The following is a 54,347-nucleotide window of genomic DNA, read 5'->3' on the forward strand; positions in this document are numbered from 1 at the left end:
GGCGGCCACGACCCACACCAATTCCTGCATCCGCCAGCAATATTCCGAGGCGCTGAACGTCCGCATCTCGCAATTCGCCGCCGAGTTCATCGAATCCCTGCCCGAGCGGATGGGCGACCCCGCCGCGCCCCGGCTGAAGATCCGCAACTTCGGCTATCTCTACCTCGCCGACAGCCCCGGCTTCGCGGACATCCTGCGCCAGAACGCTGCCGTCCAGCGTGCCTGCGGCACGCCGACCCGGCTGCTGACGGCCGACGAGATCGCCGCGGAATGGCCGTTCTACGATCTCGACGGCATCCTGCTCGGATCCCACAATACACAAGGCGAGGGGCTCTGGGACGGGCAGGCCGTCTTCGACGCCTGGCGCCGCGGCGCGCGGGCGCGGGGCGTGACCTTCCTCGAGGACGAGGTGACGGGGCTGGAGATGGCCCGCACCCGCGTCGAGGGCCTGCGCCTCGCCTCGGGCCGCCGCGTCGCCTGCGGCGCCATCGTCAACGCGGCCGGCACCCGGGGCGCGGCGATCTGCGCCATGGCAGGCATCGCCCTGCCGGTCGAGCCGCGCCGCCGCTTCACCTGGGTGTTCCGGGCCGAGCGCCCGCTCGACCGCGACCTGCCGCTGACCATCGACCCCTCGGGCTTCCATGTGCGCGAGAACGGCGGCGGCACCTACATGGCGGGCGGTCATGCCGAGATCGACCCGGCGGTCGACCCCGACGATTTCGCGATGGATCACGGCTTCTGGCAGGACCACGCCTGGCCCGTCATCGCGACCCGCATCCCGGCCTTCGAGTCGGTCAAGGTGATCTCCGAATGGGTCGGCCATTACGACTACAACAGCTTCGACCAGAACGCGATCATCGGCCCGCATCCCGAGGTGACCAACTTCCACCTGATGAACGGCTTCTCGGGCCACGGGCTGCAGCAATCCCCCGCCATGGGCCGCGCCATGGCCGAACTGCTGGTCCATGGCAGCTATCGCAGCCTCGACCTCTCGCCCTTCGGCTACGAACGTCTCGTCACGGACACACCCATCCTGGAACGTGCCGTCATCTGACCTGGATCAAGGCGCCCGGCCTGCGAGGGCGCAACCTGACCCTGTTCCACCCCGAAAGGACCGACATGCGCGCTCTGCCCCTGATCCTCCTGCTCGCCGCCTGCCAGCCCGGCGGCCCCCCGACCGAGGCGCAGGTCGACGCCACCCGCGGCGCGGCACTCTTCGCGCAGGATTGCGCCGAATGCCACGGGGCGGATGGGACCGGCGGGGTCGGCCCGGACCTGACCGGGCTCGGGCGCGGCGACGCCTTCCCCCTCATGCGCGTGATGGCGCAGATCGACGGTCTGGGCCGCCACGGTGATCCCGACGCGGTGATGCCGGAGTTCGGCGCCCGCGGAATGGGCGACACGGTGATCGTCGAGCACGAGGGCCTCGGCACGCCGGTCCCCGCAGACCTGCTGGCGCTCGCGACCTATCTGCGGACCATCCAGCGATAGGCGGCCTGGCGCCGCGCCGGGCCGACCCAGGACAGGGCAAGCGCCGACAGGGCGATGGCGAGATAGCTAAGCTCGGCCTCGTCCGGGCGTGTGGCCGGCGCGAGCCTGGGAACACTGGGCCCCAGCCCGGCCACCTTCCTGTCCGGCTCACCGCCCAGGACCAGCGCCAGCGACGGCACGTCGCCCCGCCCGCCGAGCGCGAGGTCCAGCGGAAGCGCGTTGATCCCTGCTCCCGACCTGTCCTGCCGGGGCATCGGCGGATACGGCGAGGGCGCCGCCGACACGCCCTCGGTGGTGATCGCCAGCAGCAGCGCCAGCGCGATGGTCGTCCGATCCGCCATCGGCGCCTCCGGGATTGCGACCGCGCCAGGCTGTCCCGCCGCCGCGCCGAAACCATGCCGAGAACCGGGCCTTTCCGTGACGCCTCTGGACATTTCGCGCCGCGCGCCGTAGCGGCCACCCTTTGCGGCCCCCTCCGGGCCCGGAAGGCATGCCCATGAAACGCATCCTCGCGGACGCCCTGGCCCGGCGCGGCTACGACACCCTGACCCCCGTTCAGCAGGCGGTGACCGATCCCGCGCTGGATGGCGCCGACCTGCTGGTCTCGGCCCAGACCGGGTCGGGCAAGACGCTGGGCTTCGGCCTCGCCATCGCGCCGACGCTGCTGGGCGAGGCCGAGGGCTGGGACGCCGCCGCCGCCCCCCTCGCCCTCGTCGTCGCCCCCACGCGCGAGCTTGCCCTTCAGGTCAAGCGGGAGCTGGCCTGGCTCTACGAGGGCGCCGCCCTCGCCTCGACCGTGGGCGGCATGGACATTCGCGACGAGCGCCGGGCCCTGGCCCGCGGCGCCCATGTCGTCGTCGCCACGCCGGGGCGGCTCGCCGACCATATCCGCCGCGGCTCCATCGACCTTTCCGCCATCCGCGCCGTGGTGCTGGACGAGGCCGACGAGATGCTGGACCTGGGCTTCCGCGAGGACCTCGAGTTCATCCTTGCCGCCTGCCCGGCCGACCGCCGCACGCTCCTGTTCTCGGCCACGGTCCCGCCCGCCATCGAGCGTCTGGCCGAAACCTTCCAGCGCGACGCGCGCCGCATCGAGGTCGCCACGACCGAACGCCAGCATGCCGACATCTCCTACATCGCGCATGAGGTCGTCTCGGGCGAGGTCGAGGCCGCCGTCGTCAACGTCCTGCGCTATCACGAGAGCGCGGGCGCCATCGTCTTCTGCAACACCCGCGCCGCGGTGAATCGCCTCTCCGCGCGGCTGACGAACCGGGGCTTCCCGGTCGTCGCCCTCTCGGGCGAGCTGTCGCAGGCCGAACGCGGCCACGCCCTGCAAGCGATGCGCGACGGCCGCGCCCGGGTCTGCGTGGCGACCGACGTCGCGGCGCGGGGCATCGACCTGCCGGGGCTCGACCTCGTGATCCACGCCGAGCTTCCGACCGGCTCCGACACGCTGCTGCACCGCTCGGGCCGGACCGGCCGCGCCGGCCGCAAGGGAATGGCGGTGCTGGTCGTGCCGCCCTCGGCCCGGCGCAAGGCGCAGCGCCTGCTCGGCTGGGCGAAGCTCGACGCCGACTGGACCCCGCCTCCCTCGGCCGAGGCCGTGCAGGACCGCGACCGCGCCCGCCTGCTCGATGATCCCGCCTGGTGGGAGGAGGAGGGCGCCGATCCCCGCACCGTCGCCGACCTGACCGCCCGCTTCTCGCCCGAGCAACTCGCCCGCTTCCTGCTGCGCCTGCGCGCCGAGCGCCTGACCGCCCCCGAGGAACTCTCCGAGCCCGCCGCCCCCCGTGCCCCGCAGGAATTCGGGGCCTCGCGCTGGTTCGAGATCGATGCCGGCCGCCAGGCGGGGATGGAGCCCAAGCGCATCCTCGCAATCGTCTGCAAGGCCGGCGGCGTCACCCGCGAGGAAGTCGGCGCGATCCGCATCGCGCCGCATGCTAGCTTCGTCCAGATCCGCGAGGACGCCGCCGACAGCTTCTTCGCCGCCACCGGCGGCGCGCTCGCCGACGGCCTGCGCATCCGACCCGGAGAGGCGCCGCCGCAGGCCGCAAGACCGAAGGGCGGCCCGAAGCCCGCAGCCGCGCGGCCCTACAAGGGGACCAAGCCCGCCAAGCCGGGCGGAAAGCCGCAGAAGGACGGGGCCGCGAGGCCCGCGAAAAAGGGTCCGCCGAAACAGCCGAAACCCGGCCGGATCGCCGCACCAAGGGGCTGACGCGCCCCCGCCCGCCTTCGATGCTCCGGAAATATGCCCGCCGGAGGCGCACGGACCTGCCGGGCGCTCCCGCCCGCCCGCGGAGCCTGTCCCTGGAAGCGTGACGCCGGGCCGGCGTCTGCGCCCCCTCAGAACCCGACCCGGTCCCCGCCCTTCAGCCCCAGCGTCGCCCGCGCCTCCTCCGGGGTCGCAGGGCGCAGCCCCAGCCCCGCCAGCATCCCGACCATCTTCTCCACCTGCTGCGCGTTCGACCGGGCAAGCTCCCCCCGCCCGATCCAGAGGGAATCCTCCAGCCCGACGCGCACGTTGCCGCCCATCGCGGCGGCCTGCGCGGCGATGCGGAACTGTGCCGCTCCGGCGCCCAGCACCGACCAGCGCAGGTCGGACCCGAATAGTCGGTCGGCGGTGCGCTTCATATGCATCACGTCCTCGGGATGGGTGCCGATCCCGCCCAGCAGGCCGAAGACGGACTGCACGAAGAAGGGCGGCTCGACCAGCCCGCGCCCGGCGAAATGCGCGAGGTTGTAGAGATGCGAGATGTCGTAGCACTCGAACTCGAACCGCGTCCCCTGCGCCCCCGCCTCCCGCAGCACGTATTCGATGTCCCGGAAGGAGTTGCGGAAGACGAGATCGCGCGAGCCCTCCAGGAACTCCCGCTCCCAGCCATCTAGATCGGGATGGCGGTCGAGCATGCCCCAGAGCCCGAAATTCATCGACCCCATGTTGAGCGAGGCGACCTCGGGCGCGAACTGCGTCGCCGGGCGCGCCCGCTCCTCGACGGTCATGTAGGGCGAGCCGCCGGTGGTCAGGTTCACGACGGCTCCGGTGGCCTGCTTGATGCGCGGCAGGAAGGGCGCGAAGGCCTCGGGCCTCTGGTCGGGGCGGCCGGTCTCCGGGTCGCGGGCGTGCAGGTGCAGTATCGCGGCGCCCGCCTCGGCGGCGCCGATGGCGGCCTCGGCGATCTCGTCGGGGGTGACCGGCAGGTGCGGCGACATCGACGGCGTGTGGATCGCGCCGGTCACGGCACAGGTGATGATGACCGCGTCGGCCATGGCGGCCCTCCCTCGTGCTGCGGCGCCCGCAGCCTTGCCGCGCGGCGCCTCTTCCGGGCGGGACTCCATCACATCCCCCTGAAAGTGCAAGGCAAGAAAAAGGGCCCCGCGTGGGGGCCCTTTCCGTCTCATGTCGTCCGGCTCAGTTCTGCCAGGACTGGATCAGCTCGTCGTAGTCGACGGTCTGCGGCTCTTCCTCGCCCTCGATCATGGGCTTGGGCGCGCCCGGCTGCTCGAGCCAGTACTCGCGGTCCCGCTCCTCGTTGAGGACAGGGCCCAGGTCACCCTGGACACCGGCACGCTCGAGCCGCGCCATCACGTCCTCCATGTCGGCGCAGAGCTGGTCGAGCGCCGCCTGGGTGGTCTTGGCGCCCGACATCGCATCACCGATGTTCTGCCACCAGAGCTGCGCGAGGCGCGGGTAGTCGGGCACGTTCGTCCCGGTGGGCGACCACTGCACCCGCGCGGGCGAGCGGTAGAACTCGACCAGGCCGCCGAGCCGCGGGGCGCGGTCGGTGAAGTGGTCGCTGTCGATGGTGGACTCGCGGATGAAGGTCAGGCCCACGTCCGACTTCTTCAGGTCCACCGTCTTCGAGGTGACGAACTGCGCGTAGAGCCATGCGGCCTTGGCGCGGTCCACGGGGGTCGACTGCATCAGCGTCCAGGAACCCACGTCCTGGTAGCCGACCTTCATGCCCTCTTCCCAGTACTTGCCGTGCGGCGAGGGGGCGAGGCGCCACTTGGGCGTGCCGTCCTCGTTCATCACGGCCGGGCTGTCGACGAGCGGCGCGACGAAGGTCGTGTACATGAACATCTGCTGCGCGATGTTGCCCTGTCCCGGGACCGGTCCGGCCTCCGAGAAGGTCATGCCGGCGGCCGAGGGGGGCGAGTAGTTCTGCAGCCACTCGATCGCCTTGTCGACGGCGTAGACGGCCGCGGGCGAGTTCGTGGCGCCGCCACGGTCGACGCAGGCGCCGACGGGACGGGACTCCTCGTTGACGCGGATGCCCCACTCGTCGACGGGCAGGCCGTTGGGCTCGCCCGTGTCTCCCATGCCGGCCATCGACATCCATGCGTCGGTGTAGCGCCAGCCGAGCGAGGGATCCTTCTTGCCGTAGTCCATGTTCCCGAAGACGCCGGTCGCAGGCGAGCCCTCGATATAGCTCATGTCACGGCCGGTGAAGAACTCGGCGATGTCCTCGTAGGCCGACCAGGTGACCGGGACGCCCAGCGGGTAGCCATAGGCCGCCTCGAAGTCCTCCATGGTCTTCGCGTCGGTGAACCAGTCGTAGCGGAACCAGTAGAGGTTCGCGAACTGCTGGTCGGGCAGCTGGTAGAGCTTGCCGTCCGGGCCGGTCGTGAAGTCGAGCCCGATGAAATCGTCGAGGTCGAGCGTCGGCGAGGTGACGTCGGCGCCTTCGCCGGCCATCCAGTCGGTCAGGTTGCGCGCCTGCTGATAGCGCCAGTGGGTGCCGATCAGGTCGCTGTCGTTCACATAGGCGTCGTAGATGTTCTCGCCCGACTGCATCTGGGTCTGCAGCCGCTCGACCACGTCGCCCTCGCCGATCAGGTCGTGGGTGACGTTGATGCCGGTGATCGCCGTGAAGGCGGGGGCGAGCACCTGGGACTCGTATTCATGCGTCGTGATCGTCTCGGAGACGACCGAAATGTCCATCCCCTGGAAGGGCTGGGCGGCGTCGATGAACCACTGCATCTCGGCCTCCTGCTCCTCACGGGTCAGGACGGACATGTCGCCGATCTCGGCGTCGAGGAATTCCCTCGCCGCCTCCATGTCGGCGAAGGCGGGGCCGGTCAGGCCCACCATCACCGCCGTGGTCGTCATCATCAGTCTTCTCATGTCTTTCCTCCCTGGAAGATCATTGGTTCTGGTCGTCACACCCAGCGGAACACCGCTGCGGCGTAGATCGCGCACAGCCCGAGCGCCCACCATTGCGGCAGGTCCGTCAGCCCGAGCCAGGCGAGATTGATGAAGGCGGAGCCCAGCAGCGTGATAAACAGCCGGTCGCCCCGCGTTGTCTCGATCCCGAGCACGCCCTGGCGCGGCGTCTCGGGGAAGCGGATCGCAAGCACGGTCATGGTGACGAGCAGGCTCGCGATCACGAGGAAGAAGGCGGCAGTGGGCCAGGTCCAGGCCATCCAGTCAAGCATCGCGCGTCTCCCCCGTTTCGTCATCGCCGGGCTCGACCAGGCGATCCACCGCCGAACCCGCACAGACCACCGCACCGGAAAGTGACCGGGTCCGAACCGGCCATGACACGTCGGTCAGCGGCAGATTCCAGGCCAGAGGTCGTGCCAGTCCGGGTTCGACGCCTCGATCAGCGCGAGCTTCCAGTCGCGCTTCCACTTCTTGAGGTTCTTCTCGCGCTGGAGCGCTGCCCTCGGCTCCGCATGCTCCTCGAACCAGACCAGCCTCGTCACCCCGTAGCGCGCCGTGAAGCTGGATGGCAGGACGTGCTCGCGATGCTCCCAGACGCGCCGCACCAGATCGTTGGTCACGCCGATATAGAGCGTCCCGTTCGGCTGGCTGGCGAGGATGTAGGTCCACATGGCGTGCGCAGGCTTCGAGGTGGATGGCCGGGTCGAGCCCGGCCACGACGCGCAGGGAAAGGTTAACAGACCGTTCCATCACACCCGCCCCAACGCGAAGCCCTTCGCGATGTAGTTCCGCACGAACCAGATCACGAGCGCCCCCGGCACGATTGTCAGTACCCCGGCCGCGGCCAGTACGCCCCAGTCGATCCCGCTCGCTCCTTGCGTCCGCGTCATCGTCGCGGCGATGGGCTTGGCATCGACGCTCGTCAGGGTGCGCGACAGCAGCAGCTCCACCCAGGAGAACATGAAGGCGAAGAAGGCGGCCACGCCGACCCCGCTCGCGATCAGCGGCAGGAAGATCTTCACGAAGAAGCGCGGGAAGGAATAGCCGTCGATATAGGCGGTCTCGTCGATCTCCTTCGGGACGCCGCGCATGAAGCCCTCCAGGATCCAGACCGCCAGCGGCACGTTGAACAGGCAATGCGCCAGCGCCACCGCGATATGCGTGTCGAAGAGCTGGACCGAGGAATAGAGCTGGAAGAACGGCAGCGCGAAGACGGCAGGCGGGGCCATGCGGTTCGTCAGCAGCCAGAAGAACAGGTGCTTGTCGCCCATGAAGTGATAGCGCGAGAAGGCATAGGCCGCAGGCAGGGCCACCGTCAGCGTGATCGCCACGTTCATCGTCACGTAGATGAGCGAGTTGATGTAGCCCGAATACCAGGACGGATCCGTCAGGATCGTCTCGTAATTCGCGAAGGTCAGGTCCCGCGGCCAGAGCGTCAGGCTACCGAGGATCTCGGCATTGGTCTTCAGCGACATGTTCAGCAGCCAGTAGAGCGGCAGCATCAGGAACAGCAGATATAGCCCCATCACCACCGCCGAGCCCTTGATCGGCAGCTTGCGCCGCGCCGCGACCGGCGCGTCGGTGACGCGGCCGGGGATCGAGGCCGCGCCGGGGGCGGAGGTCGTCGTGTCAGTCATGCCCCGTCCCTTTTGTCCATGTTCGTCATCACAGTGTAGAAGACCCAGGATATCAGCAGGATCACAAGGAAGTACATGATCGAGAAGGCCGCCGCGGGTCCGAGGTCGAACTGCCCCAGCGCCATCTTCACGAGGTCGATCGACAGGAAGGTGGTCGAGTTGCCCGGCCCGCCTCCGGTGACGACGAAGGGCTCCGTATAGATCATGAAGCTGTCCATGAAGCGCAACAGGATCGCGATCATCAGCACGCCCGCCATCTTCGGAAGCTCGATATAGCGGAACACGGCCCAGCGGCTCGCCTGGTCGATCTTGGCGGCCTGGTAGTAGGCGTCCGGGATCGACTGGAGCCCCGCATAAGCCAGCAGCGCCACAAGCGAAGTCCAGTGCCAGACATCCATCACGATGACCGTGGCCCAGGCGGCGTAGAAGTTCTGGGTATAGTTATAGTCGATCCCGATGGCGTCGAGCGTGTAGCCCAGCAGGCCGATATCGACCCGGCCGAAGATCTGCCAGATCGTGCCGACCACGTTCCAAGGGATCAGAAGCGGCAGCGACATCAGCACCAGGCAGAAGGACGCCCAGAAGCCGGATTTCGGCATGTTGAGGGCGACGAAGATGCCCAGCGGGATCTCGATGGCAAGGATGATCGCCGAGAAGGCGAGCTGCCGCCAGAGCGCGGCCCACATCCGCTCCGATTCCAGCATCTCCTCGAACCATTCGAGGCCGGCCCAGAAGAACTCGTTGTTCCCGAAGCTGTCCTGGACCGAATAGTTGACCACCGTCATCAGCGGGATGATGGCCGAGAAGGCGACCAGCACCAGCACCGGCAGGACCAGGAACCAGGCCTTCTGGTTGACCGTCTTGTTCATGCCGCGGCTCCTTCCGGTGTCGTGGCGCGGGGCGCGACGCGCCAGCCGTCCGAGTAGATGTTCACCCCCTCGGGCGCGAAGGCCACCTGCGCGGCATCCGCCGGGATCGCCTCGCCCTCGGGCAGGATGACGTTGACCGGGCGCCCCAGCACCTCGGCCCGCACGATCTTGTGGCGCCCCACGTCCTCGACCCGGCGGATCGAGGCGGGCAGGCCGCCCGAGGCGACGAGACGGGTGAATTCGGGCCGAACGCCCAGCTCGACCTTGCCCGAGGGCCTGCCGAAGCCCTGCCCCAGCGCGATCTCGTGGCCGTCGATCACGGCGCGGTCGCCCTCGACCTGCGCCTCCAGCACGTTCATGCCGGGCGAGCCGATGAAATAGCCGACGAAGGTGTGCTCCGGCCGCTCGAACAGCTCCTGCGGGGTGCCCATCTGCACGACCCGGCCGTCATACATGACCACCACCTTGTCGGCGAAGGTCAGCGCTTCGGTCTGGTCGTGGGTGACGTAGATCATCGTGTGCCCGAACTGCTGGTGCAGGGACTTGAGCTGGGTCCGAAGCTCCCACTTCATGTGCGGGTCGATCACCGTCAGTGGCTCGTCGAACAGAAGCGCGTTCACGTCCTCGCGTACCATGCCGCGCCCGAGACTGATCTTCTGCTTGGCATCCGCCGTCAGCCCCTGCGCCTTGCGGTCGAGCACGTCCTCCATCCCGATCATGCCAGCGATCTCCTGGACGCGCTGCGCTATATACGACGCCTCGGCGCCGCGGTTGCGCAGCGGGAAGGCGAGATTCTGGCGCACCGTCATCGTGTCGTAGACGACGGGGAACTGGAACACCTGCGCGATGTTGCGCTGCGCCGTGGGCGCGTGGGTCACGTCCTTCCCGTCGAACAGGATGCGCCCCTGCGACGGCTGCAGCAGGCCCGAGATGATGTTGAGCAGCGTCGACTTCCCGCAGCCCGACGCGCCGAGCAGCGCATAGGCCTCGCCATCGACCCAGTCGTGGTCGAGCTGCTTGAGCGCATAGTCCTCCGGCCCGGACGGGTTGGGCGAGTAGGAATGCGCGAGATTGTCGAGCGTTATCTTCGCCATGGCTCAGGCCGCCTGCGCATAGGGGGCGGGGGCGATCAGGGCACCCCCGGCGTCGAAGAGATAGACATGGGCGGGATCGAGATAGACCTTCAGCGGGGCCCCCGTCCTGAGGTTGCGGACCCCGTGCACCAGCCCGACCCAGCGCTGTCCGGCATGGTCGAGATGGACGAAGGTCTCCGACCCGGTGATCTCGGTCACGGCGAGCCGCGTCTCGAATTCCAGCGCCCCGGGCGAGTGGGGCGAAAGCTCCAGGTGGTTGGGGCGGAAGCCCGCGCGGCAGCGGCCGTCCGCGGCACCCGCGGGGGCGGGGGCGCTCTGGCCGTCGCCGTAATCGACCGTGCCGCCGCGGACCGTCACGTCCAGGAAGTTCATCGGCGGATCGCTGAACACCCGCGCCGTCGTCGCGTCGACCGGCTGGCGGTAGACCGAGGGCGTCGGACCGAACTGCGTCACCCGCCCCTCCCACAGGGTCGCGACATTGCCGCCGAGCAGCAACGCCTCCTCGGGTTCGGTCGTGGCGTAGACGAAGATCGACCCGGCTTCCTGGAAGATGTTCGGGATCTCGGCGCGCAACTCCTCGCGCAGCTTGTAGTCCAGGTTCGCCAGCGGCTCGTCCAGCAGCACCAGCCCCGCATCCTTGACTAGCGCCCGCGCCAGCGCGCAGCGCTGCTGCTGCCCGCCCGACAGCGCCAGCGGCTTGCGGTCCAGCAGCGGCGTCAGGCGCATCAGGTCGGCGGCCTTGCGCACGGCGGCGTCGATCTCGTCCTTCGACTTGCCCAGCAGGCGCATCGGCGAGGCGATGTTGTCGTAGACTGTCATCGACGGATAGTTGATGAACTGCTGGTAGACCATGGCGACACCCCGGTCCTGGACCCGCATGCCCGTCACGTCCTTCCCCTGCCAGACGATCCGCCCGGTGCTCGGCACGTCGAGCCCGGCCATCAGCCGCATCAGCGAGGTCTTTCCGGACAGTGTCGGCCCCAGCAGGACGTTCATCGTCCCCCCATCCAGGGTCAGATCGGTCGGATGGACATGGACCTGGCCATCGACCGTCTTCGACACGCCGTCTAGCACGAGCGTCATGCGTCACCCCTCCCAGCGGGCGGCGCTCCCCGCACCGCCCTTCACTTGCCGCAATCGTGACTACCGGAAGCCCGCCTGTCAATCGAACTTTCGTTTTTTTTCCTTTTTTCTCCGCCGTCGCGGTCTGCCCTAGCCGCCTCCGGCACTGGAAAGCCCTTTAAACAAATGGAAAAAAGACGGTAATCTGACGAGTATCGCAATACTTGATGCGGCGTCGCCGGTGATGCTATGGTCCGTGGACGAAAACCGGAGGCGGTGGTTTGGCCACGAATTTTCGGAAAACGGAGATACTCGAACAGGCGCGACGGGACGGCAAGGTCCTGGTCGAGCAGCTGGCCCGCCGCTTCGACGTGACCGTCCAGACCATCCGCCGCGACCTGTCGGAGCTGTCGGACGTCGGCAAGCTGGAGCGCGTGCATGGCGGCGCCGTGATTCCCTCGGGCGTCGTCAACCTCGTCTACGAGGAGCGTCGCCGCATGAACGAAGAGGGCAAGCAGGCCATCGCCGCCGCCTGCGCCGCCGAGATTCCCTTCGGCTCCTCAATCTTCATGAACATCGGCACGACGACCGAATCCGTCGCCCGCGCGATGCGCGACCACGAGGACATCCTCGTCGTGACGAACAACCTCAACATCGCGAACATCCTGTCGGCCAACGTTCATTGCGAGATCGTGGTCGCGGGCGGCACGCTGCGCCGGGCCGATGGCGGGCTGATCGGCGGCTTCGCCGTCGACACGGTGAAGCAGTTCAAGTTCGACTACGCGGTCATCGGCTGCTCGGCCATCGACGAGGACGGCGACCTGCTCGACTTCGACGCGCAGGAGATCGTGGTGACGCAATCGGCAATGGCCCGGGCCCGCCGGGTCTTCGCCGTGGTCGACCACACCAAGCTCGACCGCAAGGCCCCAATCTCGACCTGCGCCCTGGCCGAGCTCGACACGCTCTTCACCGACACGCCCCTGCCGCAGACGCTGCGCGACATCGCCACGGCCCACGCGACCCGCCTCGTCGAGACCCGCTCGGCCTGACCGGCCCCCTCCCGGCCCGCCGCCTGCCGGACCCGCGCGGGCGACTTTGGCCCCGACTCAGCCCTGCGCCATGACCTCCACGGCCTCCGCCGTTCCCAGCATCAGCGGGCGGCCCCAGCGGGCGAGGTCCCCGTCCGGGGCACCGTCGAGGAAACCGTCCATCTCCGCCCAGCCCTCGGGCCCGCCGCAGCGCACCGTGCCGCCCGCGGCGCGGACCAGCGCGACGCCGCCCGCGACGTCCCAGACGTTCGGCGTCGCGAATCGTGCACCCGCCAGCAGCCCCGCCGCCACGAAGGCGCATTCGATGGCGGCCGATCCGGTCTTGCGCACGTCGAAGCCCGTGTCGGGCATGGCGGCAGGCTCGGGCAGGCCGATCAGGCGGCGGCGGATGCCCCGGGTCGCGGCGCGCGTGACCTCGGTGCCATCGAAGCGCAGGGGCCCGCCCGCGCGGGCCGAATAGACGCCCGGCCGCAGCCGGTGGCTGGTCGAGCACCAGAGCGCCCCGACCACCGGGCGCCCCCGCACCAGCAGGCCGATCGAGGCCGAGAACAGCGGCAGGCCGTTGATGAAGTTCGCCGTCCCGTCGACGGGATCGACGGCCCAGACATGGTCGTGATCGCGGCCGGGCCGGTCGTCCATCTCCTCGCCGATGATGTCGTGCTTCGGATGGGACGCGCCGATCCGGGCGCGCAGGATCTGCTCGACCGCCTCGTCCACCTCGGAGACGGGATCGCGCGTCGAGCCTTCGGCGCCCTTGTAGCCAACGCGCAGCGTCCGCCCGAGCGCCGCCTCGATCTCGGCCCCGGCGAGCCGGGCGAGCTCGGCGGCGAGGGTCTCGAAGCCGTCGAGCTCCGTTTCGGAAGGAAGGTCCGTCATGGGCTGATCTCCTCGATCTCTACCGCCTCGGCCAGCGCCTCGATATCGGCGCGCGTCCCCGTGCCGCGCCCGCGGCGCATCGCGTTGAGCCTGCCCGCCGCGGTGGCCAGCCGCAGCGTCGTAGCGCAGCGCATCCGCCAGCCCGCGCTTTAGAGCTCGTCGCTCTCGTGCCGGTCGAGCGTGGGAACGGGCACGCGCGCGATCTCCTCGTGCCTGCCGCTGCGGCGGTCGTCGACATGGCCGCCAGTGGCGCCGTGGATTGCGACCATCCGCAGGTCGAAATCCTCCTCGTCGTGGATCAGCGCCTGCACGATCCGGCCCGCTTCGCCGCCGACGGGGCCGGCCAGCATCGTCCTGCAGCCGAGCGCGGCGGTCATGCGCGCGACCCAGGCCCCCTGCCCGCCGGCGTGGAAATAGACCTCGTCCGAGCCGTCCGGGGCGCGCTCGATTGTCACCGTGAAGATCGGCCAGGGCGCGAAGACGCTGATCCGCTCGACGGCGGGGGAGGAGGCGGAGGGCATGCAGGACTCCTGTCGCTCTGCCGACAAGACGCATAGGCGGGCCGCCGGTTCCGCCTGTCGCCCCCCGCGCATGCGGCTCTCCGCCCGACGGCGCCGGACCCTGTCCCCGCGGAAGGCTTGCCGCGGCCGTCCCGTCCCGTTCATCCTCCGCCCCGCGAGGGGGCAGGGAGAGACGGGCGATGGACGCCGCGGGCCGCATCGGTGAGGGAAGGGCATGACCGTCGACGCCTTCGACCGCGCCGCGGCGCATCTGGAGGCGCTGACCCGCCGGCCGCCGCCCGAGGGTGCGCTGGCGGCCGGGATCGCGCGGATCGCGCCGGACGGAAGCCTGCGCGCGATGCTGACCGGGCGCGACGGTCCGGGCGGCCCGCCGGTCTCCGATCCCGGGCTGCGGCTGCGCGTCGCTTCCGTCACCAAGCTGGCGCTGGCCCGGACGGCGCTGGCGGCGGGGCTCGACCCCGGCACGCCGCTGGCGGAGCTGCTGCCCTGGCCGGACCCGGCCCTGCGCCTCGGCCACCTCCTGTCCCACAGGTCCGGCATCACCGACGGCGCGGGCTACGTCGCGCCGCCCCCGGCCGACGCCGTGGCGCTGGCGCAGGACTCCGCGGCCCGGTCGGGGCACCCGCCGGGAGGCGCCTTCCGCTACGCCAACCTCAACTACGTCCTCATCGGCATCGCACTGGAGCGGGCGACGGGCCGGAGGCTCGACCACCTGGTGGCGGAGCATGTACTGCGCCCCGCCGGGATCGGCGGCGGGCTCAACTGGGCGGGTGTGGCCGAGCGCGACCGGCGGCTCGCGCTCTGGCAATGGGAGGGCGGGCGCCACGTCCGGCAGGTCGACGGGCCGGAGGGCGACTGGAACGCGGACCTGATCTGGCGCGACGGCGAGGGCCTGGACCTCGCCGGCTGGCGTCCGGGCTGGGCGCCCTGGTTCTCGCCGCAGGGCGGCCTGCGCGCCTCGGTGCCGGAGCTTGCGCGCCTCGCCCGCTTCGCGCTGTCGGACGCGCCGGGCGCGCGCATGGCCAGGCCGGTCGCAGGCTTCGGCGACACGCCGGGGCTGGAAGCGGCGGGGCTCTTCCGCGAGGTCGGCCTCGGCGTCACGATCTACCGCGATCACCCGGAGATCGGCGGCGACCTCGCGGGCCATGCGGGACAGGCGCTCGGCGCCTCGACCGGGGCGTGGCTCGACCGTGCCACCGGGGCGGCCTGGGGCTATGCGATCCTCGGCTGGCCCGACTTCTCGGACGGGCTGGAGGAGGAACCCTTCTACCCGCCCGCCGAGCTTGAGATCATGCGAATCATCGCCCGAGGCTGACGCGAGTGGCGGCCGGCGGACACACGCTCCGGGCGAAAGCGACGCGAGGGCGCACTTGCCACGCCTGGCTTCCTGGCTAAGGCTGCGTGGATTGAGGCGAGCGGACGACAGAGCCGCCGCCCTTCACCAACACGGAGACGACCGATGTTCCGACGCAGCGCGCTGATGCTGTCCGCCGCCACGGCGATGGCGCTCACCCTTCCCGCAACCGCCGCCGAAGTGCCCGAGGGCACCAATCTGGCCGAGGAGCAGGTGTTCCGTTACCGTCTGCTCGACCAGTTCCCGACGCTCGACCCGCAGCTCAACGAGGAGACGGCCGGCTCCCACGTGATCCGCCAGCTCTTCGAGGGGCTGATGAACCAGGACGCGCAGGGCAACCTCGTTCCGGGCGTGGCCACCGGCTTCGAGGCCTCCGAGGGCAACACCGTCTACACCTTCACCCTGCGCGACGACGCGCGCTGGTCGAACGGCGAGCCGGTCACGGCGCAGGACTTCGTCTATGCCTGGCGCCGCGCCGCCGACCCGGCCACCGCCTCGCCCTACCAGTGGTATGTCGAGCTGACGCAGATCGAGAACGCCGCCGAGATCGTGGCCGGCGAGATGGACCCGTCCGAGCTGGGCGTGGAGGCGGTGGACAACAAGACGCTGCGCGTCACGCTGACCAACCCGCTGCCCTACTTCCCGGCGATGACCACCTACGCGACCCTGTTCCCCGCGCCGCAGGCGACCATCGAGGAGCATGGCGACGACTGGACCGACCCCGCGAACATGGTCAGCAACGGCGCCTACGTCCTCGACAGCCTCTCGCTCAACGAGACGTTCACGCTGACGAAGAACCCCGAGTACTGGGACGCCGAGAACGTCGTGATCGATCGCGTCGAGGGCTACGTCGTCAACGACAGCAACCAGTCGCTGACCCGCTACGAGGCCGGCGAGTACGACATGCTGGAGCCCCTGCCGGCCGGCGCCTACCCGCGCCTCGAGGAAGAGCGCCCGGACGAGGCCCACTCCGTGCCGCGGCTCTGCTCCTACTACTATCCGATCAACTTCCGCGAGGGCGACGACGTCCCCGAGGCGCTGCGCGACCCGAACGTGCGCCGCGCGCTGTCGCTCGCCGTCGATCGCGACGTGATCGTCGACCAGGTGCTGCAGGGCGGCCAGCGGCCGGCCTACAACTTCACCCACTGGGCGACCGCCGGGTTCGAGCTGCCGGAGATGGACATGGCCTCGATGACCCAGGCCGAGCGCGACGCCGAGGCCCAGCGCCTCTGGGAAGAGGCGGGCTCGCCCGACCTCGACCTGCGGCTGATCTACAACACCTCCGACGAGCACCGGCAGATCGCCACGGTCGTCAGCCAGATGTGGAAGCAGAAGCTGGGCGTCGACACGGAGCTGTCGAACTCCGAATGGGCCGTCTACCTCGAGAAGCGCCGCGAGGGCGGCTTCGACCTGGCCCGCTCGGCCTGGTGCGGGGACTACAACGAGGCCTCGACCTTCCTCGACCTGATGACCACGCCGCACGGCTCGAACGACGGCAAGTTCTCGAACGCCCGCTACGACGAGCTGATGGCCCAGTCGAAGACCGCCGAGGACCCGCAGCCGCTCTATACCGAGGCGGAGCAGATCATCGCCGACGAGGTCGCCATGATCCCGATCTACCACTATGCCAACACGTTCCTCCTGAACCCCGAGATCAAGGGCTTCCCGATGGAGAACGTGGAGAACAACTGGTACGTCAAGGACTTCTACCGGGTCGCCGAGGAGTGATCCGAGGCCATGAGAACCGGTGCGCGCCTTCGGGCGCGCACCGGCGCCGCCGGCTTCGGCAAGCGGCGCCCCTGACGGGAGGGACCCCCGAATGACCGCCTTCCTGATCCGCCGCCTGCTGATCGCGATCCCCACGATCCTGTTCCTGATCGTGCTCTCCTTCGTGCTGATGGAGGTCGCCCCCGGCTCCCCCTTCGACAGCGAGCGCGGCGTGCCGCAATACGTGCTCGACAACCTCGAGGCCAAGTACGGGCTCGACCGCCCGCCCTGGGAGCGGCTGGGCCTCTATGTCTGGAACATCGTCACCGATTTCGACTTCGGCCCGACCTTCACCTATCGCGACCGCACGGTGAACGACATCATCGCGCAGGGCTTCCCGGTCACGCTGACCTACGGCTTCTGGTCGGGCATCGCCGCGATGGCGGTGGGCATCCCGCTGGGCATCGTCGCAGCCCTGAAGCAGAACAGCTGGATCGACACGCTGGCCGTGGGCTTCAGCGTCGGCGCGCAGGTGCTGCCGAACTTCGTCATGGCGCCGATCCTGGTGCTGGTCTTCACGCTCTGGCTCGGCTGGCTGCCCGGCGGCGGCTGGGGCGGGGGGCAGTGGAACTACCTCGTGCTGCCGGTCATCGCGCTCTCGACCTCCTACATGGCCTCCATCGCCCGCCTGACGCGGTCGTCGATGCTGGAGGTGCTGAACGCGCCCTTCATCCGCACCGCCCGGGCCAAGGGCCTGCCGATGCGCCGCGTCGTCTGGCGCCACGCGCTCAAGCCCGCGATGCTGCCCGTGATCTCCTATCTCGGGCCGACCTTCGCCTTCCTCATCACCGGCTCGGTGCTGATCGACGTGTTCTTCTCGACCGGCGGGATCGGGCAGTTCTTCGTCGCCGCAGCACTCGGCCGCGACTACGCGATCATCATGGGGGTCACGATCCTCTACGGCGTGATCGTGGTCGCGCTGAACCTCCTCGTCGACCTGCTCTATGCCTGGATCGACCCGAAGATCCGGTACGCCTGATGCTGACCCGCCGCGCAACCAGGGCGTTCATCTCGCCCCCCTCCGACCCCACGCCCGAAGTCGCGGTCAAGGGCCGCTCGCTCTGGGCCGACGCGGGCGCGCGTTTCGCGCGCAACCGCGCGGCCGTGGCGGGCGCGGTGGTGCTGGCGCTGCTCTGCGTCTTCGCCTTCCTCGGCGGCCTGATCTCTCCCTGGGACAACGAGACCATCGACTGGGGCATGCTGGGCCAGGTCAGCACCGTCGGCGGCCCCTCGCTCGAGACCGGGCACTGGTTCGGCGTCGACGAGACCGGCCGCGACCTCTACGCGCGCACGGTGCAGGGCACCCGCATCAGCCTCGCCGTGGGCATCATCGGCGCGCTCGTCGCGGTAGGGATCGGGACCGTCTGGGGCGCGGTCGCCGGCTATGTCGGCAGCCGGGTCGACAACGTGATGATGCGGCTCGTCGACGTGATGATCGCGGTCCCCTACATGTTCGTCCTGATCCTGCTGATGGTCGTGTTCGAACGCTCGGTCATCATGCTCTTTGTCGGCGTCGGCCTGATCTCCTGGCTCGACATGGCGCGGATCGTGCGCGGCCAGACGTTGACGCTGAAGAACCGGGAATTCGTCGAGGCCGCCATCGCCACCGGCGTGCGCACGCCCACCATCATCGCCCGCCACATCGTGCCGAACCTGCTCGGCATCGTCGTCGTCTACGCCACGCTTCTGGTCCCCTCGATGATCCTCTTCGAAAGCTTCGTGAGCTTCCTCGGCCTCGGCGTGCAGGAGCCGCAGACCTCGCTCGGCGCGCTGATCGCCCAAGGCGCGTCCCAGATGCGCAACGACGTGCCCTGGATGCTGGGCTTCCCGCTCGCCATCTTCGTCATCCTGCTCTTCGCGCTGTTCTTCGTGGGCGACGGGCTGCGCGACGCGCTCGACCCGAAGGACCGCTGACCGTGCCGACAGACGACCGGAGCCGGGCCAACGTGCTCGAGATCGACGACCTGCACGTCGCCTTCCAGACGACCGGCGGCCCCGTCCACGCGGTCAACGGCCTGTCTCTGCGCCTGCCCGAGCGCGGCACGCTGGCCATCGTCGGCGAAAGCGGGTCGGGCAAGTCCCAGACCGCCTTCGCCGTCATGGGCCTGCTCGCCCGCAACGGGCGGGCCGAGGGCTCCGTCCGCCTCGCCGGGCAGGAGGTGCTGAACCTGCCCGAGGCGAAGCTCAACCGGCTGCGGGCGCGAAAGGTGGCCATGGTCTTCCAGGACCCGATGACCTCGCTCAACCCCTATATGCGCGTGGGCGAGCAGCTGGCCGAGGTGCTGGTCCTGCACGAGGGGCTGTCGAAGCGCGACGCCCTCACCCGCTCGGCCGAGATGCTCGACGCCGTGCGCATTTCCGACGCGCGCGGGCGGCTCGGCCAGTATCCGCACGAGTTCTCGGGCGGCATGCGCCAGCGTGTGATGATCGCGATGGCGCTGCTCTGCCGTCCCGCCCTCCTGATCGCGGACGAGCCGACGACGGCGCTCGACGTCACGGTGCAGGCGCAGATCATGACCCTGCTGGAGGACGTGCGGGAGGAGTTCGGCACCGCCCTCCTTCTGATCACCCACGACATGGGGCTCGTGGCCGAGGCCTGCGCCGAGACCATCGTCCTCTATGGCGGCCGGGTGATGGAGCAGGGGCCGACCGAGGCGCTGTTCGACGACCCGACCCATCCCTACACCGCCGGGCTGCTGGCCGCCGTGCCCCGGCTCGACGCCGAGGGGGACGAGATGCGCGCCATTCCCGGCGATCCCCCGGACATGAGCCGCCTGCCGCCCGGCTGCCCCTTCGCCCCGCGCTGTCCGCTGGTCATGGATGTCTGCCGCACCGTGCAGCCCCCGCTCGCGCCCCATGGGCCGCAGCGCCGCGCCTGCCATGCCGATCCGGAGGCCGTCGGATGACCCTGCTCTCGGTCCGCGACCTGTCGGTCACCTTCGACGTGCCCCGCCGCGGCGCGATGCCCTGGGCGCCGCCGCTCAGGCTGCACGCCGTCTCGAACATGTCCTTCGACCTTGCCGCGGGCGAGACGCTGGGCATCGTCGGCGAGAGCGGGTCGGGCAAGTCCACCCTCGCCCGCGCCGTGATCGGCACCGTGCCGATGTCCGGCGGCGAGGTCCTGTGGGAGGGCAAGCCGCTCTCGGGCATGTCCCCGACCGAGCGCCGGGGCCTGCGCGCCCAGATGCAGATGGTGTTCCAGGACCCGCTCGCCGCGCTGAACCCGCGCATGACCGTGGGCGAGATCATCGCCGAGCCGCTCCGCACCCATCGCGACGTCCCGCGGCGGGAGGCCCGGCTGCGCGCGCAGGAGATGATGGAGCGGGTGGGCCTGCTCCCGAACCTCGTGAACCGCTACCCGCACGAGTTCTCGGGCGGCCAGTGCCAGCGCATCGGCATCGCCCGCGCCCTGATCCTGGAGCCGCGGCTTCTCGTCTGCGACGAGCCGGTCTCGGCGCTCGACGTCTCGGTGCAGGCGCAGGTCGTGAACCTTCTGCGCCGGCTCGGGCGCGAGATGGGGCTGGCGATGATCTTCATCGCCCATGACCTTGCAGTGGTCCGGCAGGTCTCGGACCGGGTGATGGTCATGTATCTCGGCCGCCGGATGGAGGAGGGCCCGGCCCGCGCCGTCACCGACGCGCCGCTGCACCCCTATACCCGCGCCCTGATCGACAGCGTGCCGGTCCCCGACCCGCGTGCGCCGCGCCGCGCCCGCGCGATCCGGGGCGAGCTGCCCTCGCCGCTCAACCCGCCTTCGGGCTGCGTCTTCCACCCGCGCTGCCCGCGCGCCCACCCCGACTGCTCCGAGGGCCGGCCGCCGGTCCTGCGCCCCACCCCGGGCCGCGCCGTCGCCTGCCCCTATCACGAAGGGACGGACTGACCCGCGACCCACAGGGGCGGAGGGGCCTGCGAGGCCGGTCCGGGTCCCCGGCTTCAGGCAATCTGCTCCAGCTGCTCCTTCGACAGGTCGCCCGGGACGATCGTGATCGGGACCGGCAGCGTGCCGGCCGACTTGGCGAGTTGCGTGACCAGCGGGCCGGGGCCCTTCTTGTCGGGCGCGGCGCCCAGCACCAGCACGCCGATCTCGGGGTCCTCTCGGACCTGGGCCAGGATCTCGTCGACCGGCTCGCCCTCGCGGATCACCAGATGCGGCTCCAGCCCGTGCTTGTCGCGCATCCATTTGGCGAAGACCTCGAAATGGGCGACGATGCGCTCCCGCGCCTCCTCGCGCATGATGTCGCCGACGCCGATCCAGTGGTTGAACTCGTCCGGCGGGATGACCGAGAGAACCTCGATCCCGCCGCCGGTATGCTGGGCGCGCAGCGCGGCGAAGCGCATCGCGTTGAGGCATTCTCGGCTGTCGTCCAGGACGACGAGGAACTTGCGCATGGGGCCTCCGGCGGCAGTTCAAGCCCGGCGACCATGGCCCCTGCGCCGGAACCTGTCCAGACGGTTGCGCCTTGCGGCGCCCGGGGAGGGGGGCTCTGCCCCCCGTCGCCTCCGGCGACTCCCCCCGGAGTATTTCCGGCCACAGGAAGGGATCAGTCGAGCATCCGGCGCCAGAGCAGCGCCCCCGCGCGGGTCGCGAGCAGGATCGCGAGCTGCGTCGCGGTGAGCCAGACCAGCGCGAGCGTCGCGGCGGCTGTGCGGCTGAGGCGCAGGGTCGCGCGGAAGGCGCGGGACTTGCCCAGCACCGCCATCACCTGCGGCGTGCGCGGGCCCGCCGCCTCGGCCAGGCGGGCGAGCCGGGCAGCGTCCTCCGGCCCGTCCACATGGCGCAGCAGGCGCAGCGCCTCGGGGGTGGAGGTGGCGCGGCGCACGGCCTCCATCTCGCGGGCCAGCGCGCCGATGCGGGCGAGGCGGGCGGTGTCGGTGACGTCCTCCAGCCGGGCGGTGCCGCGCAGGTAGCCGGGCAGCGCCGCCCAGCGGACCGGCAGGTCGAGCTGCCGGGCCAGGGCCGGCGACAGGCTGCCCATCCGCCGCGCCATCCGCAGAAGCCCCGCCCCCGCCTTGACCGAGGCGGAGCTTCCGCCCGAGGCCAGGACCGCCGCCGTCGCCCCGAGCCCCAGCAGCGCGAGCCCCGCATCGACGCGGTCGACCTCCTCTCCCGCGCCCCAGGCGAGCCCGGCGCGGCGGAGCGCGTTGAGGTCGCCCAGCGGCGACAGCTCGAACGGGACGGCGCAGGCGGCGAGCAGCCGGACGCTTTCGCAGCGCGCCGTGTCGGCCATGCAGGCGCCGCACCCGGCGGCCTGCGCCAGGGGGCTGTCGGCGCGGGCGACGAGGGTTTCGGCCGGGTCGCGGTAGATCGGGCGGCCCAACTCGTCGGCCAGCGACAGGAACATCGCGGCCCGCTCCGAATCGCCCTCGGCAACCGCTCCGTCCAGGGCGGATTGCAGCCATTCGGCCGTCGCGACGCGCGCGACCCGGGCCTCCAGTGCCAGGGCCAGCTCGGTCGTGCTGCGGTCCACGAAGGGCCGGGCGAGCGGGTTGGTGGAGAGCATCCAGCCGGTCGCCGCCGCCGTCGCCAGCAGCGGCAGCGCCCGCAGCGCGCCGATCAGGCCGACAGCGCCCAGTCCCAATAGAGCTCCCGCACGCGGCGGGCGACGGGGCCGACCTGGTACTGGCGGTGGTCGAAGGCCACGACCGGCGTGACCTTGGTCAGGTTGCCGGAGAGGAACACCTCGTCGGCGTCGCGGAAGTCGTCGAAGGTGAGAACCGTCTCGTGGACCCGCGTGCCGTCGGCGGCGAGATTGGCGATGTGGCGGGCGCGGGTGATGCCCGACAGGAAGGTGCCGTTGGCGATCGGGGTGAAGACCTCGCCGTCCTTGACCATGAACACGTTGGAGGTGGCGCTTTCGGCCACGTTCCCCATCGCGTCGGCGACCAGCGCGTTGCCGAAGCCCCTGGCCTGCGCCTCGGCCAGCATCCGCGCGTTGTTCGGGTAGAGGCAGCCCGCCTTGGCGTCGCAGACGGCGTCCTCCAGCACGGGGCGGCGGTAGCGGGTGGTGGTCAGCGTCGTCGTCTTGTCGGCACCGTACATCGGCACCTCCTCGAGGCAGATCGCGAAGCCGGTTTCCTCCTTCGAGGGCACGAGGCCCAGTTCGCTGCCATGGATGCCCCAATACATCGGGCGGATGTAGATGGCGGCCTCGGGCGCGAAACCCTCCAGCCCCTCGTGGATCAGCTCGACCATGCGCGCGGGCTCGACCGTGGGCTTCAGCATCAGCGCCTCGGCGGAGCGGTTCACGCGGGCGCAGTGCCTGTCGAGATCGGGGGTCACGCCCTCGAATCGGCGGGCGCCGTCGAAGACCGAACTTCCCTGCCAGCTGCCGTGATCTGCGGCGCGCATGACCGGCACGTCTCCGTCATGCCAGGTGCCGTCGAAATAGGTCCTGATCGTCTTTCCGAATGCCATCCGCGCGGCCTCCCTGTCGTCGCGGCGACCCTATGGCCCCGGCGCGGCGGGGGCAATGTCGGCCCGCCCCCTTGCGTCGCCCGTGCCGCCATCCGACCTTGCGGGTCATGGACCCCTACCGGCCCCTCGACGACGACGCCCGCGCGCTGGCCCGCACCCTGCTGGAGGGGGCGGGCTTCGGCGCGCTGGGCACGCTTCGGGACGGCGCGCCGATGGTCACGCGGGCGGGGTGCCTCTGGATCAGCGGCACAGGGATGGTGCTGCTGCTCTCGGACCTGTCGGACCACGCGCAGGCGCTGGCCGCCGACCCGGTCTGCTCGCTTCTGGTCGGAGAGCCGGGAGCGAAGGGCGATCCGCTGACCCATCCGCGCCTGACGCTGATCGGGCGGGCCGAGGCCGCCGACAAGGCGGCGCTGCGCGACACCTATCTGGCGGCGCGGCCCAAGGCGGGCCTCTACTACGATTTCACCGATTTCCGGCTGGTGCGGATCGCGCCCGCCGAGGCGATGCTGAACGGCGGCTTCGGCAAGGCCTATCGCCTCGCCCCCGCCGACCTTTCCGCGCTGTGAGGGTGGCGGTGGTGCTGGGCGCGGCGGTGCGCCCGGACGGGACTGCCTCGCCGGCGTTCCGGCTGCGGGTGGCGCATGCGGTGTCGCTCTGGCGGGGGGGCGAGGTCGCGGCGATCTGCGTCGCCGGCGGGCAAGGCGCCCATGGCGAGGCCGAGGGCATCGTCGGTTGCCGCCTCGCCGTCGGGATGGGCGTCCCCCCGGAGGCGCTGCTGGCCGAGACGGAGTCCCGGAACACGGTCGAGAACCTCACCTTCGCCGCCCGGATGCTGGAGGGGCGGCCGATGGTGCTCGTCTCCAGTCGCTGGCACCTGCCGCGCGCCCGCCTCGCGGCGGCGCTGCTGGGCCTGGCGGTCGAGACGTCGGGACCGGCAGGCACCATGTCCCGGCGCCGGACGGCGCGCGCGGTCCTGCGCGAGGCGCTGGCCGTGCCGGCAACTGTGGCGAAGGCGCTGCGCGCCCGCTGAGGCGGGCCGCCGGCCGGGTCCGGTCGAGGCGCGACCGCCCCGGCCGTCCGGCGGCCGAGGCGGTCTTCGTCATCCGTGAGTGATGGCGGGCGGCGTGCAACCCCTCGAACCCGCTGTCCCCCAGCTTGCGACGACACTCATTAAAGAAAGGTTAAGCGGCGCGCTTTCAAGAGGCGGCGCGCAACGCGCCCCGGCCGCGCGCCGCGAGCCGCAGGCCCAGCGCCAGCCATGCCCGGTCGGGCGGGTTCCAGAGCCGATCCAGCGCCGCTTCCCCGTCGATCCAGACCGCCCGATGCCCCGGCTCCGACGGCGGCCCGAGCAGGGGGCCGGGCGTGCCGAGATAGATCGTGCAGAGCTTCTCGGCGTGGATCTCGTACTCGTCCATGAAGGTGAACCGCCGGTAGGCGCCCAGCCGGACCAGCCCGCCGCAACGATGGCCCGTCTCCTCCAGCACCTCGCGATGAAGCGCGGGCAGAACCGCCTCGCCCGGGTCGATCCCGCCGCCGGGAAGCTGCAGCTCGACCCGGCCCGGCATCTGCTGCTCGGTCAGCAGGACCTTGCCCGCGCGGACCAGCACGGCATAGGCGCCGGGGCGCAGGCGGTAGCGCGTGGCGCGGCGCGGCGGCCGGCCCTGTCGGGCGAGCATGGCGGGCATGACCTCCGGTCAGGTCGGCGGCGGGCCGGGGGTTGGAGAGGCCGCGGCCTCCGACTATATGCCGCCCGTATGCAAGCCGGCTCCGCGCCGCGCAAGACCGCCAACGCCGGCCTCCGGCCGGAGAAAACTCCCACAGCCGGCCTGCGGCCGGAGAAGACTCCCATAGCCGGCCTCCGGCCGGACAAGCAGGGACATCCCGCCATGACCGAGACCGCCACGACCCTTCTCTGGGACGACACCGTATTGCCCTTCCAGCTCGACGCCTCCGACATCCGGGGCCGCGTCGCGCGGCTGGACGGGGTGCTGGAACAGGTGCTGGCCCAGCACGACTACCCGCCCGCCATCGAAGCGCTGGTGGCCGAGATGTCCCTGCTGACCGCGCTGATCGGGCAGACCATCGACCTGCGCTGGAAGCTGTCGCTGCAGGTCCGCGGCGACGGCCCTGCCCGCCTGATCGCGACCGACTACTACGGCCCCACCGACGAGGGCGCGCCCGCGCGCATCCGGGCCTATGCCAGCTACGACCAGGACCGCCAGGCCGAGATGACCCTGGGCGGTGCCGCCCCCTTCGACCTGATCGGCAAGGGCTATTTCGCCGTGCTCCTCGACCAGGGGCCGGACACCGTGCCCTATCAGGGGATCACGCCGATCGCGGGCGGCTCGCTCTCGTCCTGCGCAGAGACCTACTTCGCGCAGTCCGAACAGCTGCCGACCCGCTTCTCGCTGGCCTATGGCCGCTCGACCCTGCCCGGTCAGGGAGAGAACTGGCGCGCGGGCGGGGTGATGCTGCAGCACATGCCCAAGAAGGGCATGCACGTCACCGGCGACGCCTCCGGCGAGGGCGGCCTGCTGACCGCCGGCGACGTGCTGGACGCGGATGAGGGCGAAAACTGGAACCGCGCCAACATCCTGCTCGACACCACCGACGAGATGGAGCTGATCGGCCCCTCCGTCGCGCCCACGGACCTGCTGCTGCGGCTCTTCCACGAGGAGGGACCGCGCGTCTTCGACCCGCAGCCAGTGCGCTTCGGCTGTTCCTGCGGGCCCGACAAGGTGCGCCAGTCGCTGTCGATCTACTCGGCCAAGGACATCGCGACGATGACCACGGACGAGGGCACGGTGACGGCGGACTGCCAGTTCTGCGGCGCCCATTACGTCTTCGACCCCGAGACGCTGGGCTTCGAGGCGACGAAGGACCCGCATGACGCCTGACGCGCTGCGCGCCGCGCTGGACCATTCCGGCGCGGCGTCTTCCGATTTCGACCTGAACCCCGACGTGATCCTGCCGGGGCGCCGCGTGCTGCGCGACGCCGCCGTGCTGGTCGCCTTCCAGCAGGCCCCCGACGGCCTGCGCCTGCTGCTGACCAAGCGGTCCTCCCGGCTGCGCCACCACCCCGGTCAGATCGCCTTCCCGGGTGGCAAGATGGATGCGGGCGAGACGCCCGAACAGGCCGCCCTGCGCGAGGCTGCCGAAGAGGTCGGTCTGCCCGGCGCCGACGTCCTGGGCCGCCTTCCATCGCACGAGACGGTGACCGGCTTCACCGTCACCCCTGTGCTGGCGCTGATCGAGCCCTTCGCCCCCGTGCCCGAGCCGGGCGAGGTCGAGGAGGTCTTCTCCGTCCCCGCCGCGCATGTGCTCGACCCCGCGCGCTTCGCCGTCGAGGAGCGACGCTGGCGCGGGCAGTGGCGCCGCTACTACGCGGTGCCCTATGGTCCCTACTACATCTGGGGGGCGACCGCGCGCATCCTGCGCGGGCTCGCCGACAGGATCGGGGCGGAGCAGGGGCATGACGATCACCGATGACTGGCTGACCGCCGCGCCGACGCAGGCGGTGATGGGCATGCTGGAGGCCGGCGGCCACCGTGCCCTGGCCGTGGGCGGCTGCGTGCGCAACGCGCTGCTGGGCGCGCCGGTCTCCGACATCGACATCGCCACCGACGCCCGGCCCGAGCGGGTGATCGAGCTGGCGAAGGCCGCCGGCTTGAAGCCGGTGCCGACCGGCATCGACCACGGCACCGTCACCGTCGTCGCCCACGGCGCCCCGCATGAGGTGACCACCTTCCGCCGCGACGTGGACACCGACGGCCGCCACGCCACCGTCGCCTTCACCGACCGGGTGGTCGAGGACGCGGCCCGCCGCGACTTCACGATGAACGCACTCTATGCGGGCCGCGACGGGACACTCGTCGATCCGCTGGGCGGGTTGCCGGACCTCAGGGCCCGGCATGTGCGCTTCATCCGCGACCCCGAGGCGCGCATCCGCGAGGACTATCTCCGCATCCTGCGCTTCTTCCGCTTCACCGCCTGGTATGGCGACCCGTCCCACGGGCTCGACGCCGAGGGCCTCGCCGCCTGCGCGGCCGAGGCCGAGGGCCTCTCGCGGCTCAGCGCCGAGCGCATCGGCCACGAGATGCGCAAGCTTCTCGCCGCGCCCGACCCGGCCCCGGTGGTCGCCGCGATGGCGCAGGCGGGCATCCTCGCGCGGGTCATGCCCGGCGCCGACCCTTCGGCGCTCGCCCCCGCCGTCCATCTCGGCCTCGCCGACTGGATCGCCCGCGCCGCCGCGCTGGGCGGCGACACCGGGGGCTGGCGGCTGTCGAAGGCCGAGGCGAGGGAGCTCGATGCGCTCGCCACCGCCGCCCGCGATGGCACCCGCCCCTTCGCGCTGGGCGACGCGCTCGGATCGCGCGGCGCCGACGCCGTTCGCCTGCGCGCCGCGCTGACGGGCGTGGCCCCCGACCCGCAGGACCTCGCCCTGGCCGAGCGGGGCGCCACCGCGACCTTCCCGCTCAAGGCCGCCGACCTGATGCCCGACCTGACCGGCCCCGCCCTCGGACAGGCTCTCGCCGCCGCCCGCACGGCCTGGAGCGCCGGCGACGGCCGCCCCTCGCGCGAAGAGTTGGTCGACCTCGCCCTCTCGACCTCCGGGTCCGGCTGATCCGCCCGCGCGCAAGCGCGCCCCCGGATCGGAACCGCTCGACGCACGCCTCGACCGCTCCCGGCGAGGGGCATCCCCCACCACAGCCTCTCGCGCCGCCGCGGGAACCCCGCATTCCGCCCCGCGTTCCTCCCCTGCGAGGTGCCCCATGTCGAGATTGCTGCGAACCGTCCTCTTCCTCCTGCTGACCGCCCTCGCCGGGCAGGCCGTCGCGCAGACCGCCCTCCGGCTCTCGGCCCCCTTCGACCCTGGCCTCCTGAGCCGCGACGAGCTGCGCACCCTGCAGGCGGCCCTCGCCGTCGAGGGCAGCTACGATGCCCTGCTCGACGGCGCCTGGGGCCGCGGCAGCCAGAGCGCGCTGGAAGATTGGGTCCGGACCTCCAGTGCCGGGGGCACGCCGACCTGGCGCGACGTGCGCGCCCTGGTGCGCCGCTTTCAGGCCGAGCATGACGTTAACGGCTGGACCCCGGTCCGGCATCCCGACAGCCGGCTCTCGCATCTGCGCCCCGACCGGCTCCTGCGGCAGAGCGCGGATGGCGACGAGACCCGCTTCGTGTCCGAGGACGGCGGCCTCGCCATCGTCACGCGGCGGGGCGGGCTGCGGCCGACCGACCTGCACGAGGCGTTCCTTGCCGACGCCGCGCAGGGCGCGCAGCCCTATCGCGTCCGCGAGGAGGACCGCATCATCACCTCGGCCCGGATGCGGGGCGGGCGCCATGTCTATGTCCGCTCCGACCGGGAGCTCGGCATCTGGATCACCCATATCCTGCTCTCCGACGAGGCCAATCGCGGGCGGCTCGGCCTGATCGCGTCGAGCTTCCGCCGCGGCCCGATGGAGGATGTCGACCCCGCGAACGACCCGGTGCTGGGCACGCTGATCGCCGAGACCGGACTCCCCCTGCCCGAAGTCGCGTCCCCCGCGCCCTCCAATGATGGGGGCGACCCGCTGGAGGCGCTTCTGGCAGGCGTGCTCGAACGGGCCCTCGACGAGCTGACCGAGCGCGAGGCGGAGCCGCGCCAGCCCGCCGCCGCGCCGCCGCCCCCCGACCGGCCCGCCCCTCCGCGCGCGGCCTCCGGCTTCTACGTCAACACCACCGACATTGTCACCAGCGCCGATATCGCGACGCGCTGCGACGGGGTCCGGATCGCGGGTGGCCGGGACGTCTCGCTGCTGACGGTCGACCGAGACCGCGGCATCGCGATCTTCGAGGGGCCGGGTCCGATGCGCCGCTTCCTGCCGCTCTCCGCCCGCGGGACGGAGGCCGGCGCCGAGGTGACGACCGCCTCGCGCCGCCCGCAGGGCAGCGGGCTGCAGACCTTCGGCGGGCAGGTCGTCGCGGCGCGCGGCGCGGACCGCGACGGCGGCTGGATCGAGCATGACCTCGGCGCCCCCCGCGCCGGAGAGCTGGGCGCGCCGCTGCTCGACCGCGACGGCGCCGTCCTAGCCATCTGGCTGGACGACCGCCGCGCCGCCACCCGCGCCCCCTCCGCCGGCGCCCTCGCCCGCGCATTCCAGGTCGCGGGCGTCCCCTTCCTCAGCGGCACAGGCGGCCTCGACGCCTCCGACCGGGCGGGCGAAGCGGTCGTCTCGCTGGTCTGCGCGCGCTGACGGCGCCGCGCGTAGGAGCCAAGGGCTCCCCATCGAACGCCCTGCGGACCATCGCTGCCGATCGGATCGGTCGGGGCCGCGCCGTGCAGCGTCTGGACAGAACCGGACCCTCTGCTAGCGTCATGCCATGCGGCTCATCCTCGTCCTCGTCTCGGTCCTTCTCTGCGCCGTTCCTGCGGGGGCACAGGACCGCACCTTCGATGCCGGTCTTCTCACGAGGGAGGATGCGCGGCTGCTTCAGGCGGCCCTCTCCTTTCGTGGAGACTATGTCGGCCGAATCGACGGGGCCTGGGGCGCGCGGAGCGGAGGCGCCTTGACCGCCGCCGCCGGGCGGGACCCGACCGAGGCTGCCGTGCTGGCGACCCTGCTGCCGTTCCTCGAGGATTTCGAGGCCGCGGAGTGGACTCCGTTCAATCCCTCCGGGACATCCGCGTTGCTGCCGAACCGGGTCCTGCTGGCGGACGAAGGGCCCGACTTCTACGAGCTGCACACCCCCGACCGAGCTCTCGTCGTCCGCTACATCTTCCGGCCGGGCAGCGAGACCGGCGCCATGCACGACTGGCTGGAGGCCGCGCATGTCGGGCCGAAGCCGTTCTATCGCGCCGACACCTCCGACGCCTTCATAAGCGGTGGGGCGATCTCGTCCGGAAAGGAGGTCTACCTCCGCACGATCCGCAAGGCGGGCGTCTTCGAGACCGTCCTCGTCCAATGGGACCCCTCGCAGGCCGGGCGCGCCCGCGTCATCGTCGCGAGCCTCTCGAACGGCTGGGTCGATCCCCTCTCCTTCCCGGAAGCCGGCTACCTGGCCCTGATCCTCGCCCGGATGGACGCGGGGGACCCCGCTCCGGACGCGGTCTCTTCCGATGCAGGACCGGCTGGGCGCAGCGGCCGGATCGGAACCGGAACGGGGTTCTACGTGACCGACACGGACGTCGTGACCGGCGCCCATGTCGTCGAAGGCTGCGACCGCCTGTCCCTGCCTGACGGCTCCGGGCTGCTCGTCATCCGCAGCGATGCGGGGACCGACCTCGCCGTCCTGCGTGCGGCCAGGCGGTCGGCCCATTGGCTCGACCTCTCGACCGGAGGCTCGGACCGGCTCGGCGCGCCGGTCGTGGCGCTGGGCTTTCCCTATGCCGGACTCTTCGAGCAGGGCCTCAGCGCGACGCGCGGCAATATCAGCGCCCTTCGCGGGATCGACGGCTCAGAGGACGAACTGACGATGACGGCGCCGGTCCAACCCGGCAATAGCGGCGGCCCGCTGCTCGACGGGCAGGGACGGGTCGTCGGGGTCGTGAGCTATCGGGCCTCCGAGGAATTCACGCGGGAGAGGTCCGGGACGGTCGCGCAGAACCTCAACGGCGGGACCCGGCTGAAGCCGTTGCGCCAGTTCCTTGGCGCGGCCGGCGTCCGCCTTCCCCCGCCATCGGCGGACACCAGGGACACCTCGAACGGGCTGCCCGACGCGCTGATCCGCGCAGTCGTCCTGATCGAATGCCACGCCGCGCGCTAGGCGCGGAACGTCCGACGCGGATCACCCGTCGGTCCGACGCGGATCACCCATGAAATCCGCCCGACAGTTTAGAACCGTTCCAAGTTCTTGACGGAAGCCTGCCGGAGGCGCACATAGAGGTCCAACCCGGAGGCGCCGATGTTCATCCAGACCGAGACCACCCCGAATCCCGCGACGCTCAAGTTCCTGCCCGGCCAGTCCGTGCTCGACCAGGGCACCGCCGACTTCCCCGACGCCGAGTCCGCCGCCCCCTCGCCGCTGGCCCGGCGCCTGTTCGACATCCCGGGCGTGACCGGCGTGTTCCTCGGTCACGACTTCGTGACCGTGACCAAGGCGGACGCGACCGAGTGGGACCACGTGAAGCCGGCCATCCTCGGCGGAATCATGGAACATTTCCAGTCGGGTGCCCCCGCCATCGAGGGCGAGGCCCAGGCCGCCCACGGCGCCCATCACGACGAGGCGGACAGCGCCATCGTCGGCCAGATCACCGAGCTTCTGGACACCCGCGTCCGCCCCGCCGTCGCGCAGGACGGCGGCGACATCACCTTCCACGGCTTCGACCGGGGCGTGGTCTACCTTCAGATGAAGGGCGCCTGCGCGGGCTGCCCCTCCTCGACGATGACGCTGAAGATGGGCATCGAGAACCTGCTCCGGCACTACATCCCCGAAGTGCTGGAGGTCCGGCCCGTCGGCCTGTGACCCTCACCCTCGGCTTCGACACCTCGGCCGCGCATTGCGCGGCCGCTCTCGTCTCGGGCGACCGCGTGCTGGCCGTCTGCGTGGAGGAGATGCGCAAGGGCCAGGCGGAGCGGCTGATGCCGCTGCTGGAGGAGGTGCTGGCCGAGGCCGGCGTCGCCTGGACCGACCTGACCGCTCTGGGCGTCGGCACGGGGCCCGGCAACTTCACGGGCACGCGGATCGCGGTCGCGGCGGCGCGAGGACTGGCGCTGGGGCTCGACATCCCGGCCGAGGGCGTCGGCGCGGTCGAGGCGCTGGCGCAGGGCCGTGAGGTGACGGTCTGCCTGCCCGCCCCGCGGGATGCGGTGCATGTCGGCTGGGGCGCCTCCCTGCTGACGCTCGCTCCCGAAGAGGCGCCGCCGCCGGACTGGCCTGCCGATCTCACCGGCCCGGCTGCCGGAGAGCTGGCCGCCCGGCTCGGCCGCGCCTGTCTGCCCGCGCCACCGCTGGCCGCGGGCGTCGCCCGCATCGCCGCGGCCCGCGCCGCCCCGGGCCGCGCCCGGCCGGCGCCGATCTACCTTCGGCCTGCCGACGCGGCGCCCGCCTCGGACCCGCCGCCGCGCCTGCTGTGACGGTGCCCGTTGACCCGGCGGCGCCGGTCTCTACGGTGGGTCAGGATGGAATGGCCCGGATCGCATGGCCCAGGCAGTGACTCTCGCCGCACTCCACGCGACAGCGTTCGACGGCGCCTCGCGCTGGTCTGCCGCCGCGTTCCGCGCGGCGCTGGCGGATCGCCACTGCTTCCTGACCGAGGAGGGCGATGGGCCGGACGGGTTCGTCCTCGGGCGCACCGTGGCCGACGAGGCGGAGCTTCTGACGCTGGTCGTGGCCGCCCCGGCACGGCGCCGGGGACTGGGCCGCCGGCTGGTCGCCGCCTTCGAGGCGGAGGCCAGGGCCCGCGGCGCCGAGGCCGCCTTCCTCGAGGTCTCGGCCGACAACCCGGCCGCCCGCGCGCTCTATGAAGGCACCGGCTGGCGGCTGGTCGGGCAGCGAACCGGCTATTACGACGGCATCGACGCGCTCGCCATGCGCAAGGACTTCTGACCGCACGTCCCGGACAGCGGTTTCGGCTTGAACCCGTATTGCGATTGCGGCCTTATCGCCCACATGACTTGCACGGTCGGGGGGCCGCTGCGCGCGACGGGCGCCAGGTCGACCCCGCCGGCAGAACGGGAGAAGACCATGAATATTTCCACCAAGCTGATGGGCGCGGCCGCTGCGCTGGCCCTGACGGCGGGCGCGGGTCTCGCGCAGGACGCCAATCCGGGCCTCATCATCGACCTGGGCGGCAAGTTCGACAAGTCGTTCAACGAGAGCGCCTATACCGGCGCCCAGCGCTGGGCCGAAGAGACCGGCGCCGACTACGCCGAGACCGAGCTCGCCAACGAGGCGCAGCGCGAGCAGACCATGCGCCGCATGGCCGAGCGTGGCGCCAATCCGGTCGTCGTGCTGGGCTTCGCCAACGCCTCGACGCTGGACGTGGTCGCCCCTGACTACCCGGATACGACCTTCGCGATCGTCGACATGGTCGTCGACCAGCCCAACGTGAAGTCGATCGTCTTCTCGGAGCACGAGGGATCGTACCTCGTCGGCATGATGGCCGCGATGGCCTCCGAGACAGGCACCGTGTCCTTCGTCGGCGGGATGGACGTGCCGCTCATCTCCAAGTTCGCCTGCGGCTACGCCCAGGGTGCCAAGGCGGTGAACCCGGACATCAACGTCATCGTCAACATGACCGGCACCACCCCCGCCGCCTGGAACGACCCGGTGAAGGGCGCCGAGCTGACCCGCTCGCAGATCGCCCAGGGCTCCGACGTGGTCTTCGCGGCCGCGGGCGGCACCGGCATCGGCGTGCTGCAGGCCGCGGCGGACGAGGACATCCTCTCGATCGGCGTCGACAGCAACCAGAACTACTTGCACCCGGGTGAAGTGCTGACCTCGATGGTCAAGCGCGTCGACAACGCGGTCTACGACACCTTCTCGCAGGCCGCCGCGGGCGAGCTGGAGACCGGGATCTCGGTGATGTCGCTCGAGAACGACGGCGTGGGCTTCGCGCTCGACGAGAACAACGCCGAGCTGGTGACCGCCGAGATGCAGGCTGCCGTCGAAGACGCGAAGGCCAAGATCATCGCGGGCGAGATCGAGGTGCACGACTACCTGTCCGACAACAGCTGCCCGGCATTCTGATGGCGGAGGCGACCCCTGGCGAGACTCTCCTGAAGCTCCTGTCGGCCTGGAACGAGGCCGATGCGGGGTCGCGCGAGACGATACTGGACGAGGCCCTCGCGGCCTCGTTCACCTATGAGGACCCGAACGCCCCCGCGCCCCTCGACGGCAGGGACGGCATGGCGGAGTACCTGACGACCTTCCTCAAGGCGCTGCCCGACGTCGTGCTGCTGCCTCAGGGCGCGCCGCAGGTGACCCACGGGACGGCGATGGTCCATGCGCGGCTGGACCGCGACGGCGCGCCCTTCGCCCGGCTGATCTTCGTCGGCCATGCCGAGGACGGCCGCCTGACCCGCGTCACCGGCTTCGTGGAGAGCGAATGACCCAGAGCCAGTCCCAGCGGCCCGGGACGGCGTCGCAGGACGCACCGCTGGCCATCGAGCTGCGCGGCATCTCCAAGGCCTTCGGGACGGTCCAGGCCAACAAGGACATCTCGATCAAGGTGCGGCGCGGCACCATCCACGGCATCATCGGCGAGAACGGCGCGGGCAAGTCCACGCTGATGTCCATCCTCTACGGCTTCTACAAGGCCGACGCGGGCGAGGTGTATATCGGCGGCAAGAAGACAGAGATCCCCGACAGCCAGGCCGCCATCGACGCCGGCATCGGCATGGTCTTCCAGCATTTCAAGCTGGTCGAGACCTTCACGGTGCTCGAGAACGTCATCCTCGGCGCCGAGGACGGGCGGCTTCTGAAGCCGTCGCTGGCCAAGGCGCGCAAGCTGCTGACCGACCTCGCCCGCGAATACGAGCTGGAGGTCGACCCGGACGCCGTGGTCGAGGACCTGAATGTCGGGCTGCAGCAGCGGGTCGAGATCCTCAAGGCGCTTTACCGCGAGGCCGACATCCTCATCCTGGACGAGCCCACGGGCGTGCTGACCCCCGCCGAGGCCGACCACCTGTTCCGCATCCTCAAGGGCCTGCGCGACCAGGGCAAGACGATCATCCTGATCACCCACAAGCTGCGCGAGATCATGGAGATCACCGACACGGTCAGCGTGATGCGGCGCGGCGAGATGACGGCGACCGTCAAGACCGCCGACACGAGCCCCGAGCAGCTGGCCGAGCTGATGGTCGGGCGCAAGGTGCTTCTGCGCGTCGACAAGACCCCGGCCAGGCCGGGCAAGACCGTGCTGGAGGTGCGGGGCCTGCGCGTCGTCGCCGACCAGGGGGTCGAGCGGCTGCGCGGCATCGACCTCGACATCCGGGCGGGCGAGGTCCTGGGCATCGCGGGCGTGTCGGGCAACGGCCAGTCGGAGCTGCTGGAGGTGCTGGGCGGCTACCGCGCCGCGACCGGCACGATCCGCATGAACGGGCAGGAGCTGGACCTGACCGGCAGCGCCTCGGCCGCCCGCTCGCGCCGCGACCAGGGCATCGGCCACGTCCCCGAGGACCGCCAGCGCGAGGGGCTCATCATGCAGTTCCGCGCCTGGGAGAACGTGGGCTTCGGCTATCACCACGAGCCGCGCTTCGGCTCGGGCATGTTCATGGACAACGCCGCGCTCCGGAAGGATTGCGAGGGCAAGATGGCGCGCTTCGACGTCCGCCCGCCGGACCCGAACCTGACCGCGAAAAGCTTCTCGGGCGGCAACCAGCAGAAGATCGTCCTCGCCCGCGAGATCGAACGCGACCCGGACCTGCTGCTGATCGGCCAGCCCACCCGCGGCGTCGACATCGGCGCCATCGAGTTCATCCACAAGCAGGTCGTCGCGCTGCGCGACAAGGGCAAGGCGATCCTGCTGGTGTCGGTGGAACTCGACGAGATCATGGCCCTGTCCGACCGCATCGCGGTGATGTTCGACGGCCGCATCATGGGCGAGCGCCTGCCCGCCGAGACCGACGCGAACGAACTGGGCCTGATGATGGCGGGGATGACGGGGAAAGTGGCGTGAGCGGCCTGCCGGCCCCGCGATCCTCGTGCACGGGCCGAGGGTCCCCGAGGTCGGAGATCCTCGGGGCGCACCCGGGCCCGACGCCCCTCTGGAACGGAGCGAACAGATGACCGACGCCCTGCCGAAATGGGCCGACATCCTGCTGATCCCGCTGATCAACCTGATCCTGGCGCTGTTCGTGTCGGGTCTCGTCGTGGCGCTGATCGGGAAGGACCCGTTCGAGGCGCTCTACATCCTCGTGAACGGCTCGGTCGGCTCGGCCTATGGCTGGGGCTACACGCTGTTCTACGCGACGAACTTCATCTTCACCGGGCTCGGCGTCGCCGTCGCCTTCCACGCGCGGCTGTTCAACATCGGCGGCGAGGGGCAGGCTGCGCTGGGGGGTCTGGGCGCCGCACTGGTCCTGCTCTACCTGCCGCTGCCGCACTGGACGCTGGCCATCGTCGCGGCCAGCATCGGGGCGGCGCTGTTCGGCGCGGCCTGGGCGGCGATCCCGGCCTATCTGCAGGCAAAGCGCGGCAGCCACATCGTCATCACGACGATCATGTTCAACTTCATCGCCTCGGCGTTGATGGTCTACCTTCTGTCCCGCGTGCTGATCGTGCCCGGCGCGGGCGGCTCGCCCGAGACCGCGCGCTTCGCCGAATCGGTGCATCTGCCCAACGCCTACGACGTGCTGCCCTGGCTGGGATTCAGCCGGTCGACCCCGCTCAACGTGTCCTTCTTCCTCGCCATCGCGGCCTGCGTCTTCGTCTGGGCGCTCATCTGGAAGTCGCGGCTGGGCTACGAGATCCGGTCCTTCGGGCAGTCCGAACCCGCCGCCCTGTACGGTGGCATCTCCTCGGTCCGGATCATCATGATCTCGATGCTGATCTCGGGCGGGTTGATCGGGCTGATGGCGATCAACTCGGTCATGGGCGAGGCCGAGCGCCTCGTGATCGACCCGGTGCAGGGGGCGGGCTTCGTCGGCATCGCGGTGGCGCTGATGGGCCGGTCCCACCCGGTGGGCGTATTCCTCGCCGCGCTGCTGTTCGGCGCGCTCTACCAGGGCGGGGGCGAGCTGACCTTCGAGATGAACGGCATGACGCGCGAGATCATCCTGGTGATCCAGGCGCTGGTGATCCTGTTCACCGGCGCGCTCGACAACATGGTGCGGTCGCCGATCGAGCGGGCCTTCCTGTCGCTGCGCTGGCGTCCCGCGCAGCCGATGCCGACCTCGCCCAAGGGCGGGGACAACGACCCCGTCCCCGGCGCCAAGCCGTAAGGAGAGCCGATGGACTACGCCGGCCTGATCCAGATCCTCGACTCCGCCCTGCGGCTGTCGACCCCGCTGCTGTTCGCCTGTCTGGCGGGCCTGTTCTCGGAACGCGCGGGCGTGTTCGACATCGGGCTGGAGGGAAAGATCCTCGCCTCCGCCTTCCTGTCGGCGGCGATGGCCGCCTATACGGGGAACGTCTGGCTGGGCATGTTCGCGGGCATTCTCGCCGCGCTGATGCTGGCCGCGGTCCACGGGGTCGCGTCGATCACCTTTCGCGGCAACCAGCTCATCTCGGGCGTCGCGATCAACTTCCTGGCCTCGGGCCTGACGGTCGTGATCGGCGAGGCCTGGTTCGGGCTGGGCGGGCGCACCCCGCAGTTGGAAGGCCCCGCCCGGTTCGGAGAGCTGACCCTGCCCTTCGCGAACGCCATCCGCGACGTGCCGGTGATCGGCCCGATCTACGCCGACCTGCTGTCGGGCCATTCGATCCTCGTCTATGTCGCGCTGGCCTGCGTGCCGCTGACCTGGTGGATCCTGAGCCGCACCCGCTTCGGCCTGCGCCTGCGCGCCGTGGGCGAGAACCCGGCGGCGGTCGACACTGCGGGCGTCTCGGTCGTGGGCCTGCGCTATGCCGCCGTGATGATCTGCGGCCTGCTGACGGGGCTCGCCGGCGCCTATCTCGCCACCGCGCTCTCGGCCGGCTTCGTCAAGGAGATGTCGGCGGGCCGCGGCTTCATTGCGCTGGCCGCGCTGATCTTCGCCAAATGGCGTCCCTGGCACGCGCTGGGCGCGACCTTCCTCTTCGGCCTGCTCGAGGCGCTGGGCAACCGCTTCCAGTCGGTCGAGTTGCTGGGGGTGACGGTCCCCACGCAGTTCATGCAGGCCCTGCCCTACATCCTGACCGTCGTCATCCTCGCCGGCTTCGTCGGCCGCGCGATCCCGCCCCGCGCCGGAGGAGAGCCCTATGTCAAGGAGCGCTGAACTTGCCGCCACGATCCGCGACCGCGCGGGGGCCGAGCCGCCGAAGCTGGGCCTGATCCTCGGCTCGGGCCTCGGCCACCTTGCCGACAGGGTGGACGGCGTGGCGATCCCCTACGAGGACCTGCCGGGCTTTCCCCATGCGGGCGTCTCGGGCCATTCGCCGAAGCTGGTGGTCGGCAGGCTGGGCGAGACCCGCGTCGCCGTCTTCGGCGGACGCTCGCACTACTACGAGAGCGGCAAGGCGGACGCGATGCGCCTGCCGTTGGAGGTTCTGGCGGAGTTGGGCGCCGAGGCGCTGATCGCCACGAACGCCGCCGGCTCGCTCCAGCCCGACATGCCGACCGGCTCGCTGATGCTGCTCTCGGACCACATCAACTTCTCGGGCCTGAACCCCCTGATCGGAGAGCCGACGGATCGCCGGTTCGTCCCGATGGGCGACGCGCATGACCCCGATCTGCGGGACGCGCTGCGCCGCGCCGCCCGCGCCGAGGAGGTCGACCTGCACGAAGGCGTCTACGCCTGGTATTCCGGCCCCTCCTTCGAGACCCCGGCCGAGATCCGGGCGCTGCGGACGCTGGGCGCCGACGCGGTCGGCATGTCCACCGTGCCCGAGATCATCCTCGCCCGCTTCCTCGGGCTGCGCGCCGCCGCCGTCTCGACCATCACCAACATGGCCGCGGGTCTCTCGGACGAGGCCATCAGCCACGAGCATACCAAGGCCATGGCCCCGCTCGGCGCCGCCAAGCTGGAGCGGGTGCTTACCAGGCTGCTCTCCGGACAGTTGGATTAACGTTTAGCCTCTCCCCCTCATCTCGCCGGAAATGCGTCGGGCGGGTGATCGAGCTTCCCGTAACAGGTCCAGCGGACCTTCTGGCCGGCCCACGAGCGGAGCCCCGAGACGCCGCCGGGGCCAGCGCCCCCCTGCCCGGCATCGGTCCAGACCCGCCGTCCCGTTAGGGCCAGCCGGTCACAGCCGCGCGCAATCCGTCCGGAGGGTTTGAACTTCGGCCCCGCTTCGGGTTCAAAGGACCCGTCCCCCGGAGCCGCCCGCGTGCAGATCTACCTCCCCATCGCCGAAGTCTCGGTCAACGCCTTCCTGCTGCTGGGACTGGGCGGAATCGTCGGCATCCTGTCGGGGATGTTCGGGGTCGGCGGCGGCTTCCTGATGACCCCGCTGCTGTTCATGATCGGCATCCCGCCCGCGGTCGCCGTCGCGACCGAAGCGAACATCATCGTCGCCTCCAGCTTCTCGGGCGTGCTGGCGCATTTCCGCCGGAAGACCGTCGACCTGCGAATGGGCTTCGTGCTGCTGGTCGGCGGCCTGATCGGGGCCGGGCTCGGCGTGCAGGTCTTCGCGCTGCTGCGCGAGATGGGGCAGGTCGATCTTCTGGTCCGGCTCTGCTACGTGCTCTTCCTCGGGATCATCGGCGCGCTGATGTTCGTCGAGAGCCTCAATGCCATCCGGAGGTCCCGTGCCGAGGGTCCGGCCCCGCGCACGGTACGCCGTCAGCGCGGCTGGATCCATGCGCTGCCCCTGAAGATGAAGTTCCGCACCAGCGGCCTCTACATCTCGGTGATCCCGCCCCTGGCGGTCGGGCTGTTCGTCGGCATCCTGGCGGCGATCATGGGCGTGGGCGGCGGCTTCATCATGGTGCCCGCGATGATCTACCTGCTGGGCATGCCGACCAAGGTCGTCGTCGGGACCTCGCTCTTCCAGATCATCTTCGTGACCGGCTTCGCGACGCTGCTGCACGCGACGACCAACTACACCGTCGACATGGTGCTGGCGGTCCTGCTGCTGGTGGGCGGCGTGGTCGGGGCGCAGATCGGCGCCCGGCTCGGCACCCGGCTCAAGGCCGAGCAGCTGCGAATCCTGCTCGCCATTATGGTGCTGGCGGTCTGCGGCAAGCTGGCGCTGGACCTGCTGATCGAGCCGGCGGAGCTCTATTCCATCGGCACAGGCGGGGAGCACTGATGGTGCGCCTCCTGCTCCTCCTGCTGGGCCTGGCCCTGCCCGCCGCCGCCGAGGAGGTCGTGGCCGACCTGTCGCAGGACCGCGTGTCGATCTCGACCTCCTTCAGCGGCTCCGAGATCCTGATCTTCGGCGCGATCAAGCGCAGCGCCCCCCCGCCGCTCCAGCCTCCGCTTGCGGTGATCGTCACGCTGGAGGGTCCGGACGAGGAGGTGATCGTCCGACGGAAGGACCGCGTCGCCGGGATCTGGGTGAATGTCGAGGGCATCGAGGTGGAGCGTGCGCCCAGCTTCTACGCCGTCGCCTCCACCCGGCCGCTGGAGGAGGCGCTGTCGCATACCGACGACCTGCGCTGGCGCATCTCGACCGCGCAGAAGCTGCGCGCCATCGACGCCACTTCGACGGCCGTGAACGCCTCCGCCTTCCTCGACGCGCTGGTGCGCGTGCGCCAGGCCGAAGGGGTCTACACCCGGGCGGAAGGCACCGTTCAGCTGCGCGACGACACGCTGTTCTCGACCCAAATCGCCCTGCCCTCGGCCCTGACCGAGGGCAATTACGAGACGCGCATCTTCCTGACCCGCGGGGGCCGCGTGATCGACAGCTACGCGACCTCGATCTTCGTCTCGAAGGTCGGGCTAGAACGGTTCATCTACGGCCTCGCCCACGACCAGCCGCTGGTCTACGGGATCCTGTCGCTGGTCATCGCGATCGCCGCCGGCTGGATCGCCTCGGCCGTGTTCCGCTACATCCTGCCCTGAGGGGCGGCGGGCATGGGGATGCCCGCTCTACCGGCCCGGCGGGGGCGACCCTGCCCCCGCTCAGCCGCGCCCGACATAGGGCATCGCGTTCGCCATGATCGTCATCGTCAGCACGTTCGCCTCGGGCGGCAGGCTGGCCATGTGCAGCACCGCGCGGGCCGCGTCCTCGACATCCATCATCGGCACGCCGTCGCCGCCGACGGCGCGCTGGACCTTGTCCAGCGCTTCCAGCATCGGCGTGCGCGCGTTGCCGATGTCGATCTGCCCGCAGGCGATGCCAAGGCTCCGCCCGTCGAGCGACAACTGCCGCGTGAGCCCCGTGATCGCGTGCTTGGTGACGGTGTAGCTGACCGCCCCCTCGCGCGGGACATGCGCGCTGATCGAGCCGTTGTTGATGATCCGCCCGCCGCCCTGCGCGCGCATCCGCCCGAAGGCGGCGCGGGCGGCGAGGAACATGCCGGTCAGGTTGACCGCCACGGCGTGGTTCCAGTCCTCGACCGAGGTCTCGTCTATCGGGGCGGCGGGGACGAAGACGCCCGCGTTGTTGAACAGCACGTCGAGCGGCCCGCCTTCGCAGAAGGCCGCCACCACCGCCTCGACCGAGGCGGGGTCGGTCACGTCCCCCGGCAGGGCCACGGCCTGCGGGTGGCCCCCGGCCACCTCGCGCAGCGCCTCCTCGCGCCGCGCCATCAGCCCCACGCGCCAGCCTTCGGTCAGGAACAGCCGCGCCGTCGCGGCGCCTATCCCCGAGGACGCCCCCGTGATCAGGATCGATCTCATTCCGTCTCCTCCTCCCCCGTCAGTTCCAGCGGCGCGGGCGCGACCTTCAGGTCGTCGGTCCCGAGCGGCTGTTTCGGCAGGGCCAGCGCGTAGCGCTTGACCCAGACCAGCCGCGTCACCGCCCGCGTGATCGCCACATAGGCCAACCGCTTCCACAGCGCCTGCCCGGCCTCGTTGCGGCCTGTCCGGGCGGCGACCTCCAGATCCGGGCCGAAGACCTGCACCGCCTCCCACTGGGAGCCCTGCGCCTTGTGGATCGTCACCGCCGCCCCGTGCAGGAAGGCCGCGCCCATGCGCGCGGCAAAGGGGAGGAACGGCTCCTCCTCGTCGGGATGCTCGATCTTGACGATGGAGCTGACGCTGATCTCCGGCTCGGGCGCGCCGACGACATGCAGCTTCGAGAAGCCCGGCTTGCGCCCCGGCCCCAGGTAGACGACCTGCGCGCCCTTGATGAGGCCCCGCGCCTCTAGGTCGATGCGGCGCTTGCGGTGCTTGAGCGGCAGCTCCAGCCCGTCGCAGATCAGCGGCTCCCCGGGCAGCAGATGGGTGTCGTCGGCGCCATGCGCCTGCCGGAAGGCGCGGATCAGGCGGATGCGCGTCGCGTTGCGCCAGACCAGCACCGGAGAGCGCGCCATCAGGTCGCTGTCCACCCGGGCGGAGACCTGAACGCGCTCGTCCCGCGCCGCCGCCTGCTCCACCATGCGCTCGAAACTGTAGAAGTCGAGCTGCGGGTCGCTCAGCGCATGGGCCAGGTCGAGGATGGGGTTGTCCGCTTCCTGCCGGTGGACGCGGTCGAGATGCATGTGATCGTCGCCTTCGAACCGGTCGAAGACCATGCGGCCCGACTGGTTCACGGGGGCAAGCTGCGCCGGATCGCCGAAGAGGACGAGCGTCGGGAAGATCTCGGTCAGGTCCTCGTACTGCTTGTCGTCCAGCATCGAGGATTCGTCGACGAAGCCGATATCGAGTGGCGAGTCCCGCCGCTTCCATCCGGTGATGAAGTCCGAGCCGCGCAGACCTGCGGCGGCCAGCGCGCCGGGGACGGACCCGGTCTCGTCGTAGACGCGCTTGGCGCGGTCCATGGCGGCCTCCGGCATGGCCTCCATCTCGGGGCGGTCGCCTTCGCCCGCGAGCCACTCGGCGAGCTTCTCGTATTCGGGATCGTAGACCGGGGTATAGAGGATACGGTGGATCGTGGTCGCGGGCACGCCCCGGTTGCGCAGCACCGAGGCCGCCTTGTTGGTCGGCGCCAGCACCGCCAGCGTCCGGCGCTCGCCCCGCTTGCGCTCCCAGTCGCCGGAGACGAGATCCAGCCCCGCCCCGCGCAGCGCCCGGACCAGCTCGGCCAAAAGCAGCGTCTTGCCGGACCCGGCCTTGCCGGTCACGGCCAGCACCCGCCCCTCCTCGTCCTCGCGCGGGGCGGCCCAGCCTTCGGTCAGGTCGATGCCGCTGTCGGACAGCAGCTCGGCGATGCGGTCCCAGGCGGCGGCCTGGTCGGGGGAAAGCGCGGGGCTGGTCATCTCCGCCCTTGTGGCCCGGTCAGGCGCCGACGGGAAGGGGCAGAAAGCCGCCGAAGGCCGCCTCGAACCAGTGCCGCGACTGCGAGGGGTGGACGCCGACCATCCCGCAGAGCCGGTCATGGGTCGCCGCCGAGAAGGTCCAGATCCCGGCCGAGATGCCGTCCTCGCTGCCCAGCACCTCCGGCTCCCAGCCGAGACGGCGGTAGATGCGGGTCATGGGCGCGTCGAACACGCCCAGCGCATGGGTCAGCCCCATGCCGAACCCCAGCTCCGATGCGGCGAGCAGAAGCTGGCGCGCGGCCCCGCGCCCGGCTGCGGGCGACAGGCAGAACCGCGTGCATTCCCAGATCAGCGGAGAGCGGATCGCGCCGCCGCCGGTGAGATTGGGAAAGACCTCGGCCAGCATCGTCGGCCCCGTCGTCGGCAGGAAGCGCATCGAGCCGGCATGACCGCCCGCGGCGTCCTCGGCGATGACATAGAGCGGGTCGAGCCGGTCGTATCGATCCGTCTCCCAGCCGAACTCGTCGACGGTCACGTCCCAGCCCATCCGGTCGCGGAACTGCGCGCTGCGATCCCGGAACATGTCCGCCGCAAGCTCCGGCGCGGAGGTGAGGTCGGACGCGTAGAGATAGCGGATCGTCATCGGAGGGCCCTTTCCGTCTGTTGCGACGGACCGGGCTGGAGCCGAGCGGTTAACGCTTTCCTAGCGCGCGCCGGACACCCGGAGCGCGCAACGGCGCCCGCTCAGCGGCACGCGCGCGCGTTGGGGCGAAGGTGAGCCGGCAGGTCGCAGACGTGCGGCGCGCCGGATCCTCGGCGCAGGCAGCGCCCCGGGCGAGGGACGCGTCCCCGCCGATTCGCGTGGCCGTCTTCGAGTTTTCCAAATGCCCGGAGGGAGCCGCGCGCAGCCCGACAAGCGGTCAACGCCCGCCTTTCCGCCTAGAGGCAGATCAGGCCGCGGGAGAGGGCGTTGGCCACCGCGTGGGTGGTGTTCATCGCACCCAGCTTGAAGCGCGCGCTCTCGATATAGACCCGCAGCGTGTGTTCGCTGATCCTGAGCCGCTCTGCCGCCTGGGCCCGGCTCTTCCCGGCTGCGAGCAGCGTCAGCGCGTCGGTCTCGCGCGGGCTGAGCGCCTGATGCGGCGCATGGCCCTCGCCGTCGAGGGCGAGCGCGCGCTCGTTGACGTAATGCGCGGCCAGAAGCAGCTCGTGCAGGTGGTCGCGGGTGAAATGCTCCCAACTGCTGTCACCGGCCCTGTGATTGACCGTGAACAGGGCGAACTGACCCGACGGGCCCCGGATCGGCAGGCTGAAGCCCTGGTTGCCGAGCCCGTTGGCGATGGCCTCGCCCAGCAGGGCCCGGGCCGGGCGGGTCGACCAGTCGAGCCGCTTCCAGTCGACCGGCGTGAACCGGTTGAAGCAGGCGAGGACGACGGGATCCACGGTCTGGAAGTTGTGCTCGATATAGGCCGCGACCCAGACCGGGGCGTAGGTCAACGCGCCCCATTGATCGCCCCCCGACTTCACCGAGTGGTAGGCCAGATGCTCGACGTCGTAACAGTCGCGCAGCTCGTGGACGGAGGTGTTCAGGGCGGTGAGGTCGGTGACGTTACCCAGCCTCTCCAAGAGATCGTCCAGCTTCCGCGTCATGCATTCCCGCCCGCGCCAGCGCCGGCTCGGACTGCGTGACTTCCGCGATGGCCACGATAATCGACTCTTCCAGCTGCGCGGCCAGATTCGGCAATTCGTTCATGGTCGCAAAGCCGCGCAGGTCGCCCAGCACTTCGATGATCCAGTCTTTCGACATCCGACGATCCTTCGGTAAAGGTTAATGGTTGATTAAGCCGACTGTATCAGCACGCGGATCGGGCGCGAAACTCGCGGATTCTATCTCCCCATTTGTGGGGAGGGGCGCGCAGGCAACAGGTTGATCCCGGAAGCGGCGCTGAACGAAGAAGGAACGCCCCCGCCGGTCAAGGCGGGGGCGCGATGGCGGGAATCGGGTCGTGTCAGGCGTCGCGGCCTGCCTCCAGCACGTCCTCGAGGGTGCGCAGGCCGGTTCGGGGCGCCTGGACCAGCACCGACATGTTGCCCGGCTTGTGCTCGTTGCGGAGCATCTTCATGTGCGCTTCGGGCAGGTCGTCCCAGGCGAAGCATTCGGACATGCAGGGGTCCAGCCGCCGCTCGACCATCAGCTTGTTGGCCGCCGCCGCCTGCTTGAGATGCGCGAAGTGGCTGCCCTGCAGCCGCTTCTGGTGGGACCACATGTAGCGGACGTCGAAGGTGCAGTTGAAGCCGGTGGTCCCGGCGCAGATCACGACCATCCCGCCCTTCTTGCAGACCAGGGTCGAGACCGGGAAGGTCGACTCGCCGGGATGCTCGAACACCATGTCGACGCTGACGCCCTTGCCGGTGATCTCCCAGATGGCCTTGCCGAAACGCCGCGCCTCCTTGGCCCAGGCGGCGTATTCCGCGGTGTTGACCTGCGGCATCTGCCCCCAGCAGTCGAACTCCTTGCGGTTGATGACCCCCTTCGCGCCGAGCCCCAGCACGAAGTCGCGCTTGGACTCGTCCGAGATCACCCCGACCGCGTTCGCCCCGGCGGTGTTGATGAGCTGGATCGCGTAGGAGCCGAGGCCCCCCGACGCGCCCCAGACCAGCACGTTCTGCCCGGGCTTCAGGTCGTGCGGCTCGTGCCCGAAGAGCATGCGGTAGGCGGTGGCCAGCGTCAGCGTGTAGCAGGCCGACTCCTCCCAGGTCAGGTGCCTCGGCCGCGGCATGAGCTGCTGCGCCTGGACGCGGGTGAACTGCCCGAAGGAGCCGTCGGCCGTCTCGTAGCCCCAGATCCGCTGGGACGGGGAATACATCGGGTCGCCGCCGTTGCATTCCTCGTCGTCGCCGTCGTCCTGGTTGCAATGGACGACGACCTCGTCGCCCACCTTCCAGCGCCTCACCTTGGCGCCCACCTTCCAGACGATGCCGGCCGCATCCGAGCCGATCACCGCGTAGGGCGCCTTGTGCCCGTCGAAGACCGACACGGGCTGGCCGAGGCAGGCCCAGACGCCGTTGTAGTTCACGCCGGCGGCCATCACGAGGATCAGGACCTCGGTGTCGCCGATCTCGGGGGTCTCGACGATCTCCTGCTCGAGCGCGGTCTCGGGCTCGCCATGCCGCTCGCGCCGAAGGACCCAGGCATACATGCGCGCGGGCACGTGGCCCATCGGGGGCATCTCTCCCACCTCGTAGAGGTCCTTCGCCGGGGCGTCGTAGGCAGGCTGGGGGGATTGGGTATCGAGAGCCATCAAGGAAACCTCCTGTCGTTGCCGCGTCGCGGAATCGCATGCTGCGCTGCGGTGGAGCTAGCAGGCACCCGGCAACATTCCAACACGAAATTGCTACGTGGAGTAATTTTCGGTCTCTCTCGTTTCGATCACGGGCGTCGCCGGATCCAGTCGCGGGAGCGTCCGCGCATAGAAGCGCAGCACCGGTCCCCACTCGGGGTCGAGTGCGATCCGCCCTCCGTCGAACCGGATCGCGTTGCGCGCGGCCATCATGCGCAGCGAGGCGCCCAGCGTCGCCTCCAGCGTGTCGACCTCGGCATGGACGGGGTGGCCTGCCGCCGAGAAGGCGGCCAACCGGGCCGAGACGTGGCGGGTCACCGCGTCCTCGTCCTCGGCCCCCTCCAGCAGCGCCTCGCAGACCAGCGGGCCGGGCAGGACCGGCAGCGCCTCGGCCACGCGGGCCATCAGCGCCGCGCCCAGGGCGGCGGCCGGGTCCGCGTGTCCCTTCCACAGGAAGGCCCGCAGCGACAGCGGCCGGCCGAAGGACACCGCCGCATAGCCGAAGCGCGAGAACCGCCCCGTCAGCCGCAATTGCAGATGGCGCAGCAGGTAACGCGCGATCATCCACCAGCGCAGCCGGAACGCCCTGGTCCCCGTCCCGTGGGCCGCGATCAGGACGCGGTCCTCCAGCACCCGCTCGTAATTGACGGCGACGGGCACGAAGACGACGTCCCCCGCGCTCTCCGGGTCGTGGCCGTCGAGGATGTAGGACAGGATGCCCAGCTTCGGCGCATGCAGCGCGCCATCCCGGGACAGGCGGCCCTCAGGGAAGACGGCCTGCGTCACCCCGTTCTCGGTCGCGATCTGGACGTAGCGCGCCAGCACCTTGCGATAGAGCGGGTTGAGATCGCGCCGCCGCACGAAATACCCGCCCAGCGCCCGGATCAGCGGCGCGAGCGGCCAGCGCCGCGCCCATTCGCCGACCGCATAAGCCAAGGCGGTCTGGTCCGAGGCGAGCCATGTGACCAGCACGTAGTCCATGTTGGACCGGTGGTTGAGCACGTAGACCACCGTCGCGCCGGGATCGACGCCGCCCAGCGCCGCCTTCTCGCCGGTGACCCGTACCCGGTAGAGGCCGCGCGACAGCCAGCGCGCCAGCCGCATCGCGACCGAGAAATAGAGCACCGCCGAGAAGCCGGGCACGATCTCGTTGGCGTAGCGGCGCGCGGTCTCGAAGGCGACGCCCTCGGGGACGCCCGTCTTGCGCGCATGGTCGAGGATCGCCTGCGCGACCTGCGGGTCGTGGATCAGGCGGTTCACCGTGTCCATCCGGCGGGCCAGCTTGAAGGGCTGGATCGGCCGTTCGAGCCGCCGGTTGAGCCGCTCGATCACCCGCTCCGCCCGGCGCCGGAAGAACCAGCGCACCGAGGGGAACAGGAAATGCGACGCGAAGGTCACGGCGGCGAATGCACAAAGCAGCAGCAGCGCCCAGAGCGGGACCGGAACGGTCTGGTTCATCGGCTCCGTGCTCTCCCTCAGGCGCCTGCTCACCTCACGCTAGGCGATCCGGGGCCGTCCCGCCACTCGCGATCGCCGACGCCGCGCCGCAGCGAATTGACCCGGCCCTATCTGTCGTCTACTTCCTGCAGGACGCAATATTGTTACACGAGGCTGCCCCATGTCGCCGAAAGATCGCCCCTGGCTGTTCCGCACCTATGCCGGCCACTCGACGGCCGAGAAGTCCAACGCGCTCTATCGCAGCAATCTCGCCCGCGGGCAGACCGGCCTCTCGGTCGCCTTCGACCTGCCGACGCAGACGGGCTACGACTCCGACCACGTTCTGGCGCGCGGCGAGGTGGGCAAGGTCGGCGTTCCGATCGCCCATCTCGGCGACATGCGCATGCTCTTCGCGGACATCCCGCTGGAGCAGATGAACACCTCGATGACGATCAACGCGACGGCGCCGTGGCTTCTGGCGCTCTATGTCGCCGTGGCCGAGGAACAGGGCGCCGACGTCTCCAGGCTTCAGGGCACGGTGCAGAACGACCTGGTGAAGGAATATCTGAGCCGCGGCACCTATGTCCTGCCGCCGCAGCCCTCGATGAAGCTGATCGCGGACGTCGCCGCCTATTGCTACGATGCGATCCCGAAATGGAACCCGATGAACGTCTGTTCCTACCACCTGCAGGAGGCGGGCGCGACGCCCGAGCAGGAACTGGCTTTCGCATTGGCGACGGCGACGGCGGTGCTGGACGAATTGCGCGGCCGCGTTCCCGAAGAGGACTTTCCCCGCCTCGTCGGCCGGATCTCGTTCTTCGTGAATGCGGGCATCCGATTCGTCACCGAAATGTGCAAGATGCGCGCCTTCGTCGATCTCTGGGACGAGATCTGCCGGGAGCGGTACGGCGTCGAGGACCCGAAATACCGCCGCTTCCGCTATGGCGTGCAGGTCAATTCCCTCGGCCTGACCGAGCAGCAGCCGGAAAACAACGTCTACCGGATCCTGCTCGAGATGCTGGCCGTCACGCTGTCGAAGAATGCCCGCGCCCGCGCCGTGCAATTGCCCGCCTGGAACGAGGCGCTGGGCCTGCCGCGTCCCTGGGACCAGCAATGGTCCCTGCGGATGCAACAGGTGCTGGCCTACGAGACCGACCTTCTGGAATTCGGCGATCTCTTCGACGGCTCTCCGGTCGTGGCCGCCAAGGTCGAGGAGTTGAAGGAAGGCGCGCGTGCGGAACTGGACGTGCTCGACGGAATGGGCGGTGCGGTCGCGGCGATCGAATACATGAAGGGCCGGCTGGTCGAATCGAATGCCGAACGGCTCGGCGGGATCGAGCGCGGCGACACCACCGTCGTCGGCGTCAACAGGTGGACCGAGGGAGAGCCCTCGCCGCTGGTCGGCGAGGATGGCGGCATCATGACCGTGGACCCGGCGGTCGAGGCCGACCAGATCGCCCGGCTGGAAGCCTGGCGGGCCGAGCGTGACGCGGCGGCCGTTCAGGCGGCGCTAGACGCGCTGGGCCGGGCCGCGCGCGAGGGGACGAACATCATGCCGCCCTCGATCGCGGCGGCGAAGGCCGGGGTGACAACCGGCGAATGGGCCGGGGTGATGCGCGCCGTCCACGGCGAGTATCGCGGCCCCACCGGCGTTTCCGCGTCGATGTCGAACCGGACCGAGGGGCTCGACGAGCTGCGCGAGATGGTCGATGCCGTCTCGGCCAGGCTCGGCCGCCGCCTGACCTTCCTGATGGGCAAGCCCGGTCTCGACGGTCATTCCAACGGCGCCGAGCAGATCGCCGTCCGCGCCCGCGACTGCGGAATGGCGATCCAGTACCAGGGCATCCGCCTCACCCCCGAGGCGATCGTCACCGCCGCCGGCGACGGCGCGCACGTCGTCGGGCTGTCGATCCTGTCGGGCTCGCACCTGCCCCTGGTCGAGGAGACGATGCGGCGGATGCGCGAGGCGGGTCTCGCCCATGTGCCGGTGATCGTTGGCGGGATCATTCCGGACGAGGATGCCGAAAGGCTGCGCGCGATGGGCGTGGCGCGGGTCTACACGCCCAAGGATTTCGAATTGAACAGGATCATGGGCGATATCGTTGAATTGGCCGACCCGAAGGAGATAGCCGCAGAATAGGCCGCCGGAGCGCATCGACGAAGGGTGCAATTCCGAAAGGACCGAAGTCCGTGAAGCGCATTCCCACCTGCACGATTGTAACGGGTCTAGAATCCCCTTGCCGGTTTTTCCTTTACAATCTATCTCCAAAGCTATCTGGACGCAGGGAGCGAAACGATCATGGCAGAACTCGATACGATGACCAAAGCAGACCTCGCCAAGGAACGCGCCGCCGCAGAAGAGCGGCTGAAGGAAATCCGGAAAGCTGAGGCTGAATATGACGGTCGTCGGCTCCGGGAATTGAAGGGGCAGATCGAAAAGATGCTGGCCGACGAGGGCTATAGCATGGCTGATCTCATGCAGGGGCGCTCCGGCGGCAAGAAGGCCGTGGCGGGCGCCGCGAAGGCTCCGGCGAAATATCGGCACCCCGAGAATCCCTCGCTGACCTGGTCCGGCCGCGGGCGGCAGCCCGGTTGGTACAAGGAAGCGCTGGCCGCAGGGAAATCGCCCGAAGACATGGCGATCTGAGCCGATCTGCCGAAACGCGGAGGCCCGTGCAGCGGGCCGCCTGATGCGCGCACTGGACCTCGATCCGAATGCCGGGCAGAAGCGCCGAAAGCCCTTCGCCCGGAACGCCGCATGACCCCTCACATTCGCGCCGAACCCGGCCAGATCGCCGAAACCGTGCTGATGCCGGGCGATCCCTTGCGGGCCCGCTGGGCGGCCGAGACCTTCCTCGACGCGCCCGAACTGGTGAACGATGTGCGCGGCATGCTGGGCTTCACCGGCACCTGGCGCGGCCACCGGGTGACGATCCACGGCTCCGGCATGGGGATGCCGTCGCTGTCGATCTACGCCAACGAGCTGATCGCGACCTACGGCGCGAAGACGCTGATCCGCATCGGCTCCTGCGGGGCGATGCAGGCCCATGTCGCGCTGCGCGACGTGATCCTCGCGCAGACGGCCTCCTCGCTCTCGACCCCGTCATCGGGCATCTTCCGCGAGATCGCCTTCGCCCCCTGCGCCGATTTCGGCCTGCTCCGATCGGCGGCCGACGCGGCATCTCGCCGCGGCACGGGCGTCCATGTCGGCGGGATCTATTCCTCGGACGTGTTCTACGACGAACGCCCGGACCTCACCGAGATCATGACCCGTCACGGCATCCTCGCCGTCGAGATGGAGGCGGCGGAGCTCTACAACCTCGCCGCCCGCCACGGCTGCCGCGCCCTCGCGGTCCTGACGGTCAGCGACCATCTGCTGACGGGCGAGGCGCTCCCCGCCGCCGACCGGCAGACGGGTTTCGCGGAGATGGTCGAGATCGCGCTGGAGGCGGCCTTCGCGTCGGCAGGCTGAGCTCGGAGCGGACCCCGGCCCGCGACGTCGGGCGACTGCTCCCGTCGCGGCTGGATCACTCCAGCGAACTCCGGAAACGGAACCACCCGCGCCGGCCCAAGTGTCATGGCAAGAGAGAGCGGCGGGATGGGATCGCCCCACCCCGCCGCGGAGAACGCAGCGCGCCCTCACCTCGCGCGGTCATCGGCTCCTCAGCCTGTCCCGCATCCTGATGGTGTCACAAGCATGGTTAAGGATTCGTAAAGGGCCCTCATCTCGCTCCAAATACCTCGGGGGGAGCCGAAGGCGGGGGGCAGAGCCCCCCTCGGACGGAGACGCCTCGCGCCTCCGCCCGGGGTCCTGCTCAGATCACCAGAACGGCCAGCGGCGGAAAGCCGTTGAAGCCGACCGACGAGTAGGACGAGGTATAGGCGCCGCAATTGCGGATGATCACCTTGTCCCCCGCCCGCAGCGTCATCGGCAGCGCGATCGGGCGCTTCTCGTAGAGCACATCCGCCGAGTCACAGGACGGCCCGGCCAGCACGCAGGGGCCCGTCGCGTCGCTGTCGCGCGGCGTGACGATCTGATAGCGGATCGCCTCGTCGATCGTCTCGGCCAGGCCAGAGAACTTGCCGATGTCGAGATAGACCCAGCGATGCAGGTCGTCCTCGGACTTCTTCGAGACCAGCAGGATCTCGGCGGCGATGGCGCCCGCCTCGGCGACGAGGCCGCGGCCGGGCTCCGCCATGATCTGCGGGACAGCGCCGAAGCGCGCCTCGATCAACTCGATGACCGCGGCGGCATAGGCCGTCGGATGCTGGATCTCCTCGCCGTAGAAGGCCGGGAAGCCGCCGCCGATGTTCAGCAGCTGCAGGTCGAAGCCCGCGTCGACCGCCTCGTGCCAGATCGCCGCGACCTGGTCGAGCGTGCCGGTCCACATCCGCGCTTCGCGCGTCTGGGAGCCGACATGGAACGACAGGCCGTAGGGCACGAGGCCCAGATCGCGGGCCAGGCCCAGCAGCGCCAGCACCTTGTCACGGGCGCAGCCGAACTTGCGCGAGAGCGGCCAGTCCGCTTCCGAGTTCTCGACGATGACACGGATGTAGACGCGCGCGCCGGGGGCGTTCTCGGCGATCTTCTCCAGCTCTTCCTCGGCATCGGCGGCGAACATCGTCACGCCCGCATTGGCGGCGAAGCGGATGTCGGACGCCTTCTTGATCGTGTTGCCGAAGGAGACATGGTCCACGTCCGCGCCCTGCGACAGCACCAGCTCGATCTCGCCGCGGGAGGCCGCGTCGAAGCCGGAGCCGAGCGCCACGAGACGCTCGATGATCGCGGGATGCGGGTTCGCCTTCACGGCGTAGTGGATGTGGGCACGGCCCAGGCCGGCGCTGAGCGCGCGGAACTGGCGCTCGACGGCATCGACGTCGATCACGAGCGTCGGCTCGGCGAAGTCGTTGGACGCGATGAAGTCTTCCACGCGAGAGGGCGCAAAGGGGAGGACGCGGCCGAGACCGGTTACTGCGTTCATGGTCATCTCCAATAGACCCGGCCATTCCGGACGAACCGGTGAAGACCGCTCAGTTCCAAGGGAGACGTTACCGTCGCTACGTAACCGTGCGTGGGGCCCGTTGGGCCTTCGGTGCCGTGCCAGAGGCGCGTGCGTTGGCGTCTTTTGTAATCGCGCAGATGATCCCAAACCGGGCTTCGGTCAAGATCAAATCTCCGCCGCCCGAAGATTTTTCCGCCGCGCGACGCTACGGAACCTTAAGCGGCCCGAACCGTTTTGTCCGCAACACTGAATGGAGATAGTCATGACCGCACCCCTGAAGCTTCTGACCGCCCTGCCCCTGATCGCTCTCACCGCCGGCTGCGTCGCCGGGGGCAACGACGTGGTCAACACGCCCTCGGAGATCGAGGCGACGACCGATCAGGACATCGACAGCGACGGCACCATCCCGCAAGGCGGCATCGAGGTCGGCACATAAGGCCGAGCCACCGCCGACGCCCACAGCAGAAGGCCCCCGCCGAGCCTCGGCGGGGGCCTTTTCACGTCGCCCGGCAGGTCGCGAGGGTCAGAGCTGTCGCTCGACCATCATCTTCTTGATCGACTGGATCGCCTTCGCGGGGTTCAGGCCCTTCGGGCAGGTCTTGGTGCAGTTCATGATCGTGTGGCAGCGATACAGCTTGAACGGATCCTCCAGGTCGTCGAGCCGCTCTCCGGTCGCCTCGTCGCGCGAATCGATGATCCAGCGATAGGCGTGCAGCAGCGCAGCCGGGCCGAGATAGCGGTCGCCGTTCCACCAGTAGGACGGGCAGGCCGTCGAGCAGGAGGCGCACATGATGCACTCGTAGAGGCCGTCGAGCTTCTCGCGGTCCTCGATGGACTGGCGCCATTCCTTCGCCGGCGTGTTCGATTTCGTCTCCAGCCAGGGCATGACGCTGGCGTGCTGGGCGTAGAAATGGGTCAGGTCGGGGATCAGGTCCTTGACCACCGGCATGTGCGGCAGCGGGTAGATCTTCACGTCGCCCTTCACCTCGTCGATGCCCCAGGTGCAGGCAAGCGTGTTCACCCCGTCGATGTTCATCGCGCAGGAGCCGCAGATGCCTTCCCGGCAGGACCGGCGAAAGGTCAGGGTCGGATCGATCTCGTTCTTGATCTTGATCAGCGCGTCCAGGATCATCGGCCCGCAGGTGTCGAGGTCGACCCAGTAGGTGTCGAGCCGGGGGTTCTTCCCGTCCTCGGGGTTCCAGCGATAGATCTGGAAGCGGCGCAGGTTGGTCGCGCCCTCGGGCTTGGGCCAGGTCTTGCCGGTGGTGATCTTGGAATTCTTCGGCAGGGTGAACTGAACCATCGCGTCGCTCTCCTTCGTCGTCGGCCCACACATAAGGTGCCGGGGCCGTCCTGTCGGCGCGACATTTTCACAACGCGCGGCCGAGGGAAATGGG

Annotated in this window: 57 protein-coding genes (1 of these 57 cut by a window edge); 32 read left to right on the plus strand and 25 right to left on the minus strand. The window is 70.2% G+C overall.

Annotation, left to right across the window (positions count from 1 at the left end; translation table 11 throughout):
• Window positions 1-1,054: the 3' portion of an NAD(P)/FAD-dependent oxidoreductase gene (locus tag DR046_RS05445; protein WP_115380774.1), read on the plus strand. Its footprint begins 128 nt before the window's first position; only the last 1,054 of its 1,182 coding nucleotides appear in the window; the start codon falls outside the window, past its left edge; it ends in the stop codon at window positions 1,052-1,054.
• 65 nt (window positions 1,055-1,119) lie between these two features.
• The gene (locus tag DR046_RS05450) at window positions 1,120-1,491 is read left to right on the plus strand and encodes a c-type cytochrome (protein WP_115380776.1); all 372 of its coding nucleotides are present in this window, start codon (window positions 1,120-1,122) and stop codon (window positions 1,489-1,491) included.
• Here DR046_RS05450 and DR046_RS05455 read toward each other — a convergent pair.
• The gene (locus tag DR046_RS05455) at window positions 1,467-1,832 is read right to left on the minus strand and encodes a hypothetical protein (RefSeq protein ID WP_115380778.1); all 366 of its coding nucleotides are present in this window, start codon (window positions 1,830-1,832) and stop codon (window positions 1,467-1,469) included. The two genes, DR046_RS05450 and DR046_RS05455, sit on opposite strands and share 25 nt — an antisense overlap.
• Window positions 1,833-1,987: 155 nt before the next feature.
• Between DR046_RS05455 and DR046_RS05460 the strand changes: the two genes are divergently transcribed.
• Window positions 1,988-3,706, plus strand: a complete 1,719-nt coding sequence (locus DR046_RS05460) for a DEAD/DEAH box helicase (protein ID WP_115380780.1) — start codon at window positions 1,988-1,990, stop codon at window positions 3,704-3,706.
• A gap of 128 nt (window positions 3,707-3,834) precedes the next feature.
• Here the strand turns inward: DR046_RS05460 and kce are convergent, their stop codons facing one another.
• The 8 genes from kce to DR046_RS05500 form a co-directional block, all read right to left on the minus strand.
• Window positions 3,835-4,758 (minus strand): 3,5-dioxohexanoate:acetyl-CoA acetone transferase, encoded by a 924-nt coding sequence (gene kce, locus DR046_RS05465; protein ID WP_115380782.1) that lies wholly within the window; start codon window positions 4,756-4,758, stop codon window positions 3,835-3,837.
• Between the two features lie 142 nt (window positions 4,759-4,900).
• Window positions 4,901-6,616 carry an ABC transporter substrate-binding protein gene (locus DR046_RS05470; protein ID WP_209313548.1) on the minus strand — a complete coding sequence of 572 codons (1,716 nt, stop codon included), beginning with the start codon at window positions 6,614-6,616 and terminating at the stop codon, window positions 4,901-4,903.
• 35 nt (window positions 6,617-6,651) lie between these two features.
• On the minus strand, window positions 6,652-6,927 hold the full coding sequence (locus tag DR046_RS05475; RefSeq protein WP_115380786.1) for a DUF2160 domain-containing protein: 276 nt from the start codon (window positions 6,925-6,927) through the stop codon (window positions 6,652-6,654).
• A 114-nt stretch (window positions 6,928-7,041) separates the two neighbouring features.
• A complete protein-coding gene (locus DR046_RS05480; RefSeq protein WP_115380788.1) occupies window positions 7,042-7,326 on the minus strand; it encodes a GIY-YIG nuclease family protein in 285 nt (94 codons plus the stop codon).
• Between the two features lie 78 nt (window positions 7,327-7,404).
• A complete protein-coding gene (locus DR046_RS05485) occupies window positions 7,405-8,292 on the minus strand; it encodes a carbohydrate ABC transporter permease (protein ID WP_209313549.1) in 888 nt (295 codons plus the stop codon).
• Entirely contained in the window at window positions 8,289-9,161 is an 873-nt protein-coding gene (locus DR046_RS05490; protein WP_115380789.1) for a carbohydrate ABC transporter permease, read from the minus strand. The genes DR046_RS05485 and DR046_RS05490 overlap by 4 nt, the downstream gene beginning before the upstream one ends.
• The gene (locus tag DR046_RS05495; protein WP_115380790.1) at window positions 9,158-10,255 is read right to left on the minus strand and encodes an ABC transporter ATP-binding protein; all 1,098 of its coding nucleotides are present in this window, start codon (window positions 10,253-10,255) and stop codon (window positions 9,158-9,160) included. The genes DR046_RS05490 and DR046_RS05495 overlap by 4 nt, the downstream gene beginning before the upstream one ends.
• Window positions 10,256-10,258: 3 nt before the next feature.
• Window positions 10,259-11,338, minus strand: a complete 1,080-nt coding sequence (locus DR046_RS05500) for an ABC transporter ATP-binding protein (RefSeq protein WP_115380791.1) — start codon at window positions 11,336-11,338, stop codon at window positions 10,259-10,261.
• Window positions 11,339-11,598: 260 nt separating this feature from the next.
• Here DR046_RS05500 and DR046_RS05505 point away from each other — a divergent pair, with 260 nt between their 5' ends.
• Window positions 11,599-12,366 carry a DeoR/GlpR family DNA-binding transcription regulator gene (locus DR046_RS05505; RefSeq protein WP_115380792.1) on the plus strand — a complete coding sequence of 256 codons (768 nt, stop codon included), beginning with the start codon at window positions 11,599-11,601 and terminating at the stop codon, window positions 12,364-12,366.
• 57 nt (window positions 12,367-12,423) lie between these two features.
• Here the strand turns inward: DR046_RS05505 and DR046_RS05510 are convergent, their stop codons facing one another.
• From DR046_RS05510 to DR046_RS05515, 3 genes are read right to left on the minus strand one after another with little or no spacing between them, the layout of a single operon-like run.
• The gene (locus DR046_RS05510) at window positions 12,424-13,242 is read right to left on the minus strand and encodes an inositol monophosphatase family protein (RefSeq protein WP_115380793.1); all 819 of its coding nucleotides are present in this window, start codon (window positions 13,240-13,242) and stop codon (window positions 12,424-12,426) included.
• Window positions 13,239-13,376, minus strand: a complete 138-nt coding sequence (locus DR046_RS23520) for a hypothetical protein (protein ID WP_167766909.1) — start codon at window positions 13,374-13,376, stop codon at window positions 13,239-13,241. The genes DR046_RS05510 and DR046_RS23520 overlap by 4 nt, the downstream gene beginning before the upstream one ends.
• A 15-nt stretch (window positions 13,377-13,391) precedes the next feature.
• Window positions 13,392-13,763, minus strand: a complete 372-nt coding sequence (locus DR046_RS05515) for a 1-phosphofructokinase family hexose kinase (protein ID WP_115380794.1) — start codon at window positions 13,761-13,763, stop codon at window positions 13,392-13,394.
• A 214-nt stretch (window positions 13,764-13,977) separates the two neighbouring features.
• On the opposite strand from DR046_RS05515, the gene DR046_RS05520 reads away from it, so the two are divergent.
• The 6 genes from DR046_RS05520 (at window position 13,978) to DR046_RS05545 (ending at window position 20,764) form a co-directional block, all read left to right on the plus strand.
• Window positions 13,978-15,078, plus strand: coding sequence for a serine hydrolase domain-containing protein (locus tag DR046_RS05520; protein WP_115380795.1), 1,101 nt, complete (start codon window positions 13,978-13,980; stop codon window positions 15,076-15,078).
• 144 nt (window positions 15,079-15,222) lie between these two features.
• Window positions 15,223-16,845, plus strand: coding sequence for a peptide ABC transporter substrate-binding protein (locus DR046_RS05525; RefSeq protein WP_115380796.1), 1,623 nt, complete (start codon window positions 15,223-15,225; stop codon window positions 16,843-16,845).
• 91 nt (window positions 16,846-16,936) lie between these two features.
• Window positions 16,937-17,863 (plus strand): ABC transporter permease subunit, encoded by a 927-nt coding sequence (locus DR046_RS05530; protein ID WP_115380797.1) that lies wholly within the window; start codon window positions 16,937-16,939, stop codon window positions 17,861-17,863.
• Window positions 17,863-18,798 (plus strand): ABC transporter permease subunit, encoded by a 936-nt coding sequence (locus DR046_RS05535; protein WP_115380798.1) that lies wholly within the window; start codon window positions 17,863-17,865, stop codon window positions 18,796-18,798. The genes DR046_RS05530 and DR046_RS05535 overlap by 1 nt, the downstream gene beginning before the upstream one ends.
• A 2-nt stretch (window positions 18,799-18,800) precedes the next feature.
• Window positions 18,801-19,790 (plus strand): oligopeptide/dipeptide ABC transporter ATP-binding protein, encoded by a 990-nt coding sequence (locus tag DR046_RS05540; RefSeq protein ID WP_245190811.1) that lies wholly within the window; start codon window positions 18,801-18,803, stop codon window positions 19,788-19,790.
• Window positions 19,787-20,764, plus strand: coding sequence for an ABC transporter ATP-binding protein (locus DR046_RS05545; RefSeq protein WP_115380799.1), 978 nt, complete (start codon window positions 19,787-19,789; stop codon window positions 20,762-20,764). Before DR046_RS05540 ends, DR046_RS05545 begins: the two co-directional genes overlap by 4 nt.
• A gap of 53 nt (window positions 20,765-20,817) precedes the next feature.
• On the opposite strand, the gene DR046_RS05550 is transcribed toward DR046_RS05545, so the two are convergent.
• From DR046_RS05550 to DR046_RS05560, 3 genes are all read right to left on the minus strand, one after another.
• Window positions 20,818-21,273 carry a universal stress protein gene (locus DR046_RS05550; RefSeq protein ID WP_115380800.1) on the minus strand — a complete coding sequence of 152 codons (456 nt, stop codon included), beginning with the start codon at window positions 21,271-21,273 and terminating at the stop codon, window positions 20,818-20,820.
• 152 nt (window positions 21,274-21,425) lie between these two features.
• The gene (locus tag DR046_RS05555) at window positions 21,426-22,463 is read right to left on the minus strand and encodes a hypothetical protein (RefSeq protein ID WP_115380801.1); all 1,038 of its coding nucleotides are present in this window, start codon (window positions 22,461-22,463) and stop codon (window positions 21,426-21,428) included.
• Window positions 22,439-23,299, minus strand: a complete 861-nt coding sequence (locus tag DR046_RS05560; RefSeq protein ID WP_115380802.1) for a branched-chain amino acid aminotransferase — start codon at window positions 23,297-23,299, stop codon at window positions 22,439-22,441. The genes DR046_RS05555 and DR046_RS05560 overlap by 25 nt, the downstream gene beginning before the upstream one ends.
• A gap of 107 nt (window positions 23,300-23,406) precedes the next feature.
• Here DR046_RS05560 and DR046_RS05565 point away from each other — a divergent pair, with 107 nt between their 5' ends.
• Window positions 23,407-23,868: a HugZ family pyridoxamine 5'-phosphate oxidase gene (locus DR046_RS05565; protein WP_245190812.1), complete on the plus strand. Its 462-nt coding sequence runs from the start codon at window positions 23,407-23,409 to the stop codon at window positions 23,866-23,868.
• A gap of 2 nt (window positions 23,869-23,870) precedes the next feature.
• Entirely contained in the window at window positions 23,871-24,332 is a 462-nt protein-coding gene (locus DR046_RS05570) for a YdcF family protein (RefSeq protein ID WP_115380804.1), read from the plus strand.
• Window positions 24,333-24,498: 166 nt separating this feature from the next.
• Here the strand turns inward: DR046_RS05570 and DR046_RS05575 are convergent, their stop codons facing one another.
• On the minus strand, window positions 24,499-24,978 hold the full coding sequence (locus DR046_RS05575; RefSeq protein ID WP_115380873.1) for an NUDIX domain-containing protein: 480 nt from the start codon (window positions 24,976-24,978) through the stop codon (window positions 24,499-24,501).
• 210 nt (window positions 24,979-25,188) lie between these two features.
• On the opposite strand from DR046_RS05575, the gene hslO reads away from it, so the two are divergent.
• From hslO to DR046_RS05655, 16 genes are all read left to right on the plus strand, one after another.
• Window positions 25,189-26,199, plus strand: coding sequence for an Hsp33 family molecular chaperone HslO (gene hslO / locus DR046_RS05580; protein WP_115380875.1), 1,011 nt, complete (start codon window positions 25,189-25,191; stop codon window positions 26,197-26,199).
• Window positions 26,189-26,791: an NUDIX hydrolase gene (locus tag DR046_RS05585; protein ID WP_115380805.1), complete on the plus strand. Its 603-nt coding sequence runs from the start codon at window positions 26,189-26,191 to the stop codon at window positions 26,789-26,791. The genes hslO and DR046_RS05585 overlap by 11 nt, the downstream gene beginning before the upstream one ends.
• A complete protein-coding gene (locus tag DR046_RS05590; RefSeq protein ID WP_115380806.1) occupies window positions 26,775-27,926 on the plus strand; it encodes a CCA tRNA nucleotidyltransferase in 1,152 nt (383 codons plus the stop codon). The genes DR046_RS05585 and DR046_RS05590 overlap by 17 nt, the downstream gene beginning before the upstream one ends.
• A gap of 148 nt (window positions 27,927-28,074) precedes the next feature.
• Window positions 28,075-29,535, plus strand: a complete 1,461-nt coding sequence (locus DR046_RS05595; protein ID WP_115380807.1) for a S1 family peptidase — start codon at window positions 28,075-28,077, stop codon at window positions 29,533-29,535.
• Window positions 29,536-29,662: 127 nt separating this feature from the next.
• Entirely contained in the window at window positions 29,663-31,045 is a 1,383-nt protein-coding gene (locus tag DR046_RS05600; protein ID WP_115380808.1) for a S1C family serine protease, read from the plus strand.
• 138 nt (window positions 31,046-31,183) lie between these two features.
• Window positions 31,184-31,744, plus strand: a complete 561-nt coding sequence (locus tag DR046_RS05605) for a NifU family protein (RefSeq protein ID WP_115380809.1) — start codon at window positions 31,184-31,186, stop codon at window positions 31,742-31,744.
• Window positions 31,741-32,355, plus strand: coding sequence for a tRNA (adenosine(37)-N6)-threonylcarbamoyltransferase complex dimerization subunit type 1 TsaB (tsaB, locus tag DR046_RS05610; RefSeq protein WP_115380810.1), 615 nt, complete (start codon window positions 31,741-31,743; stop codon window positions 32,353-32,355). Before DR046_RS05605 ends, tsaB begins: the two co-directional genes overlap by 4 nt.
• Before the next feature lie 64 nt (window positions 32,356-32,419).
• Window positions 32,420-32,827, plus strand: coding sequence for a GNAT family N-acetyltransferase (locus DR046_RS05615; RefSeq protein ID WP_115380811.1), 408 nt, complete (start codon window positions 32,420-32,422; stop codon window positions 32,825-32,827).
• A gap of 138 nt (window positions 32,828-32,965) precedes the next feature.
• Window positions 32,966-33,970, plus strand: coding sequence for a BMP family lipoprotein (locus tag DR046_RS05620; protein ID WP_115380812.1), 1,005 nt, complete (start codon window positions 32,966-32,968; stop codon window positions 33,968-33,970).
• Window positions 33,970-34,332, plus strand: a complete 363-nt coding sequence (locus DR046_RS05625) for a nuclear transport factor 2 family protein (RefSeq protein WP_115380813.1) — start codon at window positions 33,970-33,972, stop codon at window positions 34,330-34,332. Before DR046_RS05620 ends, DR046_RS05625 begins: the two co-directional genes overlap by 1 nt.
• Complete coding sequence (locus tag DR046_RS05630; RefSeq protein ID WP_115380814.1) at window positions 34,329-35,900, plus strand: ABC transporter ATP-binding protein; 1,572 nt, start codon at window positions 34,329-34,331, stop codon at window positions 35,898-35,900. Before DR046_RS05625 ends, DR046_RS05630 begins: the two co-directional genes overlap by 4 nt.
• Before the next feature lie 106 nt (window positions 35,901-36,006).
• Window positions 36,007-37,164, plus strand: a complete 1,158-nt coding sequence (locus DR046_RS05635; protein WP_115380815.1) for an ABC transporter permease — start codon at window positions 36,007-36,009, stop codon at window positions 37,162-37,164.
• Window positions 37,165-37,173: 9 nt separating this feature from the next.
• On the plus strand, window positions 37,174-38,139 hold the full coding sequence (locus DR046_RS05640; protein ID WP_115380816.1) for an ABC transporter permease: 966 nt from the start codon (window positions 37,174-37,176) through the stop codon (window positions 38,137-38,139).
• Window positions 38,123-38,929, plus strand: coding sequence for a purine-nucleoside phosphorylase (locus DR046_RS05645; protein ID WP_115380817.1), 807 nt, complete (start codon window positions 38,123-38,125; stop codon window positions 38,927-38,929). Before DR046_RS05640 ends, DR046_RS05645 begins: the two co-directional genes overlap by 17 nt.
• Window positions 38,930-39,190: 261 nt before the next feature.
• Complete coding sequence (locus tag DR046_RS05650; protein ID WP_115380818.1) at window positions 39,191-40,114, plus strand: sulfite exporter TauE/SafE family protein; 924 nt, start codon at window positions 39,191-39,193, stop codon at window positions 40,112-40,114.
• Window positions 40,114-40,869, plus strand: a complete 756-nt coding sequence (locus DR046_RS05655; protein ID WP_115380819.1) for a TIGR02186 family protein — start codon at window positions 40,114-40,116, stop codon at window positions 40,867-40,869. Before DR046_RS05650 ends, DR046_RS05655 begins: the two co-directional genes overlap by 1 nt.
• Window positions 40,870-40,929: 60 nt before the next feature.
• On the opposite strand, the gene DR046_RS05660 is transcribed toward DR046_RS05655, so the two are convergent.
• The 7 genes from DR046_RS05660 to DR046_RS05690 all read right to left on the minus strand — a co-directional run bounded on the left by DR046_RS05660 (window position 40,930) and on the right by DR046_RS05690 (window position 47,968).
• A complete protein-coding gene (locus tag DR046_RS05660) occupies window positions 40,930-41,649 on the minus strand; it encodes an SDR family oxidoreductase (protein WP_115380820.1) in 720 nt (239 codons plus the stop codon).
• On the minus strand, window positions 41,646-43,169 hold the full coding sequence (locus tag DR046_RS05665) for an ATP-dependent DNA helicase (protein ID WP_115380821.1): 1,524 nt from the start codon (window positions 43,167-43,169) through the stop codon (window positions 41,646-41,648). Before DR046_RS05665 ends, DR046_RS05660 begins: the two co-directional genes overlap by 4 nt.
• Before the next feature lie 19 nt (window positions 43,170-43,188).
• Entirely contained in the window at window positions 43,189-43,812 is a 624-nt protein-coding gene (locus DR046_RS05670) for an acyl-homoserine-lactone synthase (RefSeq protein WP_115380822.1), read from the minus strand.
• A 296-nt stretch (window positions 43,813-44,108) separates the two neighbouring features.
• Window positions 44,109-44,819 (minus strand): helix-turn-helix transcriptional regulator, encoded by a 711-nt coding sequence (locus tag DR046_RS05675; RefSeq protein WP_115380823.1) that lies wholly within the window; start codon window positions 44,817-44,819, stop codon window positions 44,109-44,111.
• Window positions 44,779-44,976 (minus strand): hypothetical protein, encoded by a 198-nt coding sequence (locus tag DR046_RS05680; RefSeq protein ID WP_115380824.1) that lies wholly within the window; start codon window positions 44,974-44,976, stop codon window positions 44,779-44,781. Before DR046_RS05680 ends, DR046_RS05675 begins: the two co-directional genes overlap by 41 nt.
• A 202-nt stretch (window positions 44,977-45,178) precedes the next feature.
• Complete coding sequence (gene ccrA / locus DR046_RS05685; protein WP_115380825.1) at window positions 45,179-46,471, minus strand: crotonyl-CoA carboxylase/reductase; 1,293 nt, start codon at window positions 46,469-46,471, stop codon at window positions 45,179-45,181.
• Between the two features lie 93 nt (window positions 46,472-46,564).
• Window positions 46,565-47,968, minus strand: a complete 1,404-nt coding sequence (locus DR046_RS05690; protein WP_115380826.1) for a 1-acyl-sn-glycerol-3-phosphate acyltransferase — start codon at window positions 47,966-47,968, stop codon at window positions 46,565-46,567.
• Window positions 47,969-48,107: 139 nt separating this feature from the next.
• Between DR046_RS05690 and DR046_RS05695 the strand changes: the two genes are divergently transcribed.
• From DR046_RS05695 to deoD, 3 genes are all read left to right on the plus strand, one after another.
• The gene (locus tag DR046_RS05695) at window positions 48,108-50,087 is read left to right on the plus strand and encodes a methylmalonyl-CoA mutase family protein (RefSeq protein ID WP_280652823.1); all 1,980 of its coding nucleotides are present in this window, start codon (window positions 48,108-48,110) and stop codon (window positions 50,085-50,087) included.
• A gap of 159 nt (window positions 50,088-50,246) precedes the next feature.
• On the plus strand, window positions 50,247-50,594 hold the full coding sequence (locus tag DR046_RS05700) for an H-NS histone family protein (protein ID WP_245190813.1): 348 nt from the start codon (window positions 50,247-50,249) through the stop codon (window positions 50,592-50,594).
• Window positions 50,595-50,705: 111 nt separating this feature from the next.
• On the plus strand, window positions 50,706-51,419 hold the full coding sequence (gene deoD / locus DR046_RS05705; protein ID WP_115380828.1) for a purine-nucleoside phosphorylase: 714 nt from the start codon (window positions 50,706-50,708) through the stop codon (window positions 51,417-51,419).
• Between the two features lie 343 nt (window positions 51,420-51,762).
• Here the strand turns inward: deoD and DR046_RS05710 are convergent, their stop codons facing one another.
• Complete coding sequence (locus DR046_RS05710) at window positions 51,763-52,935, minus strand: type III PLP-dependent enzyme (protein WP_115380829.1); 1,173 nt, start codon at window positions 52,933-52,935, stop codon at window positions 51,763-51,765.
• Window positions 52,936-53,212: 277 nt separating this feature from the next.
• On the opposite strand from DR046_RS05710, the gene DR046_RS23525 reads away from it, so the two are divergent.
• The gene (locus DR046_RS23525) at window positions 53,213-53,386 is read left to right on the plus strand and encodes a hypothetical protein (protein WP_167766911.1); all 174 of its coding nucleotides are present in this window, start codon (window positions 53,213-53,215) and stop codon (window positions 53,384-53,386) included.
• Between the two features lie 87 nt (window positions 53,387-53,473).
• Here DR046_RS23525 and DR046_RS05715 read toward each other — a convergent pair whose 3' ends face one another.
• Complete coding sequence (locus DR046_RS05715) at window positions 53,474-54,253, minus strand: succinate dehydrogenase iron-sulfur subunit (RefSeq protein ID WP_115380830.1); 780 nt, start codon at window positions 54,251-54,253, stop codon at window positions 53,474-53,476.
• Window positions 54,254-54,347 lie beyond the last annotated feature (94 nt).

It is taken from the genome of Jannaschia formosa, from assembly GCF_003340555.1.
GTDB lineage: Bacteria > Pseudomonadota > Alphaproteobacteria > Rhodobacterales > Rhodobacteraceae > Jannaschia > Jannaschia formosa.

Coding starts and splice junctions, on each gene's coding strand:
- DR046_RS05680 (WP_115380824.1), bottom strand. CDS start 44,976: ATGTCGAAAGACTGGATCATCGAAGTGCTGGGCGACCTGCGCGGCTTT.
- DR046_RS05600 (WP_115380808.1), top strand. CDS start 29,663: ATGCGGCTCATCCTCGTCCTCGTCTCGGTCCTTCTCTGCGCCGTTCCT.
- DR046_RS05715 (WP_115380830.1), bottom strand. CDS start 54,253: ATGGTTCAGTTCACCCTGCCGAAGAATTCCAAGATCACCACCGGCAAG.
- DR046_RS05690 (WP_115380826.1), bottom strand. CDS start 47,968: ATGAACCAGACCGTTCCGGTCCCGCTCTGGGCGCTGCTGCTGCTTTGT.
- DR046_RS05530 (WP_115380797.1), top strand. CDS start 16,937: ATGACCGCCTTCCTGATCCGCCGCCTGCTGATCGCGATCCCCACGATC.
- ccrA (WP_115380825.1), bottom strand. CDS start 46,471: ATGGCTCTCGATACCCAATCCCCCCAGCCTGCCTACGACGCCCCGGCG.
- hslO (WP_115380875.1), top strand. CDS start 25,189: ATGACCGAGACCGCCACGACCCTTCTCTGGGACGACACCGTATTGCCC.
- DR046_RS05515 (WP_115380794.1), bottom strand. CDS start 13,763: ATGCCCTCCGCCTCCTCCCCCGCCGTCGAGCGGATCAGCGTCTTCGCG.
- DR046_RS05550 (WP_115380800.1), bottom strand. CDS start 21,273: ATGCGCAAGTTCCTCGTCGTCCTGGACGACAGCCGAGAATGCCTCAAC.
- DR046_RS05640 (WP_115380816.1), top strand. CDS start 37,174: ATGGACTACGCCGGCCTGATCCAGATCCTCGACTCCGCCCTGCGGCTG.
- DR046_RS05645 (WP_115380817.1), top strand. CDS start 38,123: ATGTCAAGGAGCGCTGAACTTGCCGCCACGATCCGCGACCGCGCGGGG.
- DR046_RS05545 (WP_115380799.1), top strand. CDS start 19,787: ATGACCCTGCTCTCGGTCCGCGACCTGTCGGTCACCTTCGACGTGCCC.
- DR046_RS05655 (WP_115380819.1), top strand. CDS start 40,114: ATGGTGCGCCTCCTGCTCCTCCTGCTGGGCCTGGCCCTGCCCGCCGCC.
- DR046_RS05565 (WP_245190812.1), top strand. CDS start 23,407: ATGGACCCCTACCGGCCCCTCGACGACGACGCCCGCGCGCTGGCCCGC.
- DR046_RS05475 (WP_115380786.1), bottom strand. CDS start 6,927: ATGCTTGACTGGATGGCCTGGACCTGGCCCACTGCCGCCTTCTTCCTC.
- DR046_RS05620 (WP_115380812.1), top strand. CDS start 32,966: ATGAATATTTCCACCAAGCTGATGGGCGCGGCCGCTGCGCTGGCCCTG.
- DR046_RS05660 (WP_115380820.1), bottom strand. CDS start 41,649: ATGAGATCGATCCTGATCACGGGGGCGTCCTCGGGGATAGGCGCCGCG.
- DR046_RS05485 (WP_209313549.1), bottom strand. CDS start 8,292: ATGACTGACACGACGACCTCCGCCCCCGGCGCGGCCTCGATCCCCGGC.
- DR046_RS05605 (WP_115380809.1), top strand. CDS start 31,184: ATGTTCATCCAGACCGAGACCACCCCGAATCCCGCGACGCTCAAGTTC.
- DR046_RS05520 (WP_115380795.1), top strand. CDS start 13,978: ATGACCGTCGACGCCTTCGACCGCGCCGCGGCGCATCTGGAGGCGCTG.
- DR046_RS05670 (WP_115380822.1), bottom strand. CDS start 43,812: ATGACGATCCGCTATCTCTACGCGTCCGACCTCACCTCCGCGCCGGAG.
- DR046_RS05480 (WP_115380788.1), bottom strand. CDS start 7,326: ATGTGGACCTACATCCTCGCCAGCCAGCCGAACGGGACGCTCTATATC.
- DR046_RS05525 (WP_115380796.1), top strand. CDS start 15,223: ATGTTCCGACGCAGCGCGCTGATGCTGTCCGCCGCCACGGCGATGGCG.
- DR046_RS05630 (WP_115380814.1), top strand. CDS start 34,329: ATGACCCAGAGCCAGTCCCAGCGGCCCGGGACGGCGTCGCAGGACGCA.
- DR046_RS05455 (WP_115380778.1), bottom strand. CDS start 1,832: ATGGCGGATCGGACGACCATCGCGCTGGCGCTGCTGCTGGCGATCACC.
- DR046_RS05590 (WP_115380806.1), top strand. CDS start 26,775: ATGACGATCACCGATGACTGGCTGACCGCCGCGCCGACGCAGGCGGTG.
- DR046_RS05675 (WP_115380823.1), bottom strand. CDS start 44,819: ATGACGCGGAAGCTGGACGATCTCTTGGAGAGGCTGGGTAACGTCACC.
- DR046_RS05460 (WP_115380780.1), top strand. CDS start 1,988: ATGAAACGCATCCTCGCGGACGCCCTGGCCCGGCGCGGCTACGACACC.
- DR046_RS05635 (WP_115380815.1), top strand. CDS start 36,007: ATGACCGACGCCCTGCCGAAATGGGCCGACATCCTGCTGATCCCGCTG.
- DR046_RS05625 (WP_115380813.1), top strand. CDS start 33,970: ATGGCGGAGGCGACCCCTGGCGAGACTCTCCTGAAGCTCCTGTCGGCC.
- DR046_RS05595 (WP_115380807.1), top strand. CDS start 28,075: ATGTCGAGATTGCTGCGAACCGTCCTCTTCCTCCTGCTGACCGCCCTC.
- kce (WP_115380782.1), bottom strand. CDS start 4,758: ATGGCCGACGCGGTCATCATCACCTGTGCCGTGACCGGCGCGATCCAC.
- DR046_RS05710 (WP_115380829.1), bottom strand. CDS start 52,935: ATGACCATGAACGCAGTAACCGGTCTCGGCCGCGTCCTCCCCTTTGCG.
- deoD (WP_115380828.1), top strand. CDS start 50,706: ATGACCCCTCACATTCGCGCCGAACCCGGCCAGATCGCCGAAACCGTG.
- DR046_RS05500 (WP_115380791.1), bottom strand. CDS start 11,338: ATGACGCTCGTGCTAGACGGCGTGTCGAAGACGGTCGATGGCCAGGTC.
- DR046_RS05495 (WP_115380790.1), bottom strand. CDS start 10,255: ATGGCGAAGATAACGCTCGACAATCTCGCGCATTCCTACTCGCCCAAC.
- DR046_RS05585 (WP_115380805.1), top strand. CDS start 26,189: ATGACGCCTGACGCGCTGCGCGCCGCGCTGGACCATTCCGGCGCGGCG.
- DR046_RS05490 (WP_115380789.1), bottom strand. CDS start 9,161: ATGAACAAGACGGTCAACCAGAAGGCCTGGTTCCTGGTCCTGCCGGTG.
- DR046_RS23520 (WP_167766909.1), bottom strand. CDS start 13,376: ATGCGCTGCGCTACGACGCTGCGGCTGGCCACCGCGGCGGGCAGGCTC.
- DR046_RS05575 (WP_115380873.1), bottom strand. CDS start 24,978: ATGCTCGCCCGACAGGGCCGGCCGCCGCGCCGCGCCACGCGCTACCGC.
- DR046_RS05450 (WP_115380776.1), top strand. CDS start 1,120: ATGCGCGCTCTGCCCCTGATCCTCCTGCTCGCCGCCTGCCAGCCCGGC.
- DR046_RS05510 (WP_115380793.1), bottom strand. CDS start 13,242: ATGACGGACCTTCCTTCCGAAACGGAGCTCGACGGCTTCGAGACCCTC.
- DR046_RS05700 (WP_245190813.1), top strand. CDS start 50,247: ATGGCAGAACTCGATACGATGACCAAAGCAGACCTCGCCAAGGAACGC.
- DR046_RS23525 (WP_167766911.1), top strand. CDS start 53,213: ATGACCGCACCCCTGAAGCTTCTGACCGCCCTGCCCCTGATCGCTCTC.
- DR046_RS05560 (WP_115380802.1), bottom strand. CDS start 23,299: ATGGCATTCGGAAAGACGATCAGGACCTATTTCGACGGCACCTGGCAT.
- DR046_RS05535 (WP_115380798.1), top strand. CDS start 17,863: ATGCTGACCCGCCGCGCAACCAGGGCGTTCATCTCGCCCCCCTCCGAC.
- DR046_RS05470 (WP_209313548.1), bottom strand. CDS start 6,616: ATGAGAAGACTGATGATGACGACCACGGCGGTGATGGTGGGCCTGACC.
- DR046_RS05615 (WP_115380811.1), top strand. CDS start 32,420: ATGGCCCAGGCAGTGACTCTCGCCGCACTCCACGCGACAGCGTTCGAC.
- DR046_RS05665 (WP_115380821.1), bottom strand. CDS start 43,169: ATGACCAGCCCCGCGCTTTCCCCCGACCAGGCCGCCGCCTGGGACCGC.